The 56,995-nt window shown below is 70.9% G+C and carries 50 protein-coding genes (2 of these 50 only partly in view); 34 read left to right on the top strand and 16 right to left on the bottom strand.

The genetic code is table 11. The annotated features are described in order from the left end of the window. From ACZ39I_RS01535 to holA, 4 genes are all read left to right on the top strand, one after another. Positions 1-1,964, top strand: partial view of a ComEC/Rec2 family competence protein gene (locus ACZ39I_RS01535; RefSeq protein WP_467241638.1) — the 3' portion only. It extends 736 nt beyond the left edge of the window; 1,964 of the gene's 2,700 nt are visible here — the last part of the coding sequence; the start codon falls outside the window, past its left edge; it ends in the stop codon at positions 1,962-1,964. Beyond that, positions 1,945-2,811: an arylamine N-acetyltransferase family protein gene (locus ACZ39I_RS01540; RefSeq protein ID WP_467241640.1), complete on the top strand. Its 867-nt coding sequence runs from the start codon at positions 1,945-1,947 to the stop codon at positions 2,809-2,811. The genes ACZ39I_RS01535 and ACZ39I_RS01540 overlap by 20 nt, the downstream gene beginning before the upstream one ends. A gap of 38 nt (positions 2,812-2,849) precedes the next feature. After that, the gene (locus ACZ39I_RS01545; protein ID WP_352383862.1) at positions 2,850-3,095 is read left to right on the top strand and encodes a hypothetical protein; all 246 of its coding nucleotides are present in this window, start codon (positions 2,850-2,852) and stop codon (positions 3,093-3,095) included. A 325-nt stretch (positions 3,096-3,420) separates the two neighbouring features. Further along, on the top strand, positions 3,421-4,410 hold the full coding sequence (gene holA, locus ACZ39I_RS01550; RefSeq protein WP_467241642.1) for a DNA polymerase III subunit delta: 990 nt from the start codon (positions 3,421-3,423) through the stop codon (positions 4,408-4,410). Between the two features lie 204 nt (positions 4,411-4,614). Here the strand turns inward: holA and ACZ39I_RS01555 are convergent, their stop codons facing one another. Beyond that, entirely contained in the window at positions 4,615-5,064 is a 450-nt protein-coding gene (locus tag ACZ39I_RS01555; protein WP_467241644.1) for an anthrone oxygenase family protein, read from the bottom strand. A 92-nt stretch (positions 5,065-5,156) separates the two neighbouring features. On the opposite strand from ACZ39I_RS01555, the gene ACZ39I_RS01560 reads away from it, so the two are divergent. After that, on the top strand, positions 5,157-5,735 hold the full coding sequence (locus tag ACZ39I_RS01560; RefSeq protein ID WP_467241646.1) for a TetR/AcrR family transcriptional regulator: 579 nt from the start codon (positions 5,157-5,159) through the stop codon (positions 5,733-5,735). A gap of 361 nt (positions 5,736-6,096) precedes the next feature. Next, a complete protein-coding gene (locus tag ACZ39I_RS01565; RefSeq protein WP_467241648.1) occupies positions 6,097-6,495 on the top strand; it encodes a nuclear transport factor 2 family protein in 399 nt (132 codons plus the stop codon). A gap of 243 nt (positions 6,496-6,738) precedes the next feature. Here the strand turns inward: ACZ39I_RS01565 and rpsT are convergent, their stop codons facing one another. Continuing rightward, entirely contained in the window at positions 6,739-7,005 is a 267-nt protein-coding gene (gene rpsT, locus ACZ39I_RS01570) for a 30S ribosomal protein S20 (RefSeq protein ID WP_125193247.1), read from the bottom strand. A 254-nt stretch (positions 7,006-7,259) separates the two neighbouring features. Between rpsT and lepA the strand changes: the two genes are divergently transcribed. Then, positions 7,260-9,128 (top strand): translation elongation factor 4, encoded by a 1,869-nt coding sequence (gene lepA, locus ACZ39I_RS01575; RefSeq protein ID WP_467241650.1) that lies wholly within the window; start codon positions 7,260-7,262, stop codon positions 9,126-9,128. Between the two features lie 237 nt (positions 9,129-9,365). Next, positions 9,366-11,237, top strand: coding sequence for an AMP-dependent synthetase/ligase (locus ACZ39I_RS01580; RefSeq protein ID WP_467241652.1), 1,872 nt, complete (start codon positions 9,366-9,368; stop codon positions 11,235-11,237). 80 nt (positions 11,238-11,317) lie between these two features. Here ACZ39I_RS01580 and ACZ39I_RS01585 read toward each other — a convergent pair whose 3' ends face one another. Then, positions 11,318-11,863 (bottom strand): response regulator, encoded by a 546-nt coding sequence (locus ACZ39I_RS01585; RefSeq protein ID WP_467241654.1) that lies wholly within the window; start codon positions 11,861-11,863, stop codon positions 11,318-11,320. 13 nt (positions 11,864-11,876) lie between these two features. Further along, positions 11,877-16,007: a HAMP domain-containing protein gene (locus ACZ39I_RS01590; protein WP_467241656.1), complete on the bottom strand. Its 4,131-nt coding sequence runs from the start codon at positions 16,005-16,007 to the stop codon at positions 11,877-11,879. A gap of 102 nt (positions 16,008-16,109) precedes the next feature. Here ACZ39I_RS01590 and ACZ39I_RS01595 point away from each other — a divergent pair, with 102 nt between their 5' ends. Further along, positions 16,110-18,089 (top strand): SpoIIE family protein phosphatase, encoded by a 1,980-nt coding sequence (locus tag ACZ39I_RS01595; protein ID WP_467241658.1) that lies wholly within the window; start codon positions 16,110-16,112, stop codon positions 18,087-18,089. A 30-nt stretch (positions 18,090-18,119) separates the two neighbouring features. Then, positions 18,120-19,352, top strand: a complete 1,233-nt coding sequence (gene hemW / locus ACZ39I_RS01600) for a radical SAM family heme chaperone HemW (RefSeq protein ID WP_467241660.1) — start codon at positions 18,120-18,122, stop codon at positions 19,350-19,352. A 179-nt stretch (positions 19,353-19,531) separates the two neighbouring features. Here hemW and ACZ39I_RS01605 read toward each other — a convergent pair whose 3' ends face one another. Together ACZ39I_RS01605 and ACZ39I_RS01610 are read right to left on the bottom strand one after the other, a co-directional pair. Then, positions 19,532-20,338 (bottom strand): DUF3097 domain-containing protein, encoded by an 807-nt coding sequence (locus tag ACZ39I_RS01605; protein WP_467241662.1) that lies wholly within the window; start codon positions 20,336-20,338, stop codon positions 19,532-19,534. 34 nt (positions 20,339-20,372) lie between these two features. Next, the gene (locus ACZ39I_RS01610) at positions 20,373-21,101 is read right to left on the bottom strand and encodes an MBL fold metallo-hydrolase (RefSeq protein ID WP_467241664.1); all 729 of its coding nucleotides are present in this window, start codon (positions 21,099-21,101) and stop codon (positions 20,373-20,375) included. Positions 21,102-21,250: 149 nt separating this feature from the next. Here ACZ39I_RS01610 and hrcA point away from each other — a divergent pair, with 149 nt between their 5' ends. The 10 genes from hrcA (at position 21,251) to ACZ39I_RS01660 (ending at position 31,984) form a co-directional block, all read left to right on the top strand. Next, complete coding sequence (hrcA, locus tag ACZ39I_RS01615) at positions 21,251-22,267, top strand: heat-inducible transcriptional repressor HrcA (RefSeq protein ID WP_007381950.1); 1,017 nt, start codon at positions 21,251-21,253, stop codon at positions 22,265-22,267. Then, the gene (gene dnaJ, locus ACZ39I_RS01620) at positions 22,268-23,407 is read left to right on the top strand and encodes a molecular chaperone DnaJ (protein WP_403651882.1); all 1,140 of its coding nucleotides are present in this window, start codon (positions 22,268-22,270) and stop codon (positions 23,405-23,407) included. A 164-nt stretch (positions 23,408-23,571) separates the two neighbouring features. Next, a complete protein-coding gene (locus tag ACZ39I_RS01625) occupies positions 23,572-24,648 on the top strand; it encodes a nitronate monooxygenase (RefSeq protein ID WP_467241666.1) in 1,077 nt (358 codons plus the stop codon). Continuing rightward, a complete protein-coding gene (locus ACZ39I_RS01630) occupies positions 24,645-25,394 on the top strand; it encodes a 16S rRNA (uracil(1498)-N(3))-methyltransferase (protein WP_467241668.1) in 750 nt (249 codons plus the stop codon). The genes ACZ39I_RS01625 and ACZ39I_RS01630 overlap by 4 nt, the downstream gene beginning before the upstream one ends. A gap of 17 nt (positions 25,395-25,411) precedes the next feature. Next, on the top strand, positions 25,412-25,801 hold the full coding sequence (locus tag ACZ39I_RS01635; RefSeq protein ID WP_467241670.1) for a VOC family protein: 390 nt from the start codon (positions 25,412-25,414) through the stop codon (positions 25,799-25,801). Between the two features lie 136 nt (positions 25,802-25,937). Then, positions 25,938-26,414, top strand: a complete 477-nt coding sequence (locus tag ACZ39I_RS01640; RefSeq protein ID WP_467241672.1) for a hypothetical protein — start codon at positions 25,938-25,940, stop codon at positions 26,412-26,414. Positions 26,415-26,459: 45 nt separating this feature from the next. Then, positions 26,460-29,675 carry a S41 family peptidase gene (locus ACZ39I_RS01645; RefSeq protein ID WP_467241674.1) on the top strand — a complete coding sequence of 1,072 codons (3,216 nt, stop codon included), beginning with the start codon at positions 26,460-26,462 and terminating at the stop codon, positions 29,673-29,675. A gap of 33 nt (positions 29,676-29,708) precedes the next feature. Beyond that, positions 29,709-30,062, top strand: coding sequence for a histidine triad nucleotide-binding protein (locus ACZ39I_RS01650; protein WP_352383825.1), 354 nt, complete (start codon positions 29,709-29,711; stop codon positions 30,060-30,062). A 6-nt stretch (positions 30,063-30,068) separates the two neighbouring features. Then, a complete protein-coding gene (locus ACZ39I_RS01655; RefSeq protein ID WP_467241677.1) occupies positions 30,069-30,974 on the top strand; it encodes a ribonuclease Z in 906 nt (301 codons plus the stop codon). A 20-nt stretch (positions 30,975-30,994) separates the two neighbouring features. After that, on the top strand, positions 30,995-31,984 hold the full coding sequence (locus tag ACZ39I_RS01660; RefSeq protein WP_467241679.1) for an adenosine deaminase: 990 nt from the start codon (positions 30,995-30,997) through the stop codon (positions 31,982-31,984). 96 nt (positions 31,985-32,080) lie between these two features. Here ACZ39I_RS01660 and ACZ39I_RS01665 read toward each other — a convergent pair whose 3' ends face one another. Then, positions 32,081-33,268 (bottom strand): MFS transporter, encoded by a 1,188-nt coding sequence (locus ACZ39I_RS01665; RefSeq protein WP_467241681.1) that lies wholly within the window; start codon positions 33,266-33,268, stop codon positions 32,081-32,083. A gap of 189 nt (positions 33,269-33,457) precedes the next feature. Further along, positions 33,458-34,261 (bottom strand): IclR family transcriptional regulator, encoded by an 804-nt coding sequence (locus tag ACZ39I_RS01670; protein WP_467241683.1) that lies wholly within the window; start codon positions 34,259-34,261, stop codon positions 33,458-33,460. Between the two features lie 105 nt (positions 34,262-34,366). Here ACZ39I_RS01670 and ACZ39I_RS01675 point away from each other — a divergent pair, with 105 nt between their 5' ends. Both ACZ39I_RS01675 and ACZ39I_RS01680 read left to right on the top strand, forming a co-directional pair. After that, positions 34,367-35,317, top strand: a complete 951-nt coding sequence (locus ACZ39I_RS01675; RefSeq protein WP_467241685.1) for a 5-dehydro-4-deoxyglucarate dehydratase — start codon at positions 34,367-34,369, stop codon at positions 35,315-35,317. Then, a complete protein-coding gene (locus ACZ39I_RS01680; protein ID WP_467241687.1) occupies positions 35,314-36,603 on the top strand; it encodes a glucarate dehydratase family protein in 1,290 nt (429 codons plus the stop codon). The genes ACZ39I_RS01675 and ACZ39I_RS01680 overlap by 4 nt, the downstream gene beginning before the upstream one ends. Positions 36,604-36,718: 115 nt before the next feature. Here ACZ39I_RS01680 and ACZ39I_RS01685 read toward each other — a convergent pair whose 3' ends face one another. Then, positions 36,719-37,705: a cellulase family glycosylhydrolase gene (locus ACZ39I_RS01685; RefSeq protein WP_467241690.1), complete on the bottom strand. Its 987-nt coding sequence runs from the start codon at positions 37,703-37,705 to the stop codon at positions 36,719-36,721. Positions 37,706-37,923: 218 nt separating this feature from the next. Between ACZ39I_RS01685 and ACZ39I_RS01690 the strand changes: the two genes are divergently transcribed. Continuing rightward, a complete protein-coding gene (locus tag ACZ39I_RS01690) occupies positions 37,924-39,054 on the top strand; it encodes a carbohydrate kinase family protein (RefSeq protein ID WP_467241691.1) in 1,131 nt (376 codons plus the stop codon). A gap of 213 nt (positions 39,055-39,267) precedes the next feature. Here the strand turns inward: ACZ39I_RS01690 and ACZ39I_RS01695 are convergent, their stop codons facing one another. Next, entirely contained in the window at positions 39,268-39,984 is a 717-nt protein-coding gene (locus ACZ39I_RS01695) for an FAD binding domain-containing protein (RefSeq protein WP_467241693.1), read from the bottom strand. Between the two features lie 226 nt (positions 39,985-40,210). Between ACZ39I_RS01695 and ACZ39I_RS01700 the strand changes: the two genes are divergently transcribed. Genes ACZ39I_RS01700 through ACZ39I_RS01715 form a run of 4 tightly spaced genes read left to right on the top strand, consistent with a single transcriptional unit; the run spans position 40,211 to position 43,440 of the window. Further along, positions 40,211-41,269 carry a PhoH family protein gene (locus tag ACZ39I_RS01700; RefSeq protein ID WP_352383807.1) on the top strand — a complete coding sequence of 353 codons (1,059 nt, stop codon included), beginning with the start codon at positions 40,211-40,213 and terminating at the stop codon, positions 41,267-41,269. Between the two features lie 13 nt (positions 41,270-41,282). Continuing rightward, a complete protein-coding gene (gene ybeY / locus ACZ39I_RS01705) occupies positions 41,283-41,780 on the top strand; it encodes an rRNA maturation RNase YbeY (RefSeq protein WP_393599760.1) in 498 nt (165 codons plus the stop codon). Then, positions 41,777-43,084, top strand: a complete 1,308-nt coding sequence (locus tag ACZ39I_RS01710) for a hemolysin family protein (protein WP_352383803.1) — start codon at positions 41,777-41,779, stop codon at positions 43,082-43,084. Before ybeY ends, ACZ39I_RS01710 begins: the two co-directional genes overlap by 4 nt. Continuing rightward, entirely contained in the window at positions 43,081-43,440 is a 360-nt protein-coding gene (locus ACZ39I_RS01715; RefSeq protein ID WP_467241697.1) for an MmcQ/YjbR family DNA-binding protein, read from the top strand. The genes ACZ39I_RS01710 and ACZ39I_RS01715 overlap by 4 nt, the downstream gene beginning before the upstream one ends. On the opposite strand, the gene ACZ39I_RS01720 is transcribed toward ACZ39I_RS01715, so the two are convergent. After that, positions 43,402-44,835: an MFS transporter gene (locus ACZ39I_RS01720; RefSeq protein WP_467241699.1), complete on the bottom strand. Its 1,434-nt coding sequence runs from the start codon at positions 44,833-44,835 to the stop codon at positions 43,402-43,404. The genes ACZ39I_RS01715 and ACZ39I_RS01720 overlap by 39 nt on opposite strands. Before the next feature lie 146 nt (positions 44,836-44,981). Between ACZ39I_RS01720 and ACZ39I_RS01725 the strand changes: the two genes are divergently transcribed. The 5 genes from ACZ39I_RS01725 (at position 44,982) to ACZ39I_RS01745 (ending at position 49,732) form a co-directional block, all read left to right on the top strand. Continuing rightward, positions 44,982-45,797, top strand: a complete 816-nt coding sequence (locus tag ACZ39I_RS01725; protein WP_467243290.1) for a helix-turn-helix transcriptional regulator — start codon at positions 44,982-44,984, stop codon at positions 45,795-45,797. A 388-nt stretch (positions 45,798-46,185) separates the two neighbouring features. Beyond that, positions 46,186-46,539, top strand: coding sequence for a cytidine deaminase (locus ACZ39I_RS01730; protein WP_467241701.1), 354 nt, complete (start codon positions 46,186-46,188; stop codon positions 46,537-46,539). Positions 46,540-46,743: 204 nt separating this feature from the next. Next, positions 46,744-47,217 carry a hypothetical protein gene (locus ACZ39I_RS01735; RefSeq protein WP_352383795.1) on the top strand — a complete coding sequence of 158 codons (474 nt, stop codon included), beginning with the start codon at positions 46,744-46,746 and terminating at the stop codon, positions 47,215-47,217. 143 nt (positions 47,218-47,360) lie between these two features. Further along, positions 47,361-48,677, top strand: a complete 1,317-nt coding sequence (locus ACZ39I_RS01740) for a WxL domain-containing protein (RefSeq protein ID WP_467241704.1) — start codon at positions 47,361-47,363, stop codon at positions 48,675-48,677. A gap of 59 nt (positions 48,678-48,736) precedes the next feature. Next, positions 48,737-49,732, top strand: coding sequence for a DUF916 domain-containing protein (locus ACZ39I_RS01745; protein WP_467241705.1), 996 nt, complete (start codon positions 48,737-48,739; stop codon positions 49,730-49,732). Positions 49,733-49,754: 22 nt separating this feature from the next. On the opposite strand, the gene ACZ39I_RS01750 is transcribed toward ACZ39I_RS01745, so the two are convergent. Then, the gene (locus ACZ39I_RS01750) at positions 49,755-50,093 is read right to left on the bottom strand and encodes a P-II family nitrogen regulator (RefSeq protein WP_352383789.1); all 339 of its coding nucleotides are present in this window, start codon (positions 50,091-50,093) and stop codon (positions 49,755-49,757) included. Continuing rightward, positions 50,090-51,412 (bottom strand): ammonium transporter, encoded by a 1,323-nt coding sequence (locus ACZ39I_RS01755; RefSeq protein WP_467241707.1) that lies wholly within the window; start codon positions 51,410-51,412, stop codon positions 50,090-50,092. The genes ACZ39I_RS01750 and ACZ39I_RS01755 overlap by 4 nt, the downstream gene beginning before the upstream one ends. A 174-nt stretch (positions 51,413-51,586) precedes the next feature. On the opposite strand from ACZ39I_RS01755, the gene era reads away from it, so the two are divergent. Continuing rightward, positions 51,587-52,546 carry a GTPase Era gene (gene era, locus ACZ39I_RS01760; protein WP_467241709.1) on the top strand — a complete coding sequence of 320 codons (960 nt, stop codon included), beginning with the start codon at positions 51,587-51,589 and terminating at the stop codon, positions 52,544-52,546. Positions 52,547-52,742: 196 nt separating this feature from the next. Here era and ACZ39I_RS01765 read toward each other — a convergent pair whose 3' ends face one another. After that, complete coding sequence (locus ACZ39I_RS01765; protein WP_467241710.1) at positions 52,743-53,597, bottom strand: helix-turn-helix transcriptional regulator; 855 nt, start codon at positions 53,595-53,597, stop codon at positions 52,743-52,745. Positions 53,598-53,715: 118 nt separating this feature from the next. Between ACZ39I_RS01765 and ACZ39I_RS01770 the strand changes: the two genes are divergently transcribed. Further along, a complete protein-coding gene (locus ACZ39I_RS01770; RefSeq protein WP_467241711.1) occupies positions 53,716-54,570 on the top strand; it encodes an NAD-dependent epimerase/dehydratase family protein in 855 nt (284 codons plus the stop codon). 94 nt (positions 54,571-54,664) lie between these two features. Here ACZ39I_RS01770 and ACZ39I_RS01775 read toward each other — a convergent pair whose 3' ends face one another. Both ACZ39I_RS01775 and ACZ39I_RS01780 read right to left on the bottom strand, forming a co-directional pair. Next, positions 54,665-55,903, bottom strand: coding sequence for an MFS transporter (locus ACZ39I_RS01775; protein WP_467241713.1), 1,239 nt, complete (start codon positions 55,901-55,903; stop codon positions 54,665-54,667). Continuing rightward, a protein-coding gene (locus ACZ39I_RS01780) for a GH1 family beta-glucosidase (RefSeq protein WP_467241715.1) crosses the window boundary here: on the bottom strand, positions 55,900-56,995 show its 3' portion. The gene runs 227 nt beyond the window's last position; only the last 1,096 of its 1,323 coding nucleotides appear in the window; its start codon lies beyond the right edge, outside the window; it ends in the stop codon at positions 55,900-55,902. Before ACZ39I_RS01780 ends, ACZ39I_RS01775 begins: the two co-directional genes overlap by 4 nt.

Below are 56,995 nucleotides of genomic sequence, written 5' to 3' on the forward strand. Positions count from 1 at the left end.
GTGCCGCGCCGCCGTTGGTGGAGGGCGACCGAGTCGCGGCCGTACTACGGGTCCGGGACCGGGGAGGGCCCGAGGTCGTCAGGGAGGCGTCGGGGACGCAGCGGTTCGCGGGGCGGTTGCGGGCGGGGCTGCGGGAAGCCACCGACGGGTTGCCGGCGGATGCCCGGGCCCTGCTGCCGGGGCTGGTCGTCGGGGACACGGCGCGGATCACACCCGAGCTGGACGAGGCATTCAAGGAGACCGACCTCGCGCACACGCTCGCCGTCTCCGGCAGCAACCTCACGATCCTGCTCGCCCTGCTCATCGGGCCGCCCGGCCTCGCCCAACTCGTCGAGCGACGGGGACTGGCGCCCCGCCTCGGGGTGTCACTGCGGACGACCGCGCTGCTCGGCGGCGGACTCACACTCGGATTCGTCGTGGTGTGCCGGCCGGACCCGAGCGTGCTGCGGGCCGCGGCCTGCGGGGCCGTCGCCTTGCTCGCCCTCGCGACCGGACGCCGCCGCTCACTGATCCCGGCGCTGGCGACGGCCGTACTGCTGCTGGTGCTGTACGACCCGTGGCTGGCCCGCAGTTACGGCTTCCTGCTCTCCGTGCTGGCCACCGGCGCGCTGCTCACGCTCGCGCCTCGCTGGAGCCTGGCGTTGCGCCGACGCCGGGTGCCGCCGCGGCTGGCGGAGGGGTTGGCAGCCGCGGCCGCCGCGCAGGCCCTGTGCGCGCCGGTGGTCGCCGTGCTGTCGGCACGGGTGAGCCTGGTGGCGGTGCCGTGCAATCTGCTCGTGGAGTTCGCGGTCGCCCCGGCCACGGTGCTGGGCTTCGCGGCGCTGGCGACGGCACCGCTGGCGATGCCGGTGGCCAAGTCGCTTGCCTGGTGCGCGAGTTGGCCCGCCGGGTGGATCGCGGACGTCGCCCGGACCGGGGCGTCGTTGCCGGGCGGGGGAGTGGACTGGCCGGGCAGCTGGGCGGGGGCGGGGCTGCTCGCCCTCGTCACCGGGCTCCTGCTGCTCGTCGGGCGGCGGTTGCTGCGACATCCCTGGTGGTGTGCCGTCTGCGCGATGGTGTTCGTCCTCGCGGTCGTGCAGCCGCCGCCGCTGACCCGGGTGATCACGGGGTGGCCGCCACCGGGCTGGCGGTTCGCGATGTGCGACGTGGGCCAGGGCGACGCGACGGTGCTCGCGGCAGGGGAGGGGACGGGCGTGGTCGTGGACGCCGGCCCCGATCCGGCACTCGTCGACGGCTGTCTGCGCACACTCGGCATCACCAAGGTGCCGCTCGTGGTCCTGACCCACTTCCACGCCGACCATGTGGCAGGGCTGGCCGGGGTGCTGCGGGGGCGGTCGGTGGGGGCGATCGAGACGACCGGGCTGGAGGAGCCGGTGGACCAGGCCGAGTCCGTTCACCGGGAAGCGGCGGCCCGGCGGATTCCGGTGACGCGTGCGGCAGCCGGGGAGGAACGGCGCACGGGAGCCCTGGCCTGGGAGGTGCTGTGGCCGCCGGCGGATCCGGCGGCGGCCGCGGAGGACGGCCCCAACGACGCCAGCGTCACGATGCTCGTACGGTCGGCCGGGCTGCGCTTCCTCCTGCTCGGAGACCTCGAACCCCCGGCCCAGCAGGAGCTGTTGAGATCGCCTGCGGGTGCGCGGCTGGCCGGGGTGGACGTCCTCAAGGTCGCCCACCATGGTTCGGCCTACCAGGACCCGGAGCTGATACGCCGGGCCGCCCCGCGGGTCGCGCTCATCTCCGTCGGCGCCGACAACACGTACGGCCACCCGGCTCCCGCCACGGTCGCCGCGCTGCGGGCCGGGGGCGCGGTGGTGCTGCGGACGGACCGGGACGGGTCGCTGGCGGTCGCGGGGACGGGCGGCGGAAACGGTGGTGGTGGACCTGGCGGCCGCACCGGTGGTGGCGCGGGCGGTGGGGGACTGTGGGTGGCGCGAGACTGGGGGCATGAATCCGACACAGGTTGACGCATACCTCCGCCGCCTGGGAGTCCAGCACCCGGCGTGGCCCACCGTGGAGGTCCTGCGCGAGCTGCATCTGCGCCATCTGCAGACCGTGCCCTTCGAGAACCTGTCGGTCCACCTCGGCGAGGAGATCGTGCTGGAGGAGGAGCGGCTGGTGGAGAAGGTGGTCGGTGCCCGGAGGGGAGGGTTCTGTTACGAGCTGAACGGGGCGTTCGGGGCATTGCTGGCCGCGCTCGGCTTCGACGTCACGCTGCTCGCGGGCCGGGTGTACGGGGAGGAGGGGCGGCTCGGGATCCCGTACGACCATCTCGCGCTGCGGGTACGGACGGTGGACGGGGGCGAGTGGCTGGCCGATGTGGGGTTCGGGGCGCACAGTCACTATCCGCTGGCGTTCGGGGTGCGGGGTGAGCAGGAGGATCCCGGGGGCACCTTCCGGATCGTCGAGGCGGGGCCCGACGCGGCGGGGGTCCGCGGCGGGGACGGCGCGGTGAAGAAGGGAGGGGGTGACGCCGCGGACCTGGATGTCGTCATGGACGGCAGGAGTCAGTACCGGCTGGAGGTGCGGCCCCGGGTGCTCGGTGACTTCGCGGCCGGGGCCTGGTGGCACAGCACCTCGCCGGCCTCGCACTTCACCCAGTCCCTGGTGTGTTCGAGGGTCACGGAAAACGGCGGGCGGATCACGCTCAGCGGGCGGGTCTTCAAGGTGACGGCCGCCGACGGGGCGCGGGAGGAACGGGAGTTGGAGACGGACGAGGAGGTGCTGGGGGTGTACCGGGAGAGGTTCGGTATCGAGCTCGGCCGGGTGCCGACCGTTCGCGAGCCGGAGGGTCCGGGCGGGCCGCGGGGATGAGCGGCCCGGGCACTGGGGCCGGCCTGGAGAATGGTCCCGTGAGCGATGTGAGACATGTGCTGGTGCTGCCTGATCGGGATGCCGCGGAGGAGGTCGTCCAGGCTCTCTCGGAACGGTTCGGGGTGGATGAGGAGCCGCAGGTCGTTCGGGACGCGTTGGCGGGGGAGGACGATGCGGAGGACGCGCAGTGGCTCGTGGTGCTGCGGGATGCGGCGGGGCGGTTGGATCCCGGGGAGCTGGAGGAGTTCGTGGGGGAGTGGGACGGGTGGCGGGAGGAGCCCTGAGGCCCGGGCTCGGGGGGCTTGAGGTGGGCTGAGTGCTGCGTTCACGGCGGGTGGGGGCGTAAGGAGCGGCGAGAGGTCGGCTTCACTCGTCCGCGATGTCGGGGCCGCATCTTCGCAGCGGGACGATCTCTCGGGTCGGGCCATAGACGAGCTTCCCTGTGAACGGCCGCCGAGGGCGAATGGACGAAGACGGCCGGTTTGGCTGCGCGGACGGCGTTGCCGGGCGGCGTGAGGGCGCTCACCCCAGGGCGCGGGGACTGCGCGAGCAGCCTCGTCGGCGCTCGCAGCCACGACGCTGTCAGTGCCCCGTGCGATGCTGTACGCGATGGCCAAGAAGACTGCTCATGACGACCCTCTCACCTCCGTGACCCTTGCTGTGGGGCAGGAGGAGCTGCTGCTCGACCGGGCTGTGCGGGAGGTGGTCACCGCTGCCCGGGCCGCTGATGCGGATACGGATGTGCGGGATCTGACTCCTGACCAGTTGCAGCCGGGGACGCTCGCCGAGTTGACCAGTCCGTCGTTGTTCGCGGAGCGCAAGGTCGTGGTCGTGCGCAATGCGCAGGATCTGTCCGCCGACACCGTCAAGGACGTGAAGGCGTATCTCGGGGCGCCCGCCGAGGAGATCACCCTGGTGCTGCTGCACGCGGGGGGAGCCAAGGGCAAGGCGCTGCTCGATGCCGCGCGGAAGGCGGGGGCACGAGAGGTCGCCTGCCCGAAGATGACCAAGCCCGCGGACCGGCTGGCCTTTGTGCGACAGGAGTTCCGGGCGACCGGGCGGTCCGCCACGCCCGAGGCGTGTCAGGCGCTGGTCGATGCGATCGGGAGCGATCTGCGGGAGTTGGCGTCCGCCGTGACCCAGCTGGTCGCCGATGTCGAGGGGACGATCGACGAGGCCGTCGTGGGGCGGTACTACACCGGGCGGGCCGAGGCTTCCAGCTTCACCGTCGCCGACAGGGCCGTGGAGGGGCGGGCCGCGGAGGCGTTGGAGGCGTTGCGGTGGTCCTTGTCCACCGGGGTCGCGCCGGTCCTGATCACCAGTGCGCTGGCGCAGGGCGTGCGGGCGATCGGGAAGCTGTCGTCGGCTCGGGGCGGACGGCCCGCTGATCTCGCGCGGGAGCTGGGGATGCCGCCGTGGAAGATCGATCGGGTGCGGCAGCAGATGCGGGGGTGGACGCCGGATGGTGTCTCTGTCGCGCTGCGGGCCGTGGCCGAGGCGGACGCCGGGGTGAAGGGCGGGGGGGACGACCCCGAGTACGCCTTGGAGAAGGCCGTGGTGGCGATTGCGCGGGCGGCCCGCTCCCGGGGGCGGGGCTAGTCGGGCGGCCTTGCCGTTCGACGGTGTTCCTCGGCTTCTAGAGGCCGGTGTTCCTCGCTTGTAGAGGCCGGTGTCGTGGCCGACGGGCCGACCTTGCTGGTCTGACGGAGTCGTGCGGGGCCTGATCAGGCCCCGCGGACGCGGCTGTTCGAGGGGTGTGGCTCCGAGTCGGGAATCCGAAGCCCTCTCGCGCTCCCCCCGGACCTATCGGACGAGGGCGGAGACGAGCAGGGCGAAGGCGGCGATGATGACGGCGACGCGGACGTAGTGCCAGCGCTCCCAGTGGTGCAGCTGCTCTTTCCAGTCGGCGGGCCGGTTCTCGGGGGTCCAGGTCTTGTTCCGGTTGTTGATCGGGACGAGCAGCAGTATCGACATGACCACGCTGACGATCAGCAGCCCGGCGGCGGTGACGACGAGTCCCGCACCGTGGTGGTGCCATCCGGCGATGGCCCAGATCGCGCTGAGGACGAGCGAGCCGATGTACCAGAACGGCATCAGGGCGCCGAGCATCCGGCCGCCGTGGGCGTGGCCGAGCTGGCCGCTGTCCTCGGGGAGAGCGTCCAGGATCCGGTTCATGATGAAGGCGACGGAGAACTCCACCCCCACCATCAGGCCGACGACGACAGTGGTGACGACCTCGAGTGCGTTGAGCATGACGATCCCTCCCGTTGGCTAGCGTTGCTAGCAGGCGAGGCAACGCTAGTGCTGCTGCCGCTCGATTGTCTAGCGGTGCTAGGATTCGCTTCATGTCGGTACAGGAACGCAAGCAGCGCGAACGGGCGGAGCGCGAGCGCCTCATCGTGGCGACAGCCCGCGAACTCGCCGAGCAGCAGGGCTGGGACGCAGTCACCACCCGCCGGCTCGCCGAGCGCATCGAATACAGCCAGCCCGTTCTCTACAGCCACTTCCGGGGCAAGCGCGAGATCATCGGCGCCGTCGCCCTTCAGGGGGCCGCCGAACTGGCGACGGCGGTACGGGCCGCGACCTCCGCCGCGGACCGCCCCCGCGCCCGGGTCGTCGCCCTGGCCCGCGCCTACCTCGACTTCGCCGCGCGCAACCCGGCGGTCTACGACGCCCTGTTCCAGCTCGACGGCGGCCTGGCGTACGCGCAGGAGGACACCCCCGAGCCTTTGAAGGACGCGTTCGCCGCCCTACTGGAGACGCTCGGCGAGGTCGCCGCTGACGGCGTCCAGCCGGGGCTCTTCACCGAGCTGTTCTGGGCGGCCCTGCACGGCCTAGCGACCCTGACCCGCGCGGGCCGTCTTATGCCAGAGGACGCCGAGCCGAGGGTGGAACTCCTGGTGGACCGGCTCGCCATCCTCTGACACACCGCCCCGACGGGCCCGTAGCCGGGGCTCTCGGGCCCGGTTGCCGCCTGCCTGCGCCAAAGCCTCCAGCCAATCGCGCCTGCCCAGCGCAGCCGTGGATCACCTGGTCCCGCCACCCGGACGGGGCGCTCGTCCGGAGGCCGCGATGCGATGCTCTGACGGTGTACGGCCCCGGCCCGCGCGGTGCGGCTGCGCTCGGCACCGCCATGTGGGGCGTTCACCGGGTCAGGCAGCGCACCCCCTGCGCCCGCCATCCCACCCCGCCCCCAGCCTCCCCAAAGTGCTCCCCTCACCCCCCAGGAGGAGAATCGGACGCGTCAGCCGAACATCGCCGGACAACGGAGAGGTGGCGGTCGTCATGGCTGAGCATCCGCACGCAGCGCTCGTTCGCAAGGGGTTCGAGGCGTTCGCCCGTGGGGACATGGACACCCTGCGGGAGTTGATCGCGATGGATGCCACGCATCACGTGCCCGGTAGTCATCCGCTCTCGGGAGACTTCAAGGGCCAGGACGCGATCATCGACATGTATCAGAGGCTGGGGCAGGAGACCGGCGGGTCGATGCGGCTGGAGATGCGCGGGATCGCCGTCGACGGGCGTGGGCACGCCGTCGGGATGTTCCGGGTCACGGCCGAGCGGAAGGGGCGGCGCCTGGACGACACCGGATGCATTGTGTTCCGGATCGTCGGGGACAAGGTCACCGACCTCGACGAGTGTGTCGCGGACATCGACAAGAGCAACGAGTTCTGGTCGGACTGAAACCCACTGCCTCGCACCCACCACCCCACAGCCCACAACAAAGACCCCGGCCCCCCGCCCTGGGGAAGGGCGAGCGGACCGGGGTCTTCGGTTCAAGCTTTCGGAGTCACGCCCGCGTGGCGAACGCAGGCCGCGCGTGGCTCCTGGGAGCCGGTCGGGAGCGGATGAGAGAGGGCCCGCTCTGGTCCTTCCGGCGGTTCGGTCCCGTAGCTAGACGTACGGAACCGGTCAGATCAGAAGAGGTCAGCCCTGGAGGGAAGCAACCTTCGAAGCAAGCGCCGACTTCTTGTTGGCGGCCTGGTTCTTGTGGATGACGCCCTTGGAGACGGCCTTGTCGAGCGCACGCGCAGCAGCGCGCTGGTACTCGGTGGCCTTCTCGACGTCACCCGCGGCAGCGGCCTCGCGGGCCTTGCGGATCGCGGTCTTCAGGGAGGACTTGACGGCCTTGTTGCGCAGCCGAGCCTTCTCGTTGGTCTTGATCCGCTTGATCTGGGACTTGATGTTCGCCACGAATGAGCCTCTACAGGTTCAGGCACGGGCAAGGAGGATTTCCACGAAGGAAAACCCAGGGTCCCGTACCAGGTGATTTCTCGGAGTTGTGCCTCGTGCTGAGAGGGCATGAGGACACAGCCACTCAGAGTACCAGCGGCTCCACGAGTGGCCCAAACCGGTCGCCGGTCCCCGCCCGTGGGACCATGGAGGCTACGTATCGATCCGACCCGAGACCGCAGACACTGCGGACGCCTCAAGAATCAGGACCCTGCGTGCCCGCGATCCCCAGCCACGTGCCCGAGCCGAGCCGTACCGACCCGGCTCTGATCCGCAACTTCTGCATCATCGCGCACATCGACCACGGCAAGTCCACGCTCGCCGACCGGATGCTCCAGCTGACCGGCGTGGTCGAGCAGCGCCAGATGCGTGCTCAGTACCTCGACCGCATGGACATCGAGCGTGAGCGCGGAATCACGATCAAGTCGCAGGCGGTGCGTCTGCCGTGGGCCCCGACCCACGACAAGAGCAATACGCACATCCTCAACATGATCGACACCCCGGGGCACGTCGACTTCACCTACGAGGTCTCGCGGTCGCTCGCCGCCTGTGAGGGCACGGTCCTCCTCGTCGACGCCGCCCAGGGCATCGAGGCCCAGACCCTCGCCAACCTCTACCTGGCGATGGAGAACGACCTCAAGATCATCCCCGTACTGAACAAGATCGACCTGCCGGCCGCCCAGCCGGAGAAGTTCTCCGAGGAGCTCGCCAACCTCATCGGCTGCCAGCCCGAGGACGTGCTCAAGGTCTCGGCGAAGACCGGTATCGGCGTGGACGCGCTCCTGGACCGGGTCGTCCGCGACGTCCCGGCCCCGGTCGGCGTCAAGGACGCCCCCGCCCGCGCGATGATCTTCGACTCGGTCTACGACTCCTACCGGGGCGTGGTCACCTACGTCCGTGTCATCGACGGCCAGCTCAACAAGCGCGAGCGCATCAGGATGATGTCGACCGGCGCCACCCACGAGCTCCTGGAGATCGGCGTCTCGTCCCCCGAGATGACGCCGGCCGACGGCATCGGCGTCGGCGAGGTGGGCTACATCATCACCGGCGTGAAGGACGTCCGTCAGTCCAAGGTCGGTGACACCATCACCAGCAAGGAGAAGGGCGCCACCGAGGCCCTCGGCGGGTACAAGGACCCGAAGCCGATGGTCTTCTCGGGCCTGTATCCGCTGGACGGCTCCGACTACCCCGAGCTGCGCGACGCCCTCGACAAGCTCCAGCTCAACGACGCCGCGCTGGTCTACGAGCCGGAGACCTCCGCGGCCCTCGGCTTCGGCTTCCGCGTCGGCTTCCTCGGCCTGCTGCACCTCGACGTCATCCGTGAGCGCCTGGAGCGCGAGTTCAACCTCGAACTCATCGCCACCGCGCCCAACGTGGTCTACCGCGTGATCATGGAGGACGGGAAGGAGCACACGGTCACCAACCCGAGCGAGTTCCCCGAGGGCAAGATCGACAAGGTTTTCGAGCCGGTCGTCCGGGCCACGATCCTCGCTCCCAGCGAGTTCATCGGCTCGATCATGGAGCTCTGCCAGACCCGTCGCGGCACCCTCCTCGGCATGGACTACCTCTCCGAGGACCGCGTCGAGATCCGCTACACGCTGCCCCTCGCCGAGATCGTCTTCGACTTCTTCGACAACCTGAAGTCCAAGACCCGCGGTTACGCCTCGCTGGACTACGAGCCCACCGGCGAGCAGGACGCCCAGTTGGTGAAGGTCGACATCCTGCTGCACGGCGACCGGGTCGACGCCTTCTCCGCCGTCACCCACCGGGACGCCGCGTACGCGTACGGCGTACGGCTCGTCGCCAAGCTGCGCGAGCTGATCCCGCGCCAGGCCTTCGAGATCCCCATCCAGGCCGCCATCGGCTCCCGGGTCATCGCCCGCGAGACCATCCGCGCCATCCGCAAGGACGTCCTCGCCAAGTGCTACGGCGGTGACATCTCCCGTAAGCGGAAGCTGCTGGAGAAGCAGAAGGAAGGCAAGAAGCGGATGAAGATGGTGGGTTCCGTGGAGGTTCCGCAGGAGGCCTTCATCGCGGTGCTCTCCAGCGATGACAGCGCGGGATCGGGCAAGGGCAAGAAGTAACCGCGGGTTACAGAGGGTTACCCGTCGAATCGGACGGAAAGGGGTCCGTCGTGCGCAAGTGCGGCGGGCCCCTACGCATGCGTAACGTCGCGCTCTGTACGAAGTGACAGGCCGCCGCCCCTTTCGAACGGGTCGGCCGCGCTTTACTCTGAGTCTCTGCTCGATAGTTACTCGCGAGTTAAACAACAGCCGCAAACCTGAGAGCCGGCCGCACTGCCGCGGGCCCCGGAGGATGTCGTGAGCGACACACAGACACTGATCGAGAACCGCCCGCCGAGTGTGGCGACCCTCTTCCTGGAGCGCGTTGCGAGCACACCGGACGCCGAGGCGTACCGCTACCCGGTCCCGGCCTCCGGCCAGGGCCCGGACGAGTGGAAGTCGCTCAGCTGGGCGCAGGCCGCCGAGCGGGTGCACGCCATCGCGGCCGGACTGATCGAACTGGGGGTGCAGTCCGAGCAGCGGGTCGCCCTGGCCTCCTCGACCCGTATCGACTGGATCCTCGCGGACCTCGGCATCATGTGCGCGGGTGCCGCCACGACCACGGTCTATCCGCAGACCAACGCCGAGGAGTCGGCGTTCATCCTCTCCGACTCCGAGAGCCGGGTGCTGATCGCGGAGGACGCGGCGCAGCTCGCCAAGGCGGTCGCGAAGAAGGCCGAGCTGCCCGAGCTCACCCACGTGGTCGTGATCGACCCGGCGGGCGTCGAGACCAGCGACTGGGTCCTCACCCTCGCCGAGCTGGAGGCCCGTGGCGCCGCCCGGCTGGAGAAGGACCCCGACCTGATCAAGGAGCGGGTCGGCGCGATCACCAGGGACCAGCTCGCGACGCTGATCTACACCTCCGGCACCACCGGCCGCCCCAAGGGCGTGCGGCTGCCGCACGACAACTGGGCGTACATGGCGAAGGCCATCGCCGCGACCGGGCTGATCAGCGGCGAGGACGTGCAGTACCTGTGGCTGCCGCTCGCCCACGTCTTCGGCAAGGTGCTCACCTCCGGGCAGATCGAGGTCGGCCACGTCACCGCCGTCGACGGCCGCGTCGACAAGATCATCGAGAATCTGCCGGTCGTGCAGCCGACGTACATGGCTGCCGTCCCGCGCATCTTCGAGAAGGTCTACAACGGGGTCGCGGCGAAGGCCCGTGCGGGCGGCGGCGCCAAGTACAAGATCTTCCAGTGGGCCGCCGAGGTGGGCCGTGAGTACGCCAAGGCCACCCAGGACAACTTCCGGCGCACCGGGGTCGCCTCGGCGCCCTTCGGACTGAGCGCCAAGCACAAGGTGGCCGACGCGCTGGTCTTCGCGAAGATCCGGGAGGCGTTCGGCGGGAACCTGCGGGCGTGTGTCTCCGGGTCCGCCGCGCTCGCGCCCGAGATCGGGTACTTCTTCGCCGGCGCCGGCATCCACATCCTCGAGGGCTACGGCCTCACGGAGTCCTCCGCGGCCTCCTTCGTGAACCCGGGCGAGGCCTACCGCACCGGTACGGTCGGCAAGCCGCTGCCCGGCACGGAGGTCCGCATCGCGGACGACGGGGAGATCCTGCTGCGGGGCCCTGGGATCATGGAGGGCTACCACGGGCTGCCCGAGAAGACCGCCGAGGTCCTCGAGGCCGACGGGTGGTTCCACACCGGGGACATCGGTGAGCTGTCGCCCGACGGGTACCTGCGGATCACCGACCGCAAGAAGGACCTCATCAAGACGTCCGGCGGCAAGTACATCGCGCCCGCCGAGGTCGAGGGACAGTTCAAGGCGGTGTGCCCGTACGTGTCCAACATCCTGGTGCACGGGGCTGACCGGAACTTCTGCACCGCGCTCATCGCGCTGGACGAGGTGTCCATCCTGGAGTGGGCCAAGGAGAACGGGCTCGAAGGGAAGTCGTACGCGGAGGTCGTCGCCGCGCCCGTCACCGTCTCCATGGTCGAGGGCTATGTGAAGCAGCTCAACGAGGGGCTTCAGCGGTGGCAGACGATCAAGAAGTTCCGGTTGCTGCCGCGGGATCTCGACGTGGAGCACGGTGAGATCACGCCGAGTCTGAAGCTGAAGCGGCCTGTGGTGGAGCGGGAGTACAAGCACCTCATCGAGGAGATGTACGCGGGGTCTCGCGAAGCGTAGGGGGTGGTGGGGGACTGCTTGGCGGCCGCGGGTTCGTCGTGGCTTGTCGCGCAGTTCCCCGCGCCCCTGGGTGAAACACCTCACCGTTTCTCCAGAAGGCGCCGGAGTCCTTTGATCCTCGTGCGCTGGGATTCCGTCAACTCCTGCTCCAGATCCGCCAGTTGTCTGCTCACCTCCTCGTAGTCCGCCCGTTGCCGTGCCAGCAGCCGCTCCAGCTGCTGGTTCTTCCTGTGCAGGTCCAGGAACACGCTCACCTTCGCCCGCAGCACCCACGGGTCGAACGGCTTGGTCAGATAGTCCGCCGCCCCCGTCGCGTAGCCGCGGAAGGCGTACCCCGAGTCGTCGTCCGTGCCCGTGAGGAAGATGATCGGGACGTCCTTCGTCTGGTCCAGGCGTTTGATGTTCGCCGCCGTCTCGAAGCCGTCCATGCCCGGCATGCGCACGTCCAGGAGGACCAGCGCGAACCGGCGGCGGAGCAGAGCCTTCATCGCCTCCTCGCCCGAACGGGCGCGGACCAGTGGTTCGTTGAGGGACCCGAGGACCGCCTCCAGTGCGATCAGGTTGTCCTCCATGTCGTCGACCAGGAGGATGCCGGCACCGTCGTCGGACCTTGCCTCAGCGTTCATGTGACTGCCTCATTCAGTCGTCGGTGGGCTGAACCACCGCCTCCTCGGTCTCGGTCCGCTCCTGCGTCCGGGCGCCCTCGGGGTCCAGGAGGGCGCATACGACGGTCAGCAGCTGGTCGACGTCCACCGGCTTGGGTACGTAGTCGTTGGCGCCGCGCGCGATCGACTTCTCGCGGTCTCCGGGCATCGCCTTCGCGGTGAGCGCGACGATGGGCAGACCGGTCCAGCGCGGGGTGCGGCGGATGGCGGCGATGGTCTCGTAGCCGTCCATCTCCGGCATCATGATGTCCATCAGGACGAGCTCGACGTCCGGGTTGCGCTCCAGGGTCTCGATGCCCTCGCGGCCGTTCTCCGCGTACAGGACCGGCATGCCGACGCGGCCCAGCACATGGGTGAGGGCGAAGACGTTGCGGATGTCGTCGTCGACGATCAGCACCCGCCTGCCGGACAGCACCTGGCCCGCCCGGCCCGACGTCCACGCCTCCAGTTTGGTGGGCGCGGGCCACGAGTCCTCGGCGTCGTGGGCGGTCGGATAGGGCTCGGTGGACAGGTCCTCCGGGCTCGGCAGGGGGTGGTCCTCGGTGGTCGGGCCGGTTGCCGCGTGGCCGGGACTGGCGACGGGGACGTAGAGCGTGAAGGTGGACCCCTTGCCGGGTTCGCTCTCGGCGACGATACGGCCGCCCAGCAGGCCCGCGATCTCCCGGCTGATGGACAGACCGAGCCCCGTGCCGCCGTACTTGCGGTTGGTCGTGCCGTCGGCCTGCTGGAACGCCTCGAAGATCACCGGGAGTTTCTCCCGCGCGATGCCGATGCCGGTGTCGGAGACCGCGAAGGCCACCACGTCGTCACTGTCGCGGACGTACCGGCGCTCCGGGTCCTTGATGCGGGTCACGCGCAGCTCTACCCGGCCCGAGGCGGTGAACTTGATCGCGTTGGAGAGCAGGTTGCGCAGGATCTGCTGGAGGCGCTGTTCGTCGGAGTACATCTCGCGCGGCACGGCCTCGCCGACCGCCAGCTCGAAGGCGAGCCCCCGGTCCAGGGTGAGCGGGCGGAAGGTGGCGTGGACGTAGTCGAGCAGCTTGATGAGCGGCAGCTTCTTCGGGCGTACGTCCATCCGGCCGGCCTCGATCTTCGACAGGTCCAGGATGTCGTTGATCAGCTGGAGCAGGTCCGAGCCCGAGCGGTGGATGGTCGTCGCGAACTGCACCTCCTGGTCGGAGAGATGGCCGTCCGGGTTGTCGGAGAGCAGCCTCGCCAGGATCAGCAGGGAGTTCAGCGGGGTGCGCAGTTCGTGCGACATGTTCGCCAGGAACTCCGACTTGTACTGGGAGGAGGTCGCCAGCAGGGCCGCCTTCTCCTCCAGTTCGGCGTTCGAGCGCTGCAACTCCGCCTGCTGCATCTGGAGTTCGTCCGAGCGTTCCTGGAGCTGCATCGCCAGGCGCTGGGACTCGCCCAGCAGGGACTCGGTGCGGGAGTTGGCGATGATGGTGTTGATGGCGACGCCGATGGTGTTCACGAACTGGTCGAAGAACGCCAGGTGGACATCGGAGAAGCGGGAGAAGGACGCCAGCTCGATCACGCCGAGGAGCTTGTCCTCGAAGAGGATCGGGATGATGACGACACTGCTCGGGGCCGCCTCACCCAGCCCGCTGTTGATCTTGATGTAGTCCGGCGGGGCCTCCTCCACCAGGATCCGCTTCTTCTCGCGGGCCGCCTGGCGCACCAGACCGTGGACCGGCATGCCGCCGGTGTCGACGGTCGCGCCCTGTGCCGAGCCGTAGCCCGCGATGAACGCCAGTCCCTTCGCGGGAACGGCGGTGTGCAGCGAGGCGCCGTCCTCGTCCGGGTCGGCCAGGAAGAACGCGCCGTACTGGGCGTTCACCAGCGGGGTCAGCTCGCGCAGGATCAGGTCGGCGACCTCCATCAGGTCCCGGTGTCCCTGCATCAGGGCGGCCAGCCGGGCGAGGTTGGACTCCAGCCAGTCCTTGGCCCGGGTCGTCTCGCGGAGGTTGGCCACCATCAGGTTGATGTTGTCCTTGAGCTCGGTGACCTCGCCCTGGGTCTCCACGGTGATGGCGCGGGACATGTCTCCCTGAGCCACCGCGGAGGCGACCTCGGCGATCGCGCGGACCTGGGTGGTCAGGTTGGAGGCGAGCTCGTTCACGTTGGTCGTCAGGCGCTTCCAGGTGCCGTACACGCCCTCGACGCGTGCCTGGCCGCCGAGTTGGCCCTCGCTGCCGACCTCGCGGGCCACGCGGGTGACCTCGGAGGAGAAGGAGGAGAGCGTGTCGACCATGGTGTTGATGGCGGTCTTCAGCTCCAGGATCTCGCCGCGCGCGTCGACGTCGATCTTCTTGGACAGGTCGCCGTTGGCCACGGCCGTGGTCACCTGGGCGATGTTGCGGACCTGCGAAGTGAGGTTGTCGGCCATGTAGTTGACGTTGTCGGTCAGGTCCCGCCAGACCCCGGAGACGCCGAGGACCTGGGCCCGGCCGCCCAGCCGGCCGTCGGTGCCGACCTCGCGGGCCACCCGGGTGACCTCGTCGGCGAAGGCCCGCAGCTGCTCCACCATCGTGTTGACGGTGTCCTTCAGTTCGAGGATCTCGCCGCGGGCGTCGACGGTGATCTTCTTCGACAGGTCGCCGTTGGCCACGGCCGTGGTCACCTGCGCGATGTTCCGCACCTGTGAGGTCAGGTTCAGGGCCATGAAGTTGACGTTGTCCGTCAGGTCCTTCCAGACGCCCGACACGCCCCGCACCTGCGCCTGACCGCCCAGGTTTCCTTCGGTGCCGACCTCGCGGGCCACGCGGGTGACCTCGTCGGCGAAGGCGGAGAGCTGGTCGACCATCGTGTTGATGGTGGACTTCAGCTCCAGGATCTCGCCCTTCGCCTCGACCGTGATCTTCTTGCCGAGGTCGCCCTGGGCCACCGCCGTCGACACCAGCGCGATGTTGCGGACCTGGGAGGTCAGGTTGTCCGCCATGAAGTTGACGTTGTCGGTGAGGTCCTTCCAGACGCCACTGACACCCCGCACCTGAGCTCGCCCACCGAGATTGCCCTCAGTGCCGACCTCGCGTGCGACCCTCGTCACCTCGTCGGCGAAGGCGGAGAGCTGGTCGACCATGGTGTTGATGGTGGACTTCAGCTCCAGGATCTCGCCCTGCGCGTCGACCGTGATCTTCTGACTCAGGTCACCGTTGGCCACCGCCGTCGTCACCTGGGCGATGTTCCGGACCTGCGACGTCAGATTCGAGGCCATGAAGTTGACGTTGTCGGTGAGGTCCTTCCAGACCCCGGACACCCCGCGCACCTGGGCCCGGCCGCCCAACTGGCCCTCGGTGCCGACCTCGCGGGCCACGCGGGTCACCTCGTCGGCGAAGGCGGAGAGCTGGTCGACCATCGTGTTCACGGTCAGTTTCAGTTCGAGCAGCTCGCCCGTCGCCTCGACCGTGACCGTACGGGTCAGGTCGCCGCGGGCCACCGCCGTGGTCACCAGGGCGATGTCCCGGACCTGGGCGGTCAGCCGGGCGGCCATGGTGTTGACCGCCTCGGTCACATCGCGCCAACTCCCCGAAAGCCCGGTCGCCTTGGCCCGCCCGCCGAGCCGGCCCTCGGTGCCGACCTCACGGGCCACCCGGGTCACCTCGCCGGTGAACAGGGAGAGCTGGTCGACCATCTTGTTCACGGCCCGGCCCAGCCGTCGCAGATCACCGCGCAGCTGCCGGTTGCCGTCGTGCAGGTCGACCCGCTGGGTCAGATCGCCGCCGGCCACCGCGTCCAGGACCCGGGTCGCGTTGGCGGCCGGGACCACCAGGGCGTCGAGCAGCTGGTTCACGTCGTTGACCCGCGAGGTCCAGGTGCCCTGCCCCGGGCTGGGGGAGAGCCGCTCGTCGAGCCGGCCGTGCCGCACCAGCTCCCGCTTCACCCGGTTGACCTCACCGGTGAAGTGGACATTGCGGTCCACCAACTGATTGAAGACAGCCGTCAGTTCGGCCACGATCCCGTCCCCGGACTCCGGCATCCGGCGGAAGGCGCCGTCGCGGGCAGCAGTTATCGCGGCGAGCAGGGGACGCAGATCCGATGCTCGAATCCGGTCGGCGTTCTGTCCTTCTTCGAGCACAGGCGTACCACTGTTCTCACTCATGGCGGCCCACTTCGGTAACTCGGCGCTTATGGGCGTGGCCAGTCTGTCACTCTGTCCGCATCGACCGAGGTGTATTCGTCCGAACTGCTCCGGGAGACGGACATGGGGGCCATTCCTGCGCAACGGGAGTCCGTTGCCCGTGCGTCCGATCCGCCCGCGCGGGGCGGCGACGGCACGCTCCCGCACGTCCACGCAGCCTTCCCCGGCGGTCCGCTCGCCCCGGGCTCGGCCCGCGCCCTGTTACGGGCGGCGGTCGCCGAATGGGCCGAACTCGCCCTGCCCGGAAGCGAGTTCCTCAGCGACCGGCAGGGCGACGACGCCGTGGTAGTGGTCAGCGAGCTCGTCACCAACGCCGTCGTGCACGCGGGCACCGACATCGAGGTGGACTGCCGCCTGGAGGCGTACACCGGCGCCCTCGTCGTCGAGGTCCTCGACCATCACCCCTCCCGCGCCCCTCGAGACAGCGACCCCGAACACTCGTACGGCACGGCGGAGTACGGGCGCGGACTGCGCCTGGTCGCCGCCCTCGCCGAGACCTGGGGCATCACCTACCGCACCGGCGCCAAGACCGTGTGGGCGCAAATGCCGCCGGGCGGGAAGGACACCCTCGACGGGCTCCAGGCGTACGCCGGGGAGAAGGCGCGCGAGCGGGGGCTGCGGGTCGCCGGGATACTCGCCCCGGAACCACCCCCGAACCAGGCCCCGGCCCCGGCCCCGCCCACGTCTCACGGTGAACCGGACCGGGACTGGCTCAACCGCGGTGCCCTGTCCTTCCTCGCCGAGGCCTCCGACCTGCTCGCCGGGCAGCTCGACGAGAACCTGGTCGCCGCGCTCGCCGGCCAGCTGATCGTGCCGCGGCTGGCCGACTGGTGCGCGGTGTGGCTGGAGGACGAGGTCGCCGGCCGCTGGGGCGCCCCCCGCCCGGGCGAGGACGGGACGGGCCGGGGCGAGCACGCGGTGTCCGGGCCCCGGCTGGCCCGCGTGTGGCACTGCTCCGAGACCCGGATCGAGGACCTGCGGCAGGCGCTGGAGAAGGAGCCACCGGGCCCCTCGGGGCCGGACCACTCCGGGCCCGTGCCGTTCCCCTGGCCCGGCGAGGCACTGGGCCCGCACGGCACACACGGCTCCGCGCTTGCCTACCGACTCACCGCCGGTGCCCGCCCGCTGGGCACCCTGGTCATCGGCAGGGCCGGGCTGATCTCCTTCCCCGACGAGATCACCGGGCTCGTCGAGGACCTCAGCCGCAGGGTCGCGCTCGCCATCGGCGCGGCCCGCCAGTACGCGCGCCAGGCCACCATCAGCGCGGTCCTCCAGCGCGGTCTGCTGCCCGGCGCGGTCGCCGAGATCCCCGGGATGCGCAGCGCCCTGGTGTACGAGCCGTACGACAAGGGCGGACCCAGCGGCGACTTCTACGACCTCTTCCCGGCCGGCGACGGCCGCTGGTGCTTCGCCGTCGGCGACGTCCAGGGCAAGGGCCCCGAGGCGGCTGTGGTGATCGGGCTGGCGCGGCCCTGGCTCCGGCTGCTGGCCCGTGAGGGCTACCGCGTCGCCGACGTCCTGGACCGGCTCAACCAGCTGCTCCTCGACGACGCCACGGAGGCCGCCGACGCCGCCGCACGAGCCCTGGCGGCCGCGGGCGGACGCCCCATGAACCCCGGCGACGGCCCGCAGAACCGCTTCCTCTCCGTCCTGTACGGCGAGCTCGCGCCCTTCGACGGCGGCGTGCGCTGCACCCTCGCCTCCGCCGGACATCCGCTGCCGCTGCTGCTCGGATCGGGCGGTGAGGTCCGTACGGCCGCGCGGCCGCAGACCCTGCTCGGGGTCGTCGAGGACGAGACGTACACCAGCGAGACCTTCGAGCTGCGGCCCGGCGACACCCTGCTGTGCGTCACCGACGGGGTGACCGAGCGGCGCAGCGGCCCCCGGCAGTTCGACGACGAGGACGGGCTCGCGGAGGCGCTCGCCGGATGCGCGGGGCTGGACGCCGAGCTGATCGCGGAGCGCATCAAACGGCTGGTGCACGAGTTCGGGGCACGGCCGCCGGAGGACGATCTGGCGCTGCTGGTGCTGCAGGCGGAGTAGGTGTCCGCGGGGTGCTGGACAATGGAGGACATGCCTTCCGCACTCCCCGACGGCGAACCCGTCCCCGACGACGGCTCACTCCCCGCGTCCGCGCTCACCGGGTCCGCCGACCGCCCTCTCGGCTTCTACCTGCACGTTCCGTACTGCGCGACCCGCTGCGGCTACTGCGACTTCAACACCTACACCGCGACCGAGCTGCGCGGTTCGGGCGGGGTGCTGGCCTCCCGCGACAACTACGCGGACACGCTGATCGACGAGATCCGCCTGGCCCGGAAGGTCCTGGGCGACGACCCGCGCCCGGTGCGCACGGTGTTCGTCGGGGGCGGTACGCCGACGCTGCTGGCCGCCGGGGATCTCGTACGGATGCTGGGGGCGATCCGTGACGAGTTCGGGCTGGCCGCGGACGCGGAGGTGACCACCGAGGCGAACCCGGAGTCGGTGGACCCGGCGTATCTGGCGGCGCTGCGGGAGGGCGGCTTCAACCGGGTGTCCTTCGGGATGCAGAGCGCGAAGCAGCACGTACTGAAGGTGCTGGACCGCACGCACACGCCGGGGCGGCCCGAGGCGTGCGTGGCGGAGGCCCGCGCGGCGGGGTTCTCGCACGTCAACCTCGACCTGATCTACGGCACTCCCGGCGAGTCCGACGACGACTGGCGGGCGTCCCTGGAGGCGGCGATCGGCGCCGGCCCCGACCATGTGTCGGCGTACGCGCTGATCGTCGAGGAGGGCACGCAGCTTGCCCGTCGTATCCGTCGGGGTGAGGTGCCGATGACGGACGACGACGTGCACGCGGACCGCTATCTGATCGCGGACTCGGTGCTGGCAGAGGCCGGATTCGATTGGTACGAGGTGTCGAACTGGGCCACCTCCGAGGCGGGCCGCTGCCTGCACAACGAGCTGTACTGGCGGGGCGCCGACTGGTGGGGCGCCGGACCCGGGGCGCACTCGCACGTGGGCGGGGTGCGGTGGTGGAACGTGAAGCATCCCGGCGCGTATGCGGCTGCGCTGGCCTCCGGGAAGTCACCGGGGGCCGGCCGCGAGCTCCTCTCGGAGGAGGACCGGCGGGTCGAGCGGATCCTGCTGGAACTGAGGCTGCGGGAGGGGGCGCCGCTGTCGCTGCTCCGGGAGGAGGGGCTCGCGGCTTCCCGGCGGGCCCTGGGGGAGGGGCTGCTGGAGAGCGGGCCCTACGCGGAGGGGCATGCCGTGCTGACACTGCGGGGGCGGTTGCTGGCGGACGCGGTGGTCAGGGACCTGGTGGATTAGGCGCCTGGTGCGGGTGACTCGGCGGATTGTGTGGCTGGTCGCGCCCACGCGGCGGTAGCCGCACATCGATACAGCCCCGCGCCCCTGAGCAGGTTGCGGCTGCGGTCGGTCACACGCGCGACCAGCCACAACGAACCCGCAGCCGTACGACCCGCCCGCAGACCCGCCGCGCGTATCCGCTACGGCGCCGTGACGAAGTCGATCAGTTCCTCCACCCGCCCCAGCAGCTCCGGCTCCAGGTCCCGGTAGGACCCCACCCGCTTCAGGATCGCCTGCCACACCGCGCCCGTGTTCTCCGAGGGCCAGCCCAGGGCCTTGCACACGCCCGTCTTCCAGTCCTGGCCGCGCGGTACCCGTGGCCACGCCTCGATGCCCAGGGCCGACGGCTTCACGGCCTCCCAGATATCGATGTACGGGTGTCCGACGACCAGGGCGTGCTCGCTGGTCACCGACGCGGCGATACGGGACTCCTTGCTGCCCGGCACCAGGTGGTCCACCAGGACGCCGAGCCGGGCGTCCGGGCCCGGCGCGAATTCGGCCACGATCGACGGCAGGTCGTCCACGCCCTCCAGGTACTCCACGACCACGCCCTCGATGCGCAGGTCGTCGCCCCACACCTTCTCCACCAGCTCCGCGTCGTGACGGCCCTCGACGTAGATACGGCCGGCGCGGGCCACGCGTGCGCGTGCGCCGGGGACGGCCACCGACCCGGAAGCGGTACGGGAGGGCCGTACCGGACCGCTCGAAGGCGGTTTCACCAGCGTCACCACCCGGCCCTCCAAAAGGAAACCGCGCGGCTCCAGCGGGAACACCCGGTGCTTGCCGAAGCGGTCCTCCAGAGTGACCGTGCCCGCCTCGCAGCGGATCACCGCGCCGCAGAAACCCGTGCCCGGCTCCTCCACCACCAGACCGGGCTCGGCGGGCACCTCCGGCACCGGCTTGGGCTTCTTCCACGGAGGGGTCACGTCGGCGGAGTACTGGCGCATTCGGATGACGATAGGAGAACCGGCCCGGGGATCACTACGACACGCCGAAACGGGCGGCCAGCGCGTCCCGCTGGGCCCTCACGAACGCCGCGTCCACCACCGCTCCGTGACCGGGCACGTACAGCGCGTCCTCGCCGCCCAGTGCCAGCAGCCGGTCCAGCGCGGCGGGCCAGTGCGCCGGTACGGCGTCCGGGCCCGCCTGCGGTTCGCCCGACTCCTCGACCAGGTCGCCGCAGAAGACGACCTCCGGGGCGCCGGGGACGAGGACGGCGAGGTCGTGGGCCGTGTGGCCGGGGCCGACGTTCGCCAGCAGGACCTGGCGGCCGTCGCCGAGGTCGAGCGTCCACTCGCCCGAGACGTGATGCCGGGGCGAGAGGAGGGCGTCCACCGCCTCGTCGGCCACCGCCGGGTCCAGTCCGTTGCGCACCGCGTCCGCCCGCAGTTCCGCGCGGCCGCGCCGCCCCGCCAGCACCGTCTCCACGCCCACCGCGCCGAACACCTCCGCCCCCGCGAACGCCGCCGCCCCGAAGACATGGTCGAAGTGGGGGTGGGTGAGCGCGAGATGGGTCACACGGTGGCCGGCCAGTTCCTTGGCCTGCGCGCGTAGCCGGGCACCCTCCGCGAGGCCGGAGCCCGCGTCCACCAACAGGGCCGTGTCCGCGCCGATCACCAGGCCCGCCGTACAGTCCCAGCCCGGCAGCCGGCACCGTCCCACCCCGGCCGCGACCCGCTCCCACCCGAGCTCTTCCCAAGTCACCGTCATACCGCGACGCTAGCCGTACGACCGGTCCCGCCAGGACCAGCCTTGCCCGAGGAGTACCCCACCGCCGTACACTGGCCGGGGGACGCTGGCACTCGGGCGGACAGAGTGCCAGGCAAGGCGCAAGGGAACGACTTCTGGAGGTGTGCGCGATGCTGAGTGAACGCAGGCTTCAGGTGTTGCGCGCCATCGTCCAGGACTATGTCGGCACCGAGGAGCCGGTCGGGTCGAAGGCCCTGACCGAGCGGCACAACCTCGGAGTCTCCCCGGCGACCGTCCGCAACGACATGGCGGTCCTCGAGGACGAGGGCTTCATCGCCCAGCCGCACACCAGCGCCGGGCGGATCCCGACCGACAAGGGCTACCGGCTGTTCGTCGACAAACTGGCGGGCGTCAAGCCGATGACCGCGCCCGAGCGGCGCGCGATCCAGAACTTCCTCGACGGCGCCGTGGACCTCGACGACGTCGTGGCCCGCACCGTGCGGCTGCTCGCGCAGCTCACGCGGCAGGTGGCCGTCGTGCAGTACCCGTCCCTCACCCGCTCGACCGTGCGGCACGTGGAGCTGCTCTCGCTCGCCCCCGCGCGCGTGATGCTCGTGCTGATCACGGACACCGGCCGGGTCGAGCAGCGCATGGTCGACTGCCCGGCCCCCTTCGGCGAGGCCTCGCTCGCCGATCTGCGGGCGCGGCTCAACAGCCGGATCGCCGGGCGGCGGTTCGCGGATGTGCCGCAACTGGTCGAGGACCTGCCCGAAGGCTTCGACGTCGAGGACCGGGGTACGGTCTCGACAGTGCTCTCCACTCTTCTGGAGACGCTCGTCGAGGAGAACGAGGAGCGGCTGATGATCGGCGGCACCGCGAATCTCACCCGCTTCGGACATGACTTTCCCCTCACCATCCGGCCCGTCCTGGAGGCTCTCGAGGAGCAGGTCGTTCTCCTCAAGCTCCTTGGTGAGGCCGGGGATTCGGGCATGACCGTACGTATTGGTCACGAGAACGCCTACGAGGGACTCAACTCCACTTCGGTGGTGTCGGTCGGTTACGGTTCGGGCGGCGAGGCAGTCGCCAAGCTCGGCGTGGTCGGACCGACCCGCATGGATTACCCGGGAACGATGGGAGCGGTACGCGCAGTGGCACGGTACGTCGGACAGATCCTGGCGGAGTCGTAAGTGGCCACGGACTACTACGCCGTTCTCGGCGTGCGCCGCGACGCGTCGCAGGATGAGATCAAGAAGGCGTTCCGTCGGCTCGCACGCGAGCTGCACCCGGACGTCAACCCGGATCCCAAGACCCAGGAGCGGTTCAAGGAGATCAACGCCGCCTACGAGGTGTTGTCGGACCCGCAGAAGAAGCAGGTCTACGACCTCGGCGGCGACCCGCTCTCGCAGGCCGGTGGCGGTGGCGCGGGCGGCTTCGGGGCCGGTGGGTTCGGGAACTTCTCGGACATCATGGACGCGTTCTTCGGTACGGCCTCGCAGCGGGGTCCGCGTTCGCGCACCCGGCGCGGCCAGGACGCGATGATCCGGCTGGAGATCGAGCTCGACGAGGCGGCCTTCGGCACGACGAAGGACATCCAGGTCGACACGGCGATCGTCTGCACCACCTGCAGTGGTGAGGGCGCGGCGCCGGGGACCTCCGCTCAGACGTGTGACATGTGCCGCGGCCGCGGTGAGGTGTCGCAGGTGACGCGGTCGTTCCTGGGCCAGGTCATGACGTCCCGCCCGTGCCCGCAGTGCCAGGGCTTCGGCACCGTGGTCCCGACCCCGTGCCCCGAGTGCGCCGGCGACGGCCGGGTCCGCTCGCGTCGCACGCTCACCGTCAAGATCCCGGCCGGTGTGGACAACGGCACGCGGATCCAGCTCGCGGGCGAGGGCGAGGTGGGCCCCGGTGGCGGTCCCGCCGGTGACCTGTACGTCGAGATCCACGAACTCCCGCACTCGCAGTTCCAGCGCCGGGGCGACGACCTGCACTGCACGGTCACGCTCCCGATGACCGCGGCCTCCCTCGGCACCAAGGTCCCGCTGGAGACCCTCGACGGCCTGGAGGAGGTCGACATCCGCCCGGGCACCCAGTCCGGCCAGTCGATCCCCCTGCACAGCCGGGGCGTCACCCACCTGCGCGGCGGCGGCCGGGGCGACCTCATCGTCCACGTCGAGGTCCAGACCCCGACCAAGCTGGACCCCGAGCAGGAACGCCTCCTGCGCGAGCTGGCCAAACTCCGCGGCGAGGAACGGCCCACGGGGCAGTTCCAGCCAGGGCAGCAGGGGTTGTTCAGTCGGTTGAAGGACGCGTTCAACGGGCGTACCTGAGCTGGGGGACGACTGCCGGGGGTCCGGGGGTTGTCCCCCGGGCAGACACAGTCAGCCCGGTCAGCAAGGGTTGTTCTCGCGGTTGAAGGATGCGTTCAACGGGCGTACGTGAGCTGTCCAAGGGCCGATTCGGACTTGTGCGGAGGACGTGACAACATGCCGTCATGTCCTCCGCACTGACCGATCTCTTCCCTCATCCGATCGTGCAGGCCCCCATGGCGGGCGGCGTCTCCGTGCCGCGCCTCGCCGCCGCCGTGTCCGATGCGGGCGGGCTCGGATTCCTCGCCGCCGGGTACAAGACGGCCGACGGGTTGTACCAGGAGATCAAGCAGCTGCGCGGGCTGACCGGACGCCCCTTCGGCGTCAACCTCTTCATGCCGCAGCCGGAGTACGCCGACCCCGCCGCCGTCGAGGTCTACGCCCACCAGCTGGCCGGCGAGGCCACCTGGTACGACACCGAACTCGGTGACCGCGACAGCGGCCGTGACGACGGGTACGACGCCAAGCTCGCCGTACTCCTCGACAACCCCGTGCCGGTGGCCTCCTTCCACTTCGGCATCCCGAGCAGCGAGGCCCTGGAGTCGCTGCGCCGCGCCGGCACCTTCACCCTCGTCACCGCGACCACCCCCGAAGAGGCCCTCGCCGTGCAGTACGCGGGCGCCGACGCGGTCATCGCGCAGGGCGTCGAGGCCGGCGGTCACCAGGGCACCCACCGCGACCTCCCCGAGCAGGACGGTTCCGGCCTCGGACTCCTCTCCCTGGTCGCCCAGATCCGCGAGACGGTGACCATTCCGGTCGTCGCCGCCGGCGGCATCATGCGTGGCAGCCAGATCGCCGCCGTCCTCGCCGCCGGCGCGTGCGCGGCCCAGCTCGGCACGGCGTTCCTCGCCAGCCACGAGTCCGGCGCCCACGACGTGCACAAGCAGGCGCTGACCAACCCGCTCTACGTCCGCACCGAGCTCACCCGCGCCTTCTCCGGCAGACCGGCCCGCGGCCTGGTCAACCGCTTCCTGCGCGAGCACGGACCGTACGCGCCCGCCGCCTACCCCGAGGTCCACCACCTCACCGCCCCGCTCCGCAAGGCCGCCGCCAAGGCCAAGGACGCCCAGGGCATGGCGCTGTGGGCGGGCCAGGGCCACCGGATGGCACGGGACCTGCCCGCGGGGCAGCTCGTGGAGATACTCGCGGCCGAACTCGACGCAGCGAGGACAGCGTTGTCGGGCAAGGGAGACCTGCGATGACCGCACCGGTGTTCGTGGTCGAGCACTTCGACGCGGGCGGCGACGGACGGTACGTCCTCGACGGCCCCGAAGGGCGCCACGCCGTCTCCGTGAAACGGCTCCAGCCCGGCGAGGACGTCATCCTCACCGACGGCGCCGGACGCCGGGCCGACTGCGTGGTGCTCGCCGCCGAGGGCAAGGACCGGCTGATCGTCCAGCTCGACTCGGTGACCGAGGAACCTCAGGCCCAGCCCCGCATCACTGTCGTCCAGGCCCTCCCCAAGGGCGACCGCGGTGAACTCGCCGTAGAGACCATGACCGAGGTCGGCGTCGACGCCATCGTGCCCTGGCAGGCGGCCCGCTGCATCACCCAGTGGAAGGGCGACCGGGGCCTGAAGGCGCTCGGCAAGTGGCGGGCCACCGCACGCGAGGCCGGCAAGCAGTCCCGCCGGGTCCGCTTCCCGGAGATCGCGGACGCGGCAAGTACCAAGCAGGTTGCCGCACTTCTCGCCAAAGCCGACTTCGCCGCCGTGCTCCACTCCGACTTCGAACGCGGCAGCGAGCCGCTGGCCACCGCCGAACTCCCCGACGAGGGCGAGATCGTGCTGGTCGTCGGTCCCGAAGGAGGCGTCGCGAAGGACGAGTTGGCGCTCTTCGAGGAGGCCGGTGCGCGCGCCTACGTCCTCGGGCCCACCGTGCTGCGCACGTCGACCGCCGGAACCGCGGCGACCGCTCTGCTCCTCGGCCGTACCGGCCGCTGGTCCTGACCCTTGGAAGGACGGCTGTGGAACTCGCACAGGTACGCCTGCTCGTCACCGACTTCGCCGCCTGCTACCGCTTCTACGCCGAGGTCCTCGGCCTCAAGCCCCAGTCGGGGGCGACGCAGGGGCCGTACGAGAAGTTCAGCCCCGCCACCGGCTCGGCGGGCATAGCCCTGCAGGACCGGTCGATGATGGCGGCGGTCCTCGGCGAACTGGGCGACACGGCCACCGGCCACCGGTCCCTGGTCGTGCTGCGCGTCGACGACCTGGACACCTACTGCGAGCAGATCGCCGCCCGCGGCGCCACCCTGCTGCACGGCCCGTCCCCGATGACGGACCGCATGCGCGTCGCCCACCTCAAGGACCCGGAGGGGAACCTGGTGGAACTCCAGGAGTGGCTGCTGCGCACCTGAGCACCGCGGCACCCGACCGGCGCACAGGTGGCCGTATGCGCCCTACCGTCCCGGGCGGGACGGTGGCAGGCTGCCCTCCATGGTGGCGTTGAGACGGAACGGGCGTCGGCCGCGCGGGGTGCGAGCAGCGGGTGTGATGGGGGTTGCCGTGCTGGCCGTGGGCGGGGTCGCCGCCTGCGATCCGACCGGTGCGGTCAGCTCCGCGACCGTGGCGTACACCACCGACCAGCTGGTCACCAAGGAGCTGAACCGGCAGAAGGCCGACGTGAGTTGGCTGACCTGCACGGCCTCGTACGACAACGGCGACCGGACGCCGAGTTCCAGTGTGAACACCGTCGCCACCGTCGACTGCGACGGGAAGACACGGGACGGCAAGGACATCACCGTCAAGGGCAAGGTGACCCGGACCGTCAGCGGCGCGTGTGTGCGCGGGGACCTCACCGCCACCGTCGGCGGCAGACAGTGGTTCCGCGTCGACGGGCTCGGCGACTGCAATGCCACCCCCACGCCCCCGGCCGGCAACCCGAGGCAGCCCGGCCCGACCGTCACCGTGACCGTCACCAAGACGATCTGGTGCCAGAACGACCCGCAGTGCTGGCCCGACGGCAAGTGATCGAAACCTCTGTGCACGGGCACCGCCCGTGCGTAGGGTAATCGGGTGACACAGCCTGCGACGTCTGCATATCTCCGGTTTCCGCACCTGCGGGGCGAGTTGGTGGCCTTCACCGCCGAGGACGACGTGTGGCTCGCGCCGCTCGACGGCGGGCGCGCCTGGCGGGTCAGCGCGGACAACGTGCCGGTCACCCACCCCCGTATCTCGCCCGACGGCACCACCGTTGCCTGGACCTCCGCCCGCGACGGCGCCCCCGAGGTGCACATCGCCCCGGTCGACGGCGGACCGTCCAGGAGGCTGACCCACTGGGGCAGTGCCCGCACCCAGGTGCGCGGCTGGACCCCGGACGGCGAGGTCCTCGCGATCACCACCCACGGCCAGGCCAGCCTGCGCCGCAGCTGGGCCCGCACCGTCCCGCTCGACGGCGGCCCCGGCACCACCCTGCCGTACGGCCCCGTCGGCCATGTCGCCGACGGCCCGGCGACCGTGATCCTCTCTGCTCCCATGGGCCGCGAGGCCGCCTGGTGGAAGCGCTACCGGGGAGGCACCGCGGGGAAGCTGTGGATCGACCGCGACGGCGACGGCGAATTCGTACGGCTCCACGAGGAGTTGGACGGAAACCTGGAGTACCCCGTGTGGGCGGGCGACCGGATCGCCTTCCTCTCCGACCACGAGGGGACCGGTGCCGTCTACTCCTCCCTCGCCGACGGCTCCGACCTGCGCCGGCACACCCCCCTTGACGGCTACTACGCCCGGCACGCGGCAGGCGACGGCACCCGGATCGTCTACACCTCCGCCGGCGAGCTGTGGATCCTCGACGACCTCGACGGCGCCGAACCGCGCCGCCTGGAGGTCCGGCTCGGCGGACAGCGCGCCGACCGGCAGCCGTTCCCCGTGGACGCCTCCCGCTGGTTCGGCTCGGCCGCCCCCGACCACACCGCACGCGGCAGCGCGGTCGCCGTGCGCGGCGCCGTCCACTGGGTCACCCACCGATCGGGCCCGGCCCGCGCGCTGGCCGCCGAACCCGGCGTCCGGGCCCGGCTGCCGCGCACCTTCCGCACCGAGGGCGAGGAGTGGGTGGTGTGGGTGACGGACGCGGAGGGCGACGACGCCCTGGAGTTCGCGCCCGCCACCGGACTCGCCCCCGGCGCCACCCCGCGCCGCCTCGCAGCGGGACAGCTCGGCCGCGTCCTGGGGCTCGCCATGGCCCCCGACGGCAGCCGGGCCGCGGTCGCCGCGCACGACGGCCGCGTGCTGCTCGTCGAGCGGGAGACCGGCGAGGTCCGCGAGGTCGACCGCAGCGAGGACGGCGACGTACGGGGCCTGACCTTCTCGCCCGACTCGGCCTGGCTCGCCTGGTCGCACCCCGGCCCCGCCCCGCTCTGCCAGCTCCGCCTCGCCAACACCACCGACCTGTCGGTCACCGAGGCGACCCCGCTGCGCTTCCAGGACTACGCCCCCGCGTTCACCCTCGACGGCAAGCACCTGGCCTTCCTCTCCAACCGCTCCTTCGACCCGGTCTACGACGAGCACGTCTTCGACCTCGCCTTCGTCATCGGCGACCGCCCGCACCTGATCACTCTGGCCGCGACCACCCCGTCCCCCTTCGGCCCGCAGCGCCACGGCCGCCCCTTCGAGGCCCCCGACAAGGACGAGACCCCCGACAGCGAGGGCACCCCGGCCACCCGCATCGACCTCGAAGGACTCGCCGACCGGATCGTGCCCTTCCCGGTGGAGGCCGGCCGCTACTCCAACCTGCGCGCGGCCAAGGACGGCGTGCTGTGGCTCCGGCACCCCGTCCAGGGTGTCCTCGGCTCCTCCCGGGCCACCCCCGACGACCCCGACCCCAAGACCGACCTCCAGCGCTACGACCTCGCCCAGCAGCGCCTCGAACACCTGGCCGTCGACGCCGACCACTTCGCCGTCAGCGGCGACGGCAAGCGGGTCCTGCTGTGGACCGACGGCCGACTGAAGGTCGTACCGAGCGACCGGCGTGCCTCCAACGACGACGACAGCGACACGAACATCTCCGTCGACCTCGGCCGCATCCGCCAGACCGTCGACCCGTCGGCCGAGTGGCGGCAGATGTACGAGGAGACCGGCCGCATCATGCGGGACCACTTCTGGCGTCCCGACATGAGCGGCGTCGACTGGAACGGCGTCCTCGACCGCTACCGTCCGGTCCTGGACCGCCTGGCCACCCACGACGACCTCGTCGACCTCCTGTGGGAGGTGCACGGCGAACTCGGCACCTCCCACGCCTACGTCACCCCCCGCGGCCACGGCGGTCACGGCCCCCGGCAGGGCCTGCTCGGCGCCGACATCTCCCGCCACGACGACGGCCCCCAGGGCTCGGCCCAGTGGCGCATCGACCGCATCCTGCCGACCGAGACCTCCGACCCCGCCGCCCGCTCCCCGCTCGCCGCACCCGGTGTCGCGGTGCGTGCCGGGGACGCGATCGTCGCCGTGGGCGGCCGGCCGGTCGACCCGGTCGCCGGCCCCGGCCCGCTCCTGGTCGGCACGGCCGGCCGGCCGATCGAGCTCACCGTCTCCCCGTCCGGCGGCGGCGACCTGCGCCACGCGGTGGTCGTCCCGGTCTCCGACGAGGAGCCCCTGCGCTACCACGCCTGGGTCGCCGACCGCCGCGCCTACGTCCACGAGAAGTCGGGCGGACGGCTCGGGTATCTGCACGTCCCGGACATGCAGGCCCCCGGCTGGGCTCAGATCCACCGCGATCTGCGCGTCGAGGTGGCCCGCGAGGGCCTGGTGGTCGACGTGCGCGAGAACCGCGGCGGCCACACCTCCCAGCTCGTCGTCGAGAAGCTGGCCCGCCGGATCGTCGGCTGGGCGGTACCGCGGGGGATGACCCCGTACAGCTACCCGCGCGACGCGCCGAGGGGCCCGGTCGTCGCCGTGGCCAACGAGTTCTCCGGCTCCGACGGCGACATCGTCAACGCGGCGATCAAGGCGCTGGGCATCGGCCCCGTCGTCGGCACCCGCACCTGGGGCGGGGTCATCGGGATCGACAGCCGCTACCGCCTGGTCGACGGCACGCTGATCACCCAGCCGAAGTACGCCTTCTGGCTGGAGGGCTACGAGTGGGGCGTCGAGAACCACGGCGTCGACCCGGACGTGGAGGTCCTCCAGCGGCCGCAGGACTATGCGGCGGGCCGGGACGCCCAGCTGGACGAGGCGGTGCGGATCGCCCTGGAGGCACTGGACAGCGCTCCTGCCAAGATTCCGCCGGCTCTGCCTGACTAAGATGCCCCCGAGATCCGAGGCGAAAGGAACACCATGCCAGGGGAACCCCAGGGCGACTGCCTGTTCTGCAAGATCGTCGAAGGCCAGATCCCGGCCACGATCGTCCGGGAGACGGACACCACCGTCGCCTTCAGGGACATCAACCCCCAGGCCCCCACCCACGTCCTCGTCATCCCCAAGGCCCACTACGAGAACGCCGCCGCCCTCGCCACCGCCGCCCCGGAACTGGCCGCGGACGTCCTCCGGGCAACCGAGGCCGTCGCGGAGCAGGAAAAGCTGGAGAGCTACCGCACCGTCTTCAACACGGGCACGGGCGCCGGACAAACGGTCTGGCACGCCCACGCCCATGTGATCGGCGGCCGCGGCCTCCACTGGCCCCCCGGGTAACTCCCCGTGTCCGTACGTGAATTGGTCGTCCTCGGCACCGCCAGCCAGGTCCCCACGAGGCACCGCAACCACAACGGCTACCTGCTGCGCTGGGACGGCGAGGGCCTCCTCTTCGACCCCGGCGAGGGCACCCAGCGCCAGATGCTGCGCGCCGGGGTCGCCGCCCACGACCTCCACCGGATCTGTGTCACCCACTTCCACGGCGACCATTCCCTCGGCCTCGCCGGCGTGATCCAGCGCATCAACCTCGACCGGGTCCCGCACCAGGTCACCGCCCATTACCCGGAGTCCGGGCAGCGCTTCTTCGACCGCCTGCGGTACGCGACGGCGTACCGGGAGACGGTTCAGCTCACCGAGGCACCGGTCGCGGCCGACGGGGTGCTCGCGCGGACGGGCGGCTACACGCTGGAGGCCCGCCGGCTCTCCCACCCCGTCGAGTCCTACGGCTACCGCCTCACGGAACCCGACGGCCGCCGCATGCTCCCCGACCGCCTCGCCGCGCACGGCATCAAGGGACCCGACGTCGGACGGATCCAAAAGGAAGGCTCCCTGAACGGCGTCCTCCTCGACGACGTCAGCGAGGTCCGCCGGGGCCAGCGGTTCGCGTTCGTCATGGACACCCGCCTGTGCGACGGCGTCCACGCCCTCGCGGACGGCTGCGACCTGCTCGTCATCGAGTCGACCTTCCTCGACGAGGACGAACGACTCGCCGTGGAACACGGTCATCTGACCGCCGGTCAGGCCGCTACGGCCGCCCGGGACGCCGGCGTACGGCATCTCGTGCTCACCCACTTCAGCCAGCGCTACTCCGAGCCGGCGGAGTTCGAACGGCAGGCGCGGGTGGCGGGGTACGAGGGCGAGCTGACCGTGGCCCACGACCTCCTGAGGGTGCCGGTTCCGAAACGGCGGTAAAGCGGCCGTACGATGCTTTGATGTCCCTCCCGAAAGCTGAACTGCACCTGCACATCGAAGGCACCCTGGAACCGGAGCTGGCTTTCGAGCTGGCCGCGCGCAACGGCGTCGAGCTGCCGTACGCCACCACGGACGAACTCCGCGAGGCGTACCGGTTCGAGGATCTCCAGTCCTTTCTGAACCTGTACTACGAGCTCATGGCCGTCCTGCGCACCGAGCGGGACTTCGAGGACCTGGCGAACACCTATCTCGCCCGGGCCGCCGCGCAGGGGGTGCGGCACGCGGAGATCTTCTTCGACCCGCAGGCGCACCTCGCGCGGGGCGTGGAGATGGGGACCGTGGTGGAGGGGCTGTGGCGGGCGCTGGGCAGCAGCTCGCAGAACCACGGCGTCTCGACGCAGCTGATCATGTGCTTCCTGCGGGACGAGTCCGCCGAGTCGGCCCTTCGGACGCTGGAGGCCGCGAAGCCGTATCTCGACCGGATCGTCGGGGTCGGGCTCGACTCCGCCGAGGTGGGGCATCCGCCGGTGAAGTTCCGCGAGGTGTACGAGGCCGCCGCGGCGCTGGGGCTGCGGCGGGTGGCGCACGCCGGGGAGGAGGGGCCGCCGGAGTACATCGTCGAGGCGCTGGACGTGCTCGGGGTGGAGCGGATCGACCACGGGCTGCGGTGCGTGGAGTCGCCGGAGCTGGTGGCCCGTCTTGTGCGGGACCGGATTCCGCTGACGCTGTGTCCGTTGTCCAACGTGCGGCTCCGTACGGTGGATGTGCTCGCCGATCATCCGCTGCCGGCCATGTTGGATGCGGGGTTGATGTGCACGGTGAACTCCGACGACCCGGCTTATTTCGGGGGTTATGCGGGGGACAACTTCGAGGCCGTTCAGCAGGCTCTGGGACTGAGTGAGGAGCGGCTGCGGGAGCTGGCCCGCAACTCCTTCCTCGCGTCCTTCTTGGAGCACGATGAGGAGCTGCGGGCCCGGTATCTGGCGGAAGTTGATGCGTACGAGTTCTGAGGTGCGTGGTCGGGTGCGGGTGCTTCGTGGCTTGTCGCGCCCGCGCGGCGGAGCCGCATATTGACACAGCCCCGCGCCCCTAAAAGCCAAAAGCACTCACGCCGCCGTCGCCTTGTCGTACACCTGGGCTTCCACCTGGATCTCCACCACCGGCAGCGTGCGCCTGCCCGCGCCCATCGCCACCGCCGTCATGGGTACGGCTAGCAGCAGCAGGCCCGCTGCCAGGACCGTGCCCATCACGGGGAAACCGGCCTCGGATGCGAGCAGGCTTCCCGTCAGGGGACCCGCCGCCGTGCCCAATGACGACGCCGAGCCGACCAGGACCGCCCAGCGGCCCCGGGGGTCCAGGGAGGCGGCCAGGCCGATCACGTACGACAGGACGATCGGGTAGAGCGTGTTCCAGGCGATCTCCCCGGTCGCGAAGGACGTCAGGTCGCTCGCGGAGGCGCTCAGGGTGATGCAGGCGGCGATGAGGACCGTGCCGCCGCCGATGGGGAGCGCGCGGCCCAGCCGGGGGCCGAGGGCGCCCGCGCCGACGACGCCCAGCAGGCCCGCGCCGAGCGCGATCGCGAACACCGCGCCGACCGTCGCCTCGGAGAGGTGGGCCTGGGTGAGGCCGATGCGGCCGCTGACGCCCCAGAGGGCGTTCTGGGCGAGGGACCAGCAAAGGAGGGTCGCGGCGAGGAGGAGGCCGGCGCGGAGGTGGGGGAGCGGGGTGCGGGTCTCCCGGCTCGGGACAGGGGCCGTGCGCAGGGGCAGACGGCTCGTCAGGGGCCACACCGCCAGGGCAGTGAGGGCGATCGCGGCGAGGGGCTGGCCGTGGCCGGGGCCCAGGTGCGGGACGGTCAGATAGACGGCACCGGCGAGTGCGGAGACGCCGAGCAGGCCGACCGTGGTGGCGCGGTGCGGGTCCGGCTGGGCGGCGATGCCGGTGGCGGCCACCGCCGTCGCCGTACCGGATCCGAAGCCGCCGATCAGGGCACCCACGACGACGGCCGGGACGGCGTGGGCGAGGGCGGCGCCCCCGTAGCCGAGGACGGCGAGGATGAGACCGACACGGGCGAGCGTGCGGGGGCCGACGCGGTCGACGCGGGAGGCGAGCAGGAAGCCCGCCGCCGCCGAACTCAGCAGCAGCGCGCTGCCGACGGCACCCGCCTCGGTGGCGGTGAGCGCGAGCCCGGAGTCGAGTCTGCCGACGGTCGTCGGCAGGAGGTAGGGGGCGAGGTACCCGGCCGTGAAAAGGGCAATGAGGGGCCAGGGCAGGGTGGAGCGAGGGGCGGACACGGGCGTTCCCAGGGCATGCGAAAGAAGCGGCTCGAAAAGGGGGTTGGGCGCAGGCCGTCGACGGACAGGAACGCGCGAAGAATTTGTATCAAGCACACGCTTGCGGAAGTAGACCGGGTCGCGTGATGTGGATCACGTACCGTTTGGGCTGAGGGAAGCCGGGTAGAAGCGGCCGTTTCCGGCCCGCCCCTAACGCCAGCTGGGAGCGCCTCCCGCACCCGGTGCCGTCGCCTCGATCTTGCTCCTGATCTCGCGCATCACCGCGATGATCTGCTGCTCGTGGTCCGGCGTCAGCCGGGCGACCGGCACCGAGCAGCTGACGGCGTCCTGGGCGGGGGAGTCGTAGCGCAGGGCGAAGCCGAAGCCGACGATGCCGAGGACGCCCTCCTCCCGGTCGACCGAGTAGCCGCGTGCGCGCACCTCGGCGAGGTCGGCCAGCAGGGACTCGCGGGTGGTGTGGGAGTTCGGGGTGAGTGCCTCGTACGGCCCCTCGGGGAGCCGTTCGTCGGGCCATTCGGCCAGCAGCGCCTTGCCCAGCGCGCCGACGTGCGCGGGCAGCCGTCGGCCGACCCTGCTGATGGTCCGCAGGTACTCGTGCGACTCGCGCGTCGCCAGATAGGCCACGTCCCGGCCGTCCAGCCGCCCCATGTGGATCGTCTCGCCCAGCGCCTGGGACGCCTCGTCGAGATAGGGCCGTACGACCCGCACGCGCGGGTCGGAGTCCAGATAGCTCGTGCCGGTGAGCAGGGCGTGGATGCCGATGCCGTAGAGCGAGCCGGTGACGTCGGTGCGGACCCAGCCGCGCGAGATCAGGGTCTGGAGCAGCGCGTACATCGAACTGCGCGGCACGCCCAGTGCCTCCGCGAGCTCCTGGAGCCGTGCCGGGCGGTCGCCGCGCGCGGCCAGCAGCTCGAGGAGCTCGACCGTGCGGGCCGCCGACTTCACCTCGCGGACACCGCCGGTCTCCGGGCGCTCGGCCCCTGTCTCTGACATGCGCCGATCGTAATCGGCCCCTCAAACCTGACACCGACCCATTGACGGACGGGATTCGCCTACCTAATCTCCATCTTCATACGTAGATTTCGTCTACATAGGGAGATGAGGGTGACTCCGGACCCGGACACGGCCCGACGACTGCGGGACGGCATGGCACGCGGCGTGCTGTCGTTCCCGCTCACGAGCTTCCACGACGACGGCACCCTCGACCCGGACGGCTTCCGCGCCCACGTCGCCGCCCAGCTCGCCACCGCCCCCGGCGCGGTCTTCCCCGCCTGCGGCACCGGTGAGTTCTTCTCCCTGGACGAGGACGAGTACCGGCAGGTCGTCACCATCACCGTCGAGGAGGCCGGCGGGCGGGTGCCCGTCGTCGCCGGCATCGGCTACGGCTGGGCGCAGGCCGTCCGCTTCGCCCGGATCGCCGAGGAAGCGGGAGCGGACGCCCTGCTGGTCCTCCCGCACTATCTGGTCGCCGCCCCGCAGGACGGCCTGGTCGCCCAGCTGGAGCAGATCGCGGCGCGGACCGGACTGCCCCTCATCGCCTACCAGCGCGGCCAAGTCGCGTTCGGCGTGGGCGCGTTCAAGCGCATCACCGAGATCCCCGGAGTCATCGGGCTCAAGGACGGACACAGCGACCTCGACCGGCTCCAGCGCCTCACCCTCGCCGCCCCCGAGGGCTTCCTGTTCTTCAACGGTGCCTCCACGGCCGAGATCCAGGCCCGCGCCTACGCCACCGTCGGCGTCCCCGCCTACTCCTCGGCCGTCCACGCCTTCGCCCCCGAGATCGCGAACGCCTTCTTCACCGCCCTGCACGACGGCGACCGGGGCGACGGCACGGTCGAGAAACTGCTGCGCGACTTCTACGTCCCGCTCGTCGAGCTCCGCGACCGGGTGCCCGGATACGCCGTGTCGCTGGTGAAGGCGGCGGCACGACTGCGGGGACGTCCGGTCGGACCCGTGCGCGCGCCGCTCACCGATCCGTCCGACGCCGACCTGACGGACCTCCGCCGGCTGCTGACCACCGGTCTCGACCTCGTTGGAGCCGCCCTGTGAACCTCACGATCACCGATGTCCGGTTGACGCCGATCCTCGTCGCCGATCCGCCGCTGCTCAACACCCAGGGCGTGCACCAGCCCTACACGCCCCGGCTGATCGTCGAGGTCGAGACCGCCGACGGGGTCGTGGGCGTTGGGGAGACGTACGGCGACACCAAGTACCTGGAGCTGGCCCGGCCGTTCGCCGCGAAGCTGATCGGGCGACAGGCCGGCGATCTCAACGGACTGTTCACGGTCGCGGACCAGGTGGCGGTCGATTCCTCCCGGGTCTCCGGGCAGGTCGACGTCGGCGGGCTGCGGGGCGTGCAGACCGCCGACAAACTGCGCCTGTCCGTCGTCTCCGGCTTCGAGGTGGCCTGTCTCGACGCGCTGGGCAAGGCGCTCGGGCTGCCCGTGCACGCGCTGCTCGGGGGCAAGGTGCGGGACGCGGTCGACTACAGCGCGTACCTGTTCTACAAGTGGGCCGCCCATCCCGAGGGCGTCGCCTCCGAGAAGGACGACTGGGGGGCGGCCCTCGACCCCGCGGGAGTGGTGGAACAGGCCCGGCTGTTCACCGAGCGGTACGGCTTCACGTCCTTCAAGCTCAAGGGCGGCGTCTTTCCGCCTGACGAGGAGATCGCGGCGGTCAGGGCCCTTGCCGAGGCGTTCCCCGGGCATCCCCTGCGACTCGATCCCAACGGGGCCTGGAGCGTGGCGACTTCGCTGAGGGTGGCCAGGGGGCTCGGGGACGTCCTGGAGTATCTGGAGGATCCCGCGCTGGGGACCGCCGCCATGGCCGAGGTGTCCGCCGGGACCGACGTGCCGCTGGCCACCAACATGTGTGTGACGACCTTCGCGGAGATCAAGGAGGCGTTCGCCCGGGACGCCGTCCAGGTGGTCCTCTCCGACCACCACTACTGGGGCGGACTGCGGAACACCCAGCAACTCGCCGCGATCTGCCGGACCTTCGGAGTGGGGGTGTCCATGCACTCCAACACCCATCTGGGCATCTCGCTGGCAGCGATGACCCACGTGGCGTCCACCGTGCCGAACCTTCACCACGCCTGCGACTCGCACTACCCGTGGCAGTCGGAGGACGTGCTGACCGAGCGGCTGGTCTTCGAGGACGGGGCCGTACGCGTCTGCGACGAGCCCGGGCTCGGTGTCGCACTCGACCGGGAGAAGGTGGAGTTCCTGCACCGGCGGTGGCTCGACGACGACGGATCGCTGCGGGAGCGGGATGACGCGGCGGCGATGCGGGTCGCCGAGCCGGGCTGGGAGACGCCCGCCGTACCTCGCTGGTAGCACCGGCATGAGGTCGCGGCCCCGACGGTTGCCGAGTGCGGGCATCCGTCGGGGCGCACGGTCGTGACGAAGGACGTCAAGGCGGGGCGAAGATCACCCCCGGCCGTCTGTCCGGTTACAGGCCCCAGCCCCAGCGCAGTTGTGCCACGCCCGAGGAGTTGTTCACCGCAAGTCCGCTGCCGTTCTGCCGGGTGATCGAATAGGTGTCGCCCGAGCGCAGGCCGGGCCAGTAGACGACGCCCATCTGACGGGACCTCGTCAGGTCCGTGGTGGCGGCGAAGTACGCGGTGAAGGTGTTGCCGTCCTGGTTCCCGCCGTAGTAGTTCAGCCCGGTCGTCATCGGGGCACCGGCCTCGTCGATGATGGTGCGGGACGAGTACGAGCCGAGCCGGTTGCTCAGGTTGGTGGTCCACGCCGAGCGGGTGGTGTCCGAGGCCCAGTACCCGTAGAAGTGCAGCGACAGCAGCGTGCCGTTCAGGGCGCTCGCCGCTCCGACGCCCGTGACGTTGTCGTTGTAGCCGGTGCCGCTGATGAGGACCCGCCCGCGGGGGGTGCTCGAATGCCGGGACAGCCACGAGGAGCAGAGCGACACCCAGTCGTTCAGGCTGTAACCGAACGGCTCGTTCATCGGCTCGAAGTAGACGTTGCCGTTGCTGCCGTAGTCGCTGATGACCTTGTCCCACATGGTGTTCCATGCGTTCATGTCATCGACTTTGCCGTCCTTGTTCGCTTCCCAGTAGCCGAAGATGACCTTCATGCCGTGGGACAGGGCCGAGTCGGCGGCGCCCTTGTACCGCGCCCACCAGTCCGAGTTGACGCTCTGCGGGTTGATCGGCAGCCGCACGGTGTTCGCGCCGAGCTGCTGCTGGAAGCCGCTGATGATGCCGTCGGCCTTGGAGCGGACGCTGTCGTAGCTGTCCCCGGCCGTGAGGCCGGTCGGGATCACCCAGCCGTCCACGTAATTGTCGCGGCTGTCCGCCCAGTTGACTCCGCGGAAGTCGTTCGTGGCGGCGGACGCGCCAGGGGAAACGGTCAGCAGTGGCGCGAGGAGTGCTGCGACCAGGAAGGCGCGCAGACGGGTGCGGGAGCGGAGGCGATTCACACGAACTCCATTGTTCGATTGCTCGATTCTCTCGATGTTTACGTAAACATCGCCCTGACGTGGGGCTACCCAGCTGAAGACGGGGGAGTTTCTGAATGCTGACCCCCCATGGATTTAGTGTCAAGAGCCTGTCAGGAGCCGTATCCCGTGTGACAGCGGCGGGTTGTCGGTGCTGTGGTGCAGACTGGCCTGATCCGCACCACGTCAGGGAGCGCACCGTGATCGCCTCCACCGCCTCCACCGCCTCCGCCGGAAAGCACCACCGCGACCGGCCCCGGGTCGACCCGCTGGCAGCCCTGCGCACGCCGGACGACCCGCCCTGGGACGTGTACCTCACGGGCCCCGTCTTCCTCGACATCGTCTTCACGGGACTCGACTCCGCCCCGGTGCGCGGGACCGAGTCCTGGGCCCGCGGGATGGGGTCGAGCCCCGGCGGCGTCGCGAACATGGCGACGGCCCTGGCCCGGCTCGGGCTGCGCACCTCGCTGGCCGCGGCCTTCGGCGACGACCACTACGGCGACTACTGCTGGGACGCCCTGGAGCACGGCGAGGGCATCGACCTCTCCCCGTCGCGCAGGGTCCCCGGCTGGCACTCCCCGGTCACCGTCTCGATGGCCTACGAGGGCGAGCGCACCATGGTCTCCCACGGCCACGAGCCGCCCCCCGAGGAGCCCGCGCCGGACTGCCCCCCACGCGCGCGTGCGGCCGTCGCGTCGCTGGAGCCGGGCAAGCGCGCCCCCTGGATCGCCCAGGCCGCGAGCAAGGGCACCTGCATCTTCGCCGACGTCGGCTGGGACGAGACCGGCGCCTGGGACCTCGCGGGCCTCGCCGACCTCGAACACTGCGAGGCCTTCCTGCCGAACGCGGAGGAGGCCATGCGCTACACCGGCGCCTCCTGCCCCCGCGAGGCCGCGCACGCGCTCACCGAGCATGTGCCGCTCGCCGTGGTCACCCTCGGCGCGGAGGGCGCGTACGCGGTGGACCGGCGTACCGGGGAGGCCGCCGAGGTCCCGGCGATCGAGGTCGAGGCGCTCGACCCGACCGGCGCCGGGGACGTCTTCGTGGCCGGCTTCGTCACCGGCACCCTCGCGGGCTGGCCGCTGGCGGACCGGCTGGCCTTCGCCGGCCTGACCGCCGCGCTCTCCGTCCAGGAGTTCGGCGGCTCCCTGTCCGCGCCGGGCTGGTCCGAGATCGGCGCCTGGTGGCGCAAGGTCCAGTCCGTCACCTCCCAGGACCCGACCGCGCTGCGACGGTACGCGTTCCTGGCGGACCTGGTCCCGGAGGAGGAGTCCCCGACCTGGCCCCTGCGCCGGGCGGTACCGACGATCGGCTTCGGCCGGTCGGCGTGAGCGTGTGGGCGGGGGCGGGGGGTATTGCTGCGGAGCGGGCCTGTCCCTGCGGCTTGTGGAGGGGCGGCTCGTGAGTCTTGCGGGAGGTCGGGCCGGCTGACCGGGCTGGGTGATACCTGCACTGGTGGATCTGCCTCCGTGGCTCGTCGACCTGAGCCGGCCGCAGGACTTCCGGTCCGCCGAACTTTGGATCGTCGGCGGCAGGTCGGCCCGTCAGTGTCCGCCCGCCCGCTCCAGTACCGACGCCACCTGCTCCCGGACCACCTCTCGGGCCGCGTCCGGCAGTGCACCGATCGGCGTACCGCTCAATGCGTCGAGCACGCTGTCCGCGGCCGCGTCGCAGGGCACGCTCTCGCTCAGGAAGTCGTAGCCGTCGCGGACCGCGACGCGCAGGACGGGGCGGTCGCCCGCGTGGACGGCCGTGGCGACGACCAGGGGCGGCGGGCCACCCGGAGCCTCGGCCACCTTGCGGTAGCCGCTGACCAGCGGATCGCTCCAGTGCAGGCTCAGCAGCAGCGGCTTCTTGGCGAGCACCTCGGCGAGATCGGCCTCGAAGGGACCCTCCGCCGCCAGCACCCGCGCGCGGGCGCCCAGCACGAGGGCCGCGGGCAGCAGACAGCGCAGGGTGCTGCCGACGACGTTCCCGCCGACCGTGGCGGCCCGCCGCACCGCCCCGGTGCCGATGCCGGCCGCGGCCCGGTGCAGCACCTCCGGCACCCGCTCGTCGATCCGGTGCAGCAGGACCGCCGCCCCCACCTCCCCGGCCCCGAGAACGTTCGCCTCCGGCACCTCGCGCAGCGACACGGCCTGCTCCGGGAAGCCGTCGCGTTGCCAGGCGGCCCACACCAGCGTGGCACCGCCGACGGGTACCGCCCCGTCGGTCAGACACTCCTGTGCCTCGGACAGGGACGTGGGCAGACGCAACAGCACGGTCTTCCTTCTTCGAACGGTCGGTGACTTCGAACACGCATGCAGTGAGCGCATTCTTTCCGGGGGCCCGGGGGAGCATGCAGGGCTCACCGCTGCATACAGGGCGCCCCGACCGTCGAAAAGCCCTACGGCGTTGTCAGTGCACCGTCGTACTCTTGACACCGTGAGGCCGCCTTCCTCTGCGCGGCCATGACGAGGAGGAACCGCAGGCGTTGATCGCCGGCCCATGACTCAGACACCCACAGGTCACAGCCCCGCGCAGGGGCAGGCGAGAGCACAGTTCACCGTCCCCGCCCAGCACCCCATGGTCTCGGTCCTGGGGTCGGGCGACTCGCTCCTGCGCGTGATCGAGAAGGCCTTCCCGGCGGCCGACATCCATGTCCGGGGCAATGAGATCAGCGCGACAGGCGCGGCGGTGGACGTCGCCCTCGTCCAGCGCCTGTTCGACGAGATGATGCTGGTGCTCCGCACCGGACAGCCGATGACGGAGGACGCAGTGGAACGCTCGATCGCCATGCTGCGGGCGAGCGAGAACGGGACGAGCGACGGCCAGGAGACCCCGGCCGAGGTGCTCACGCAGAACATCCTGTCCTCGCGCGGCCGCACCATCCGCCCCAAGACCCTCAACCAGAAGCGGTACGTCGACGCGATCGACAAGCACACGATCGTCTTCGGCATCGGCCCCGCCGGTACCGGCAAGACCTACCTCGCCATGGCGAAGGCGGTGCAGGCCCTGCAGTCCAAGCAGGTCAACCGCATCATCCTGACCCGCCCGGCGGTGGAGGCGGGAGAGCGGCTGGGCTTCCTGCCCGGCACCCTCTACGAGAAGATCGACCCGTATCTGCGCCCGCTGTACGACGCCCTGCACGACATGCTGGACCCGGACTCGATCCCGAAGCTGATGGCTTCGGGGACGATCGAGGTGGCGCCGCTGGCGTACATGAGGGGTCGCACTTTGAATGACGCCTTCATCATCCTGGACGAGGCCCAGAACACGAGCCCCGAGCAGATGAAGATGTTCCTCACCCGGCTCGGCTTCGACTCGAAGATCGTCATCACCGGTGACGTGACGCAGGTCGACCTGCCGAACGGCACCAAGTCCGGGCTGCGGCAGGTGCAGGACATCCTGGAGGGTGTGGACGACGTGCACTTCTCCCGCCTGTCGTCCCAGGACGTCGTACGACACAAGCTGGTCGGCCGTATCGTCGACGCGTACGAGAAGTACGACACCGAGAACGGTACGGAGAACGGCACCCACAAGGGCGGCCGGAACAAGCGGAAGTAGACAAGCCAGCACCATGTCGATCGACGTCAACAACGAGTCCGGAACCGAGGTCGACGAGCAGGCGATCCTCGACATCGCCCGCTACGCGCTCGCGCGGATGCGCATCCACCCGCTCTCCGAGCTCTCGGTGATCGTCGTGGACGACGACGCCATGGAGCAGTTGCACATCCAGTGGATGGACCTGCCGGGGCCCACCGACGTCATGTCGTTCCCGATGGACGAGCTCAGGCCGCCCAGCAAGGACGACGACGAGCCCCCGCAGGGCCTCCTCGGCGACATCGTGCTGTGTCCCGAGGTCGCCAAGCGGCAGGGCGAGGAGGCCGAGACGCAGCACTCCATGGACGAGGAGCTCCAACTGCTCACCGTGCACGGAGTGCTGCACCTGCTCGGGTACGACCACGAGGAGCCTGACGAGAAGGCCGAGATGTTCGGTCTGCAGGCGGCCATCGTGGACGGCTGGCGGCAGGAGAAGGGGCTCACCGGTCCGTCCCCCGCGCCGACCGTCTCATGAGCCTGCCCCTCGTCTCCGGCGCGATCGCCCTGGTCGTCGTCGCCTGGCTCGCCGCCTGCGCGGAGGCGGGCCTCGCGCGCGTCTCCAGCTTCCGTGCCGAGGAAGCCGTACGCAACGGCCGGCGGGGCAGCGCCAAGCTCGCGCAGATCGCCGCCGACCCGACCCGCTATCTCAACGTGGCGCTGCTGGTGCGCGTCGCCTGCGAGATGGCGGCGGCGGCCCTGGTCACCTACGCCTGTCTCCAGGAGTTCCCGGGCACCACCCGCGCCCTGCTGGTCGCGATCGGGGTCATGGTGCTCGTGTCGTACGTGGCGGTGGGTGTCTCCCCGCGCACCATCGGGCGTCAGCATCCGCTCAACACGGCGACCGCGGCGGCGTACGTCCTGCTCCCGCTGGCCCGGATCATGGGCCCGATCCCGTCGTTGCTCATTCTCATCGGCAACGCGCTCACCCCCGGCAAGGGCTTCCGCCGGGGCCCGTTCGCCTCCGAGGCGGAGCTGCGCGCGCTGGTCGACCTCGCCGAGAAGGAGTCCCTGATCGAGGACGACGAGCGCCGGATGGTGCACTCGGTCTTCGAACTGGGTGACACGCTGGTGCGGGAGGTCATGGTGCCGCGCACCGACCTCGTCGTGATCGAGCGCTACAAGACGATCCGTCAGGCGCTGACCCTCGCGCTGCGTTCGGGTTTCTCGCGCATCCCCGTGTCCGGGGAGAGCGAGGACGACATCGTGGGGATCGTGTATCTGAAGGACCTGGTCCGCAAGACGCACATCAGCCGGGACGCGGAGAGCGAGCTGGTGTCCACGGCCATGCGGCCCGCGGCCTTCGTGCCCGACACCAAGAACGCCGGTGACCTGTTGCGCGAGATGCAGCAGGACCGCAACCACGTCGCCGTCGTGATCGACGAGTACGGCGGCACGGCCGGCATCGTCACCATCGAGGACATCCTGGAGGAGATCGTCGGTGAGATCACCGACGAGTACGACCGTGAACTGCCGCCGGTGGAGGACCTCGGCGACGACCGTCACCGGGTCACCGCCCGCCTCGACATCACCGACCTGGGCGAGCTGTACGGGCTCGACGAGTACGACGACGAGGACGTGGAGACCGTCGGGGGGCTGCTGGCGAAGGCGCTGGGCCGCGTTCCCATCGCCGGGGCGTCCGCGGTCGTCGAGCTTCCGGACGGGCGGGAACTGCGGCTGACCGCCGAGGCCGCCGCCGGGCGCCGGAACAAGATCGTGACGGTCCTTGTGGAGCCGGTGGGCGCCCTCGAACCCGCCGAAGAGGAGAAGGTGTCCGAGTGACCCCCCAGGAGCTGCGCGCCCTGTGCCTGTCCTTCAACGAGACCGTGGAGGACTTCCCCTTCCGTCCGGAGGTCTCCGTCTTCAAGGTGCTGGGCAAGCTCTTCGCCCTGACCACGCTGGACGCGCGGCCCCTGACGGTCAACCTCAAGTGCGACCCGGAGGACGCGATTCGGCTGCGCGCCGACCATCCCGGGCTGATCGTTCCCGGCTTCCACATGAACAAGCGCCACTGGAACACCGTCACCGTCGACGGCGAGCTCCCGGACCGTCTGGTCCGGGAGCTCGTCGAGGACTCGTACGACCTGGTGGTGGCGGGTCTACCGCGCGCCGAGCGGCTCCGCCTCGACCGCCCCTGAGCGCACCCGCAGTCCCACCGCGACCAGTGCGGCCGCCGCCAGCACGACGACCGTGTCCAGGGCGAGGACCGTGTGGACGCCGGACAGCAGGTCGTCCGAGGTGGTGGCGAGGACGCCCAGCAGCGGGATGCCCACGGTGAGGCCGACCTGCTGGGTGGAGGTGACCAGGCCGGTGGCCAGGCCCTGCTCCTGGTCCGGGACGCCGGAGGTCACGGTGATGCCGTACGAGATGATCGCGCCGAGGTGGCACATGCTGGCCAGGGAGACGGCGGCCGTGGCGAGCCAGACGGACCAGTTCCCGGTGCCCAGGCCCAGCAGGGCGGCGATCAGGGTGCCCTGGCCGACGAGCGAGCCGACGAGTGTGCGGCGCGGGCCGAAGCGGCCGATGACCTTCGGGGCGTAGGTGCCGGCCACCGCCGACAGGACGCCCTGCACGCCGAAGACCAGGCCGGTCTCGAAGGCCGACAGGTGCAGGACCTCCTGGAGGTAGAGGGTCAGCACGAAGACGACCGTCGACATCATCGAGAAGGTGACCAGGCCGCCGATGTTGCCCCACGCCACTGTGCGGCGGCGCAGCATGGGCAGGGACACCAGGGGTTGTGCGGTACGGGACTCGATCGTGACGAAGGCGGCGAGGAGCAGCAGGCCGGCGATCAGGGTGACGAGGACGTCCGCACGGCCGAAGCCGTGGTCGGCGGCCGTCGAGAGGGCGTAGATCAGGGAGAGCAGGCCGCCGGTGACCGTGATCGCGCCGGGTACGTCCAGGCGGGGGCGGTACGGGGTGCGGGACTCGGGGAGCAGGCCGGGGGCCAGCGGGAGCACGATCAGGGCGAACAGGGAGAGCAGGCCCATCGTGGAGCGCCAGCCGAGGGCGTCGGTGAGGGTGCCGCCGGCCACCATGCCGACGGTGAAGCCGAGCGAGAGCAGGGTGCCGGAGATTCCCAGGGCACGGTCGCGGGCCGGGCCCTCGGGGAAGGTCGTGGTCAGCAGGGACATGCCGGTCGGCACGATGGCCGCCGCGCCCAGGCCCTGCAGGGCGCGTCCGGCGAGGAAGGACGCCGGGTTCCAGGCGAGGGTCGCGAGCACGGAGGCGGCGCCGAAGAGGGCCAGGCCCGTGAGGAACAGCTTCCGGCGTCCGTACAGGTCGCCGATGCGGCCGAACAGGAGCAGGAAGCCGCCGGACGGCAGTGCGAACGCCGTGATCGCCCACTGCAGGGCGGAGGGGCTCATGCCGAGGTCGGCGCCGAGGACGGGCAGGGCGACGTTCAGGACGGAGAAGTCCAGCGCGACCATGAACTGGGCGGCGCACAGGACGAACAGGACGAGCTTGTCGCGCGTCGACAGCCGGGGGGTGTCGAGCGCATCGGGGACGGGGTCTGTGGTGTCGATCGCCATGGGCAAGAGCCTGCGGGCGCCGGAATAGCCGTGGGGAGCCGCAAGTTGTGCTGGTGGTGGCACCACCAGGCAGCAGCGAGGGGGATGCGTTCGTGCCCGAGGTCGTACCCAAGAGTGAGCGGCACCGTGAGCTGCGGGAGTTCCTGATGAGCCGGCGGGCCCGGGTCTCGCCGGCCGAGGCCGGACTGCCGGACGGCGGGGCGCGGCGGCGGACGCCGGGGCTCAGGCGGGAGGAGGTCGCGGTGCTCGCCGGGGTGGGTGCCTCCTGGTACCAGTGGCTGGAGCAGGGGCGGGACATCTCGGTATCCCCGCAGGTGCTCGACTCCGTCGGGCGGGTGCTGCGGCTCAGCAACGCGGAGCGGCGGCACCTGTACGTCCTTGCCGGGCTGAACCCGCCCGCGCCGGAACCGGCCGCCGACCACGGGTGCGAGGGGCTGCGGCGGCTGATCGACGCGTGGATGCCGTATCCGGCGCACATCATGGACGCGTACTACAACTGCGTGCTGTACAACGACGCGGCGGGCTGGGTGCTCGGCATGCGGCCGGAGAACACCCAGAACTGTCTCGTCGACTTCTTCACGGACCCGCTGTACCGGTCGCGATCGCACAGCTGGGAACGGAACGCGCGCACGGTGGTCGCCCAGTTCCGGGCGGCCTCGTCCGCGCGGCCCGAGGACGAGGGCTTCCAGGAGGTGCTGGCCCGGGTGCGGGCGGCGAGCGCGGAGTTCACCGAGCTGTGGGAGCGGCGGGACATCGAGGACGCCGGAGTGATCCGCAAGGAGCTCGACCATCCGCTGGTCGGTCTGCTGTGCGTGGAGTCCACGGCGATGAAGGTACCGGCCCGCTCCGACCTGACGGTCGTCCTGCACACCCCACTGGACGAGGCGAACACAGCGGCCAAGCTGGAGTGGCTGGCGTCCCCGGAGGGGCGGCGGGGGGCGATGTATCCGGTGGCGGGGTGATGTGTCCGGTGACGGCGGACGGCGGCTGTCGGCCGTGTCTCCCGTGGCGGGCGGTGTGTTTGGCGGCGGACGGGTGACGGGGAGTGCTTCCGGAGGCTGGTGGGCCCCCGCGGTGCGCTGGTGGTGGCGGACCCTGGCTCGGTGGCCCCGTGAGTCGGCGGCCCGGTACTCCCATGATCCGGTGGCCCCATGATCCGGTGGCCCGGTGGCCCGGTGGCCCGGTGGCCCGGTGGCCCGGTGGCCCGGTGGCCCGGTGGCCCGGTGGCCCGGTGGCCCGGGCCCCCGCGCCCCGGCGGCCCCGTGATCCGGTGGCTCCGTGGCCCCGTGGCCCGGTGGTGGGCGGACCCGTGGCGTCGTCGATGTCGGTTCGGTTCGTATGCTCGGTTCCATGACCGACAACAGTGCGCTTGACCCCGAGGACCGCAAGATCGTCACCCTGGCCCGTTCGGCGCGGGCCCGTAACAGCGTGCCCGAGGGGGCGGCCGTACGGGACGACACCGGGCGGACGTACGTGGCCGGGACCGTCGAGCTGGCGTCGTTGAAGCTGAGCGCGCTGCAGACGGCGGTGGCCATGGCGGTGGCGTCCGGGGCGAAGGCCCTGGAGGCGGCGGCCGTGGTGACGGAGGCCGAATCGGCCTCCGAGCAGGACCTGGCCGCCGTCCGGGATCTGGGCGGGCCCGCGACTCCGGTGCTGGTGGCGGGGGTCGACGGCACCGTGCGCAGTACCGTGACCGCCGGCTGACCCCCCGGTGACGGTTGGCCGGAATTCCGGCTTGCCGTTCCTCGTCCCACGCGCATCAATGGAACCGGATATTCCGACGGACCGTCAGATTCCAGTTCACCCGGCGTCCCGCACCACGCCCCGTGAACGCCGACCGTCCGTCGGGATGCACCCCCCGTCCATCCCCACATGGCACTCCCCACCACGGGAAGGGAACCGGATTCCATGAAAGGCAAGCGCACAGGCACTGGTGCGGCACTGGCCGTCGGCACGCTCGCGGCCCTCGGGCTCGCGTTCGCCCCCACCGCCGCGGCCGTCACCCCGGACACCGCGACCATCGACGCGGACTGCGGCCTCTACGGCAGCGGCCAGGCCACCCTGACCGCGACCCAGGACGGCACCGCGGCCACCGTCACCGTCACCTCGGCGATCAACGCTCCGCTCGCACTCGACGAGGACTCGATCTCCTCGACGCTCACCTTCGTGAACGCGAACGGCGGCACCACCACCTTCTCCGGCACCGAGAACCCCGCCATCGCGGCCGGCGATCCTGTCACCGTCGGCCCGCTCAACGGCACCGTGGCCTCCGGCGACAGCCTGGAGTCGTACGGCGGTTCGCTCCAGATCGTCGTCTTCGGGATCACCGTCACCTGCACGGCGACCGGCCCGCAGTCGCCCGGACCTTTTGTGTTCGACTGATCCTCACGGCACGTCCCGTGGTTGCCGCAGGAACTGACAGAGCGTCAGGTTTCTGCGGCAACTCCATTGACTTCTCACGCGATCCACACATCAATGCCCCCTGTCGGCACAGGACTTCAGGAGCTTCCGGAGGGGGCACATCCATGGGTTCGACGACTCGAAGACGCCGTTTGGCGTCCTTTGTCGGGGCGACCGCGCTCGCGGTCACCGCGGGCGGCGCACTGGCCTGTCCGGCCGGTGCCGCCACCAACGTGGACTTCGCCACGCACTGCATCCCGCCCGCGGTCGCGGGCATCCCGCCGATCGACGGCACCACGACGGCCGCCATCGCCGTGGACAACACCAGCCCCAAGGTGGGCGACACCGTCACCGTGACCTACACGGTGGTCAAACCCGCCGCCAGCAACCCCACCGCCATCGCACTGCCGGCCGACATCATGACGCCGACCGGCAAGGTCACCCTCGGCGGGGCCCAGACTGGCGCCGTGACGGTCGCCGGACCGAAGAAGAACGACCCGGTGCCGGGCAACGGCGCCTTCCCGTCGTTCTCGATGACCGGCACCTTCAAGGTCACCTCACCCGGCGCGATCACCCTGTCGCCCGGCGACTACAACATCCACACCAGCTACATCCTCGAACTGGACACCCCCTGCACGGTGATCACCCCGCCCGCCCCGGTCTCCGAGACGGTCACCGCGACGGACGCGAACCCCGTCAACCAGCGGGACATCGCGCTGGGTTCGGCCTCCGGGAAGCCCGGTGACAGCGTCACGGTCACCGGCAGCAAGTTCACCCCCGGTGCGGCGGTCACCCTGGCCGGGCGGGCCGGCGCCGCCCAGACCGCGGACACCGCCACCGTCACCGCCGACTCCTCGGGCGCCTTCAGCGGATCGCTCGTCGTCAAGGACAAGACGACGACCGGTGTCGTGGCGTACGAGGGCAGTGCGTGGAGCGACGCCAAGGGAGCGGGACCGAAGGCGTACGTCGTCGTCGACGACACGCCCGTTCCCGCCGGCAGCCAGAAGGTCACCACCACGGTGAAGGCCGGCACGCTGTCCATGTCCCAGGCCGGGGACACCGTCAGCCTCTCGCCGGTGGACTACGGCAAGGGCGGGCCCTCGACCGGTGACCTGAACAAGGTGACCGTCAAGGACTTCCGCGGCGGACCCGCCGGCTGGTCACTCACCGGCAAGGTCACCGAGTTCACCGGACCCGGCGCCAAGATCGACGCCGGTGCGCTGAGCTGGAGTCCCACCTGTGCCACCAAGGCGGGCAGCCCGAGCACCTGCCAGGCCGGTTCCGCCGGCCCGGTCGGATCCTCGGGGGCTACTCTCGCGTCCACGCCCAACGCCGCGCTCACCGGCGGCGAGTTCACCGCGGGCGCCGGACTCTCCCTGAACGTACCGGCGTTCACGCCTCCCGGCACGTACTCCGGCGTTCTCACCCTCACGCTCAGCTGACCGGACGGGCGCCCGCACCCGCCCGTCCGTCCTTCTCGCACCCGTGGGGGTCCGCACCCATGCGCAAGCTGTACGTCCTTCTCCCGAGCCTTCTCCTCAGCCTGTTCCTCATCACGGCCGCCGCGCCCGCGTACGGCGCCGACAACGGCAGCTGGTCCGTGTACCCCGCCGCCTCGCAGATCGCCGCGCGACCCTACTTCTATCTCTCCGCCGACCCCGGGCAGCGCATCGACGACAAGATGGTCGTCAGCAACAAGACCGGTCGGCCGCTGACCTTCCGGCTCTACGCCGCCGACGCCTACAACACCGCCCGCGACGGCGGTTTCGCTGTGCGGACGGTCGCGGAGAAGCAGCGCGGGGTGGGGGCCTGGGCGAGGCCCGCGAAGTCCCGGGTGACCGTCCCCGCGCACGGCGATGTCACCGTGCCGTTCACGCTGTCGGTGCCCGAGGGCGCCGAACCGGGCGACCATCCCGGCGCGCTGGTGGCACTGGACGAACGGATCGACAAGGGCGACGGCGCGGTGGCACTCGGCGTCCAGCGGGCCGTCGCGGCCCGGATCTACCTTCGCGTCGGCGGGCCCACCGTCCCGGCGATCGCCGTCGAGGACGTCCACGTCAGCCATCACCAGCCGCTGGTACCGGGGTTGGGGGACAGCGGTGCGACGATCTCGTACACCCTGCGCAACACCGGCAACGTCACCCTGAACCCGAAGGTGGAGCTGCGGGCGACGGGACTGTTCGGGCGCACGCTGCTCGCCCGTGAACTCGCGCGGATCCCGGGGGAGTTGCTGCCCGGCCAGCGGGTGCGGCTGAGCGAGCCGTGGCGGGGCGCACCGCAACTCGACTGGGGCGACGTGAAGTTGACGGCGAGCGCGAAGGACACGCGGGAGTCGGCGAATGCGAGTTTCTTTGCCTTGCCGTGGTTGGTCGCCGTCGTTTTGTCGGTGGCGGTGATGGTGGGCGGGGGGTTGTGGGTTCGTTTGCGGGTGCGGACCGGTGGGGGCTGGTCGCGCCCCCCGGCGGAGCCGCACATCGATGCAGCCCCGCGCCCCTGAAAGCCCTCCCGCGCCCCTCGCTCTACAGCGCGTCCGGGCCGCGCTCACCCGTCCGCACCCGTACGACCGTCTCCACCGGCAGCGCCCACACCTTGCCGTCGCCGATCTTGCCCGTGTGGGCGGCCTTGACGATCGCGTCGATGACGGCGTCCGCGTCGGCGTCGCCGACGACGACCTCGATGCGGACCTTGGGGACCAGGTCGACCTGGTACTCGGCGCCCCGGTACACCTCGGTGTGGCCGCGTTGACGGCCGTAGCCGCTGGCCTCGGTCACGGTCAGGCCGTGGATGCCGATCTCCTGGAGCGCGGTCTTGACCTCGTCGAGGCGGTACGGCTTGACGATCGCGGTGATGAGCTTCATGCCTGGGTCTTGACCTTCTGGGCGTGGGGGACGGAGGACGCGCCGACCGGGGCACCATGGCCCAGGACGCCGTGATCGTATGCGGTCTCGGCGTGCACCGTAAGGTCCAGGCCGGTCTGCTCGTGCTCCTCGTCGGCCCGGAAGCCCAGCACCTTGTCGATCAGTTTCCCGATGCCGTACGTCACCAGGAAGGCGTACGCCCCTACGGCGAGCACGGCCACCAGCTGCTTGCCGAGCTGGGCGAGGCCGCCGCCGTAGAGCAGCCCCTCCGTGCCGCCGGTCATCTCCCGCACGGCGAACACGCCGATCAGGAGTGTGCCGATGACTCCGCCGACCAGGTGGACGCCGACGACGTCCAGCGAGTCGTCGTAGTTCAGCTTGAACTTCCAGCCCACGGCGTAGGAGCAGACGACACCGGCGGCGAGGCCGACGACGAGCGCGCCGAGGAGGGAGACCGAGCCGCAGGACGGGGTGATCGCGACCAGGCCCGCGACCGCGCCGGAGGCCGCGCCCAGGGTGGTGGGGTGGCCGTCGCGCTTCTGCTCGACGAAGAGCCAGCCGAGCAGGCCGGTGCAGCCGGCGGCGAGGGTGTTGAGGAAGGCGGCGGCGGCGAGGCCGTTGGCGCCGAGGGCCGAGCCCGCGTTGAAGCCGAACCAGCCGAACCAGAGGAGCCCGGCGCCGAGGACGACCATCGGGAGGTTGTGTGGGCGCATGGCGTCCTTCTTGAAGCCCAGACGCGGGCCGAGGACCAGCGCGAGGGCGAGACCGGAGGCGCCGGAGGTGATCTCGACGGGCAGACCGCCCGCGAAGTCGAGCGCGCCGAGCTTGTCCAGGACCCAGCCGCCCGGGCCCCACACCCAGTGTGCGACCGGAACGTATACCAGCAGTGCCCAGACCGGGACGAACACCAGCCACGCCCCGAACTTCGCGCGGTCCGCGATCGCGCCGCTGATCAGCGCCGCCGTGATGATCGCGAAGGTGAGCTGGAAGGTGGCGAAGAGGAGGGTGGGGACGGTGCCGTGGACGCTGTCGGGGCCGAGGCCGCTCATGCCGGCGTGCTCCAGGTCGCCGATCAGGCCGCCGAACGTGTCGTCGCCGAAGGCGAGGGAGTAGCCGGCGGCCAGCCACACCACGGTGACCAGGGCGATCGACACGAAGCTCATCATCAGCATGTTGAGGACGCTCTTCGTGCGGACCATGCCGCCGTAGAACAGGGCGAGCCCCGGGGTCATCAGCAGGACGAGGGCGGTGGCGGCGAGCAGCCAGGCGGTGTCGCCGGTGTCGATGCGTGCTGCTGCTTGTGCGGCGGCGAGGGGCATGGAGGTCTCCAACGAGGTGGGGGCTCGTCAGAGGGTCACCGGCGTGCGTTTCCGGTTGAGCACGCCGGTGTTTCCGTGATGTTTCATTGCGTGGAGGTTTCGGGAAGCTCACCGGAACGCGGGCGCTCGGGCGCTTGTACGGCGGGGCTCTGTGGATCAGGGAGAATGGGGCGCATGAGCGTTCGCAGTCAGTCATCCGAGCCGTCGGCCTCGTCGCAGGCACCCCACCGCGCCGGCTTCGCCTGTTTCGTGGGCCGCCCCAACGCGGGCAAGTCCACCCTCACGAACGCTCTCGTCGGGCAGAAGGTGGCGATCACCGCGAACCAGCCCCAGACGACGCGGCACACGGTACGGGGGATCGTGCACCGGCCCGAGGCCCAGCTGATCCTGGTCGACACCCCCGGGCTGCACAAGCCGCGCACGCTGCTGGGGGAGCGGCTGAACGACGTCGTACGCACCACGTGGGCCGAGGTCGACGTGATCGGGTTCTGTCTGCCGGCGAACGAGAAGCTCGGGCCCGGGGACCGATTCATCGCGAAGGAACTCGCGGGGATCAAGAAGTCCCCGAAGGTCGCGATCATCACGAAGACGGACCTCGTCGACTCCAAGACGCTGGCCGAGCAGCTGATCGCCGTCGACCAGCTCGGCAAGGAGCTGGGCATCGAGTGGGCGGAGATCGTCCCGGTCTCCGCGACCGCGAACAAGCAGGTCGACCTGCTGGCGGACCTGCTGGTCCCGATGCTTCCCGAGGGCCCGGCGCTCTACCCCGAGGGCGACCTCACGGACGAGCCCGAGCAGGTCATGATCGCCGAGCTGATCCGCGAGGCCGCGCTGGAGGGCGTCCGTGACGAACTCCCGCACTCCATCGCGGTGGTCGTCGAGGAGATGCTCCCCCGCGAGGACCGCCCCGCCGACAAGCCCCTCCTCGACATCCACGCCTTCGTCTACATCGAGCGCCCCAGCCAGAAGGGCATCATCATCGGCCCCAAGGGCAAGCGCCTGAAGGAGGTCGGCATCAAGAGCCGCAAGCAGATCGAGGCCCTCCTCGGCACACCCGTCTTCCTGGACCTCCACGTGAAGGTGGCGAAGGACTGGCAGCGGGATCCTCGGCAGTTGCGGAAGCTGGGGTTCTGAGCGGGGCGGGTGGGGGGTTGCGCGGGCGCCTTGCCTGAGGTCGGCATCGAGGGCCGCGGGCGGTTCGAGGTGTGTCGGGCACGCCGGGCGCGCGGCGGTAGTCGCATGTCGATGCAGCCTGGACCTCCACGTGAAGGTGGCGAAGGACTGGCAGCGGGATCCTCGGCAGTTGCGGAAGTTGGGGTTCTAGGAGCCTTTACGGGGTCGCCTCCTGCGGGGTCAGGTCCTGCAGCCCCACCACCCTGAGCAGTTGCAGTCGTTCGTAGGCCTCCGTTCCCGGGCGGGCCGTGTGGACGACCAGGAGGTGGTGGTGTTCGTGGCTGACCATGACCTCGCAGTCGAGTTCCAGCAGGCCCACCACGGGGTGGACGAAGCGTTTCGTCGCCCTGTTGCGCTGGGACACCTCGTGTTCGTCCCACAGGCGCGCGAACTCCTCGCTGGCCGACCGGAGTTCGGCGACCAGCGCGGTCGGTTCCGGATCGTCGGGGCGGGCCGCGGCCACCGCGCGCAGGGTGGCGACCTGGGTGCGCGCGTGCTCCGCGAGGTCCTCCTCGGGGAAGAGCGTGCGCGCCGCGGGGTCCAGGAAGAAGCGCCGGACCAGGTTGCGGTCGCGCCGCGGGCGGGACATCGCGTCGCCGACCAGTGCCTTCGCCATCGCGTTCTGCGCAAGCACCTCGCCGCAGTCATTCACCACCTGCGCCGGGGTGTCGTGCAGCCGGTCCAGGATCAGCAGCAGCCCCGGGCGGACGTGCGCCGACGCCGTCTCGCGGCGCGGGGGCTCCTCGCCGGTCAGGTGGAACAGATGGTCCTGCTCCACGTCGGTCAGGCGCAGTGCCCGGGCCAGCGCGGTCAGCATCTGACGGGACGGCCGGGGACCCCGGGACTGCTCCAGCCGCGTGTAGTAGTCCACCGACATCCCCGCCAGCTGCGCCACCTCCTCGCGGCGCAGCCCCGGCGTGCGGCGCCTGGCGCCCGGCGCCAGACCCACGTCGGACGGGTTCAGCCGGGCACGGCCACGGCGCAGGAAGTCGGCGAGTTCGGCTCGGTTCACCCCTCCAGCGTGCGTCACCCGGTCCGGCTTATCCAGGGTCTGCCGATCCCCCGATCAAGAGGTCTCTCCCGGTGCCCGCCCGGCCGTTCCACGCTGGTCCGGACGAAAGGAGCAGCACATGCTGACATTGGTGACAGGTACGACGGGACAGGTCGGCCGGCGCTTCGTACCGAGGCTGCTGGCGCAGTCCCGGCCCGGGGAGCGGGTACGGGTGCTGGTGCGGGACACGGCCCGCGGTGAGCCCTTCGCGGAACTCGGCGCCGAGGTCGTCGTAGGGGATCTCCGCGACACCGACGTGCTCGGCAAGGCCGTCGCCGGGGTGGACGCGGTCGTGAACGTCGCCGCGTCTTTCCGGGGCGTGCCGGACGAGGAGGCCTGGGCCGTCAACCGGGACGCGGCCGTGGAACTGGGCCGAGCCGCGGTGGCCTCCGGCGTTCGACGCTTCGTGCAGGTCAGCACCGGTCTTGTGTACGGCCGGGGGCGCGGGCGCCCGGTGACGGAGGAGGACGAGAGCCGGCCCGGCGGGTCCATGTGGGGTGCCTATCCCGCGTCCAAGGCTGAGGCCGAGCGGGAGCTGTTCGCGCTGGAGGGGCTCGACGTGCGGGTCGGGCGGCTGCCCTTCGTCTACGGCGAGGGGGATCCGCATCTCGCCCAGTCCCTGATGTGGGCGAAGAACTGGGCGTCGGCCCAGCGGCTGCACATGGGGCACCACGCGGATGTCGCCCAGGGGCTGTTGCGGATCCTGCACGCACCGGGGATCTCGGGGCGGGTGTACAACATCGCCGACGACGCGCCTGTGACGGCGGTGGAGTTGTATCAGCTCAACGGGGTGGAGATCCCGGGGGAGTTGTACGAGCGGGTCGATCCCGACCCGTGGCTGGTGATCATGTCCACGGAGAGGATTCGGCGGGAGCTGGGGTATCGGCCGGTGTATCCGTCGGTTTATGCGGCTCGGGAGGCCGGAGCGCTGTAACTCTGGGCCGGTTGTCGTCTGTGGGTCCGTTGTGGCTGGTCGCGCCCACGCGGCGGAGCCGCACATCGATACAGCCCCGCGCCCCTGGGGAGACCTAGTCGACGCCTCTGATACGGCCGACCAGTATCGCCCCCGCCAAACCCACCACCGCCGCCACCCCGTACAGGACCCGGTATCCCCCCAGGTGCGTGACGATCGGTGCGGCGATGGCGGGGGCGGCCACCTGGGGCAGCGAGTTGGCCACGTTGATGACGCCCAGGTCCTTGCCCCGGTCGAGAGCCGTCGGCAGGACGTCCGTCATCAGCGCGAAGTCGACCGACATGAACACCCCGAGGCCCACCCCCAGCAGCGCCGCCACGACGATCGCGCTCGGCCAGGTCTGCCACACGGCGAGCACTCCCGTGGCCACCGCCATCAGCACGCCGGACCAGCGCACGAACGGCTTGCGGCGGCCCACCCGGTCCGACCAGACACCGCCCACCACCACCGTGGCCAGCAGCGCCACGCTGTCCACCGCGGTCAGGATCAGCACGCCCCGCTCGGGGTCGTCGTAGTGCAGGCGGTCCCGCAGGTAGTACAGCAAATACAGCAGCACCAGCGCGTTGCTGAGGTTGATCAGGAAGCGGGTCAGCCAGGCCCAGGCGAAGTCCGGGTGGCGGCGCGGGCTCAGCCAGAAACCGCGCACGAACGACCGCCAGGACCAGGCGGGACGGTCCGCGGGCCGCAGTGTGAGATCCCGGTGGCGGAGCACGTACGGCAGGACGCCCGCCAGCGTGAACACCGCGCAGGCGGCATAGCCCGCCGCGATCCCGCCCGCCGCCGTCGCGAGCCCCGTGCCGACGACCGCGCCCAGGATCTGTGCCGCCCCGATCCAGCCGCCGACCGCGCCCCGCTGGAACCGCGGCACCCGGTCCGGGACGGCCGCCGTGACCGCCGCGAAGGACGCGTTCAGGGTCAGCTGGACCAGACACCAGCCCAGCGTCATGACCCACAGCCCGCCCGCCCCGGCGAGCACCAGCAGCGACAGCGCGCCACCCGCCGCACCGGCCACGATCCACGGGCTGCGGCGGCCCCAGCGGGCCGTGGTGCGGTCCGACAGCGCGCCGAAGAACGGGTTCGCCGCCAGGGACACCACCGCGGCCACCCCGGTCACCCAGGCCAGCAGGGTCTCCTTCGACATGCCGGTGCCGGGCGCGAAGTCCTCCGCCTGCCGGGCCAGCAGGATCTGCAGCGGGCCGTACCAGCCCACCCAGATCGCCACGTTGGCCAGCGAGAGGGACGCGGTCCAGCCCTTGCCGACGCGCTCGACGGGCTCCGAGAGGGCCGTGCTCACCGCTGTGTCCGGAGCAGCTCCCGGTACCACGCGTACGACGCCTTCGGGGTCCTGGCCAGCGTTTCGAAGTCGACGTGCACCAGCCCGAACCGGCGCGCGTACCCCTCAGCCCACTCGAAGTTGTCCATCAGCGACCACACGAAGTACCCGCGTACGTCCACGCCCGCCTCGACCGCCTTGTGGAGGGCCCGGATGTGGCCGTCCAGGTAGGAGATCCGGTCCTGGTCGTCGACGCCCTGGTAGGAGCAGCCGTTCTCGGTGATGACGACGGGCGGGAGACGGTCGCCGTAGCGCTCGTGGAAGGTGGTGAGGAGTTCGGTGAGTCCCTCGGGCACCACCGGCCAGCCGAAGTCCGTCACCGGGACGTTCTCGATCTCCTGGACGGAGAAGGGCAGTTCGGCCGGGATCGTCAGTCCGCCGAACTCGATGTCCTCGCCCTGCGGGGCGCCCACGCGGGTCGGGGCGTAGTAGTTGACGCCGTAGAAGTCGAGCGGCTCGCTGATGACCTTGAGGTCGGCGGCCACGTCGCCAGGCATCAACTCGCCCAGCCCTGAAGGGTATTCACCCAGCAGGACCGGCTCGGCGAACAGCCGGTTCAGCAGCAGGTCGTAGAAGTCCGCCGCCTCCAGATCCGGTTGCTCCCGGGAGGCCGGCCAGGTCGGGCCGTGCGAGTTGGCGATCCCGATGTCCGTGGCGCCGGCCGCGCGCAGGGCCTGGACGGCCAGGCCGTGGCCCAGGAGCTGGTGGTGGGCGGCGGGCAGCGCGTCGAACATCAGCTGCTTGCCCGGGGCGTGGGCGCCGAGGGCGTGGCCGAACAGGGTGTGTTCGGCGGGCTCGTTGAGAGTGATCCACTTCTTGACGCGGTCACCGAGCCGGTCGGCCACCAGGGACACGTACTCGGCGAACCGGGACGCCGTGTCCCGCTCCAGCCAGCCGCCCCCCTCCTGAAGCGTCACCGGCAGGTCCCAGTGGAAGAGCGTCGGGACGGGACGGACGCCCGCCGCGACCAGTTCGTCCACGAGACGGTCGTAGAAGTCGAGACCGCCCTCGGAGCGCACCCGCGGCCAGGAGATCGAGAAGCGGTACGCGTCC

Source organism: Streptomyces sp. NPDC024687 (assembly GCF_055559055.1).

What these genes read in the sequence shown, in the direction of transcription:
- ACZ39I_RS01540 (WP_467241640.1), top strand. Translation starts at nt 1,945, where the DNA reads ATGAATCCGACACAGGTTGACGCATACCTCCGCCGCCTGGGAGTCCAG.
- holA (WP_467241642.1), top strand. Translation starts at nt 3,421, where the DNA reads ATGGCCAAGAAGACTGCTCATGACGACCCTCTCACCTCCGTGACCCTT.
- ACZ39I_RS01555 (WP_467241644.1), bottom strand. Translation starts at nt 5,064, where the DNA reads ATGCTCAACGCACTCGAGGTCGTCACCACTGTCGTCGTCGGCCTGATG.
- ACZ39I_RS01560 (WP_467241646.1), top strand. Translation starts at nt 5,157, where the DNA reads ATGTCGGTACAGGAACGCAAGCAGCGCGAACGGGCGGAGCGCGAGCGC.
- ACZ39I_RS01565 (WP_467241648.1), top strand. Translation starts at nt 6,097, where the DNA reads ATGGCTGAGCATCCGCACGCAGCGCTCGTTCGCAAGGGGTTCGAGGCG.
- ACZ39I_RS01585 (WP_467241654.1), bottom strand. Translation starts at nt 11,863, where the DNA reads ATGAACGCTGAGGCAAGGTCCGACGACGGTGCCGGCATCCTCCTGGTC.
- ACZ39I_RS01590 (WP_467241656.1), bottom strand. Translation starts at nt 16,007, where the DNA reads ATGAGTGAGAACAGTGGTACGCCTGTGCTCGAAGAAGGACAGAACGCC.
- ACZ39I_RS01595 (WP_467241658.1), top strand. Translation starts at nt 16,110, where the DNA reads ATGGGGGCCATTCCTGCGCAACGGGAGTCCGTTGCCCGTGCGTCCGAT.
- hemW (WP_467241660.1), top strand. Translation starts at nt 18,120, where the DNA reads ATGCCTTCCGCACTCCCCGACGGCGAACCCGTCCCCGACGACGGCTCA.
- ACZ39I_RS01605 (WP_467241662.1), bottom strand. Translation starts at nt 20,338, where the DNA reads ATGCGCCAGTACTCCGCCGACGTGACCCCTCCGTGGAAGAAGCCCAAG.
- ACZ39I_RS01610 (WP_467241664.1), bottom strand. Translation starts at nt 21,101, where the DNA reads ATGACGGTGACTTGGGAAGAGCTCGGGTGGGAGCGGGTCGCGGCCGGG.
- hrcA (WP_007381950.1), top strand. Translation starts at nt 21,251, where the DNA reads ATGCTGAGTGAACGCAGGCTTCAGGTGTTGCGCGCCATCGTCCAGGAC.
- ACZ39I_RS01625 (WP_467241666.1), top strand. Translation starts at nt 23,572, where the DNA reads ATGTCCTCCGCACTGACCGATCTCTTCCCTCATCCGATCGTGCAGGCC.
- ACZ39I_RS01630 (WP_467241668.1), top strand. Translation starts at nt 24,645, where the DNA reads ATGACCGCACCGGTGTTCGTGGTCGAGCACTTCGACGCGGGCGGCGAC.
- ACZ39I_RS01640 (WP_467241672.1), top strand. Translation starts at nt 25,938, where the DNA reads ATGGGGGTTGCCGTGCTGGCCGTGGGCGGGGTCGCCGCCTGCGATCCG.
- ACZ39I_RS01650 (WP_352383825.1), top strand. Translation starts at nt 29,709, where the DNA reads ATGCCAGGGGAACCCCAGGGCGACTGCCTGTTCTGCAAGATCGTCGAA.
- ACZ39I_RS01660 (WP_467241679.1), top strand. Translation starts at nt 30,995, where the DNA reads ATGTCCCTCCCGAAAGCTGAACTGCACCTGCACATCGAAGGCACCCTG.
- ACZ39I_RS01670 (WP_467241683.1), bottom strand. Translation starts at nt 34,261, where the DNA reads ATGTCAGAGACAGGGGCCGAGCGCCCGGAGACCGGCGGTGTCCGCGAG.
- ACZ39I_RS01675 (WP_467241685.1), top strand. Translation starts at nt 34,367, where the DNA reads ATGAGGGTGACTCCGGACCCGGACACGGCCCGACGACTGCGGGACGGC.
- ACZ39I_RS01700 (WP_352383807.1), top strand. Translation starts at nt 40,211, where the DNA reads ATGACTCAGACACCCACAGGTCACAGCCCCGCGCAGGGGCAGGCGAGA.
- ybeY (WP_393599760.1), top strand. Translation starts at nt 41,283, where the DNA reads ATGTCGATCGACGTCAACAACGAGTCCGGAACCGAGGTCGACGAGCAG.
- ACZ39I_RS01710 (WP_352383803.1), top strand. Translation starts at nt 41,777, where the DNA reads ATGAGCCTGCCCCTCGTCTCCGGCGCGATCGCCCTGGTCGTCGTCGCC.
- ACZ39I_RS01720 (WP_467241699.1), bottom strand. Translation starts at nt 44,835, where the DNA reads ATGGCGATCGACACCACAGACCCCGTCCCCGATGCGCTCGACACCCCC.
- ACZ39I_RS01725 (WP_467243290.1), top strand. Translation starts at nt 44,982, where the DNA reads ATGAGCCGGCGGGCCCGGGTCTCGCCGGCCGAGGCCGGACTGCCGGAC.
- ACZ39I_RS01730 (WP_467241701.1), top strand. Translation starts at nt 46,186, where the DNA reads ATGACCGACAACAGTGCGCTTGACCCCGAGGACCGCAAGATCGTCACC.
- ACZ39I_RS01735 (WP_352383795.1), top strand. Translation starts at nt 46,744, where the DNA reads ATGAAAGGCAAGCGCACAGGCACTGGTGCGGCACTGGCCGTCGGCACG.
- ACZ39I_RS01740 (WP_467241704.1), top strand. Translation starts at nt 47,361, where the DNA reads ATGGGTTCGACGACTCGAAGACGCCGTTTGGCGTCCTTTGTCGGGGCG.
- ACZ39I_RS01745 (WP_467241705.1), top strand. Translation starts at nt 48,737, where the DNA reads ATGCGCAAGCTGTACGTCCTTCTCCCGAGCCTTCTCCTCAGCCTGTTC.
- ACZ39I_RS01750 (WP_352383789.1), bottom strand. Translation starts at nt 50,093, where the DNA reads ATGAAGCTCATCACCGCGATCGTCAAGCCGTACCGCCTCGACGAGGTC.
- ACZ39I_RS01755 (WP_467241707.1), bottom strand. Translation starts at nt 51,412, where the DNA reads ATGCCCCTCGCCGCCGCACAAGCAGCAGCACGCATCGACACCGGCGAC.
- era (WP_467241709.1), top strand. Translation starts at nt 51,587, where the DNA reads ATGAGCGTTCGCAGTCAGTCATCCGAGCCGTCGGCCTCGTCGCAGGCA.
- ACZ39I_RS01770 (WP_467241711.1), top strand. Translation starts at nt 53,716, where the DNA reads ATGCTGACATTGGTGACAGGTACGACGGGACAGGTCGGCCGGCGCTTC.